Genomic DNA, 49,601 nt, shown 5'->3' with positions numbered 1-49,601 from the left:
GAGGAAGCGCAGCACGAAGCCGAGGCCCGCGACCAGGCCGCCCGCGAAGCCGCCGCCCGGCCGCAGATGGCCGGAGAACAGCAGGAAGAGCGACAGCACGACGATCGATGTAAAGAGCGCCCTGGTGAGGATCTCCAGCAGCATCGACCGCTCGGTGCCGGGGCGTTCGCCCGCGCCGGGAAGCCAGCGCTGCTGGGGCGCGTCCCAGTGCGCGGAGGGGGAGCGCGCGGCGACGCCCGCGCCCCGGCGTGGGCCCGGGGGCTCGTCGGGGCCCACGACGGGCGCGGACTGCCCCGGCTCCGCGCCCGCGCCGCCCCACACGCGGACGAGGCTGACCACGCCGATCGTGGTGACCAGCAGGACGGAGATCTCGCCGACGGTGTCGAGGGCGCGGAAGTCGACGATGATCGCGTTGACGGCGTTGGTGGCGCCGGTCTCGTCGAGGTGGGCGGCGTAGTCGGGGGCCTCGGAGCCGTCGCGCCGGTCGTCCGTGGTGACCAGCGCGAAGATCGCGACCATCGCGCCGATGGCCACGGCCACGAAGGAACGCACCCACGCGCCCACGACGTTGGGCCGCTCAGGGGTGAACCGGGGCGGCAGCCTGCGCAGCATCAGCACCATCACGACGAGGGTCAGCGACTCCACGAGGAACTGGGTGAGCGCGAGGTCGGGGGCGTCGCGCACGACGAAGAGGCCCGCCACGCCGTAGCCGACCGTGCCCGTGAGCAGCACCGCCGCGAGCCGCTGCCTGCTGGCCGTCGCGGCGACGGCGGCGCCGAGCGCGATCAGCGCGGGCGCCAGCTCCGCCGGGGTGCGCCACAGCGGCACGTCGCCGATGGGCGAGGCCCCGAAGAGCAGCGCCCCCGCGCCGAGCACCACGACGGTGGCCAGCACGACCGTCAGATAGGCGGGCAGCGAGCCGATCTGGGTGAAGCGCGTGACGCGCACGGACAGCTCGCTCAGGCCCCTGATGGTGGCGCGGTAGCCGTTCTGCGCGTCGGGCAGCCGGGGCAGGCCGCGCTGCAACGGGCCGAGCCGACGCCCCGCGGCGAGCAGGGCCGCGCCGCCGAGCAGGGTGGCCCAGGCCAGCAGGGTGGCGGCGGTGACGCCGTGCCAGAGCGCGAGGTGGTAGGGCTTGCCTTCCGGGGGCGCGAAGGCGTGGGCGTAGGGCGCGAGCAGCGCGTCGGTGCCGCCCGCCCACCCCCCGGCCAGGACGGCGAGCGCGGCGGGGACGGCGGCCGGGAGCAGCAGCGGCAGCGGGGAGCGGGCGCGGGGGACGCCGCCCTGCTGGGTGGCGAGCTGCTCGGCGACGGGCTTGGTGGTGAACGCGCCCCACACATAGCGGCCCGTGAACGCGAGGGTGAACGCCGAGCCCGCCACGACGGCGACCAGCACCCAGCGTTCACCCGGGATCTCGCCCTCGAGGAGCGCCGCGTAGACCGCGTCCTCGGCCGGGTAGCCGAGCAGCGGCGGCAGCTTGGCCATCGAGGCGGCGGCCAGGACGGCGACCGCGCACGTCGCGGGGAGGCGCGCGCCGAGCCCCGAGAGCCGGCGCATGTCGCGCGTGCCCGTGGCGCGCTCCACCACGCCGGTCACCAGGAACAGGCTCGACTTGAACAGCGCGTGGGCCAGCAGCATCGCCGTCCCGGCCAGCGCGGCGGTGCGGGTGCCCGCGCCGAGCAGGGCGGTCAGCAGGCCCAACTCGCTGATGGTGCCGTAGGCGAGCAGCCGCTTGAGGTCGGTCTCGCGCAGCGCGCGCCACGCGGCGAGCACCATGGTGGTGGCGCCGACGGCGAGCACCAGCGGGCGCCATGGCGGCACGTCGGCGAAGCCGGGCGCGAGCCGCGCCACGAGGTAGACGCCCGCCTTGACCATCGTGGCGGCGTGCAGGAACGCGCTGACCGGGGTGGGCGCGACCATCGCGGCGGGCAGCCACGAGTGGAACGGCACCTGCGCCGACTTGGTGAACGCGCCCACCAGCACCAGCACGAGCGCGACGGTCACGGCGCCGCCGCGCGGCGGGTCGGCCAGCACGGCGGAGAGCCTGAACGTGCCCGCCTGGTGGCCGAGGATCAGCACGCCGAGCAGCAGCGCGAGCCCGCCGAGCACGGTGGTCAGCAGGGCCTGCTCGGCGGCCCGCCGCCGCTTGGGCCCCGGCCGCGCGCCCGCGATCAGCAGGAACGAGACGACGGTGGTCAGCTCCCAGAAGACATAGAGCAGCAGCAGGTTGTCGGCCAGGACCAGGCCTGTCATCACCCCGGCGAAGGCGACGAGCAGCCCGGCCTCGCGGCCCGCGTTGGCCCTGCGGTAGTAGAAGGCGCCATAGGCCAGGACGAGCAGCCCCACGCCCGCGACCACCAGCGTCATCACGAGCGCGAGCGGGTCGAGGCGCATGTCGATGCGCAGGCCCAGGCTGGGCGCCCAGTCGAGCCCGGCGTGCGCCGGGCGCCCGTCGAGCACGGCGGGCGCCCGCGCGAGCGCCCAGCTCAGGGTGGCGAGCGCGGGAAGGGCGGCGACGGCCCAGACAAGGCGGCCGAGGGGGCGCGCGAGCAGCGGCAGCAGCGCTCCACCCACGAGGTGGACGGCCACCAGCACCAGCACGCCGTCTCCCTCGTCTCGCCCACCGCCGGGTCCGCCTTCAGGCCCCCGCGGGTTCCCCGCGCCGCCGAGTTGTAACGCCGCGGAGCCGTAACGCCGCCGATGTAACAGGGCGGAGCGGCTGAAAGGGGGTCAGCGCGCCGGGGCGCCCCGGCGATGGGGCCGGTCAGGCGACCCGGCGGCGCAGCGCCTCCCCCGCGAGCGCGCGGGCGGCCTCATCGGCGGCGAGGCGTTGCAGGGCGTCGAGGGACTCGGTGGAGTAGAACGCGGCGTGCGGCGTGAGCAGGACGCCGGGCGCCCCGCGCAGCGGGTGGTCGGGGGGCAGCGGCTCGGGGTCGACGACGTCGAGGGCGGCGCCCGCGAGATGGCCCGAGCGCAGCGCGTCGGCGAGCGCCCCGGTGTCCACCAGGGCGCCGCGCGAGGTGTTGACGAGCACGGCGCCCGGCCGCATCCGGGCGAGCCGGGCGCGGGAGATCAGGCCCCTGGTCCCTGGGGTGACGGGGGCGTGCAGCGAGATCGCGTGCGCCTGGGCGAGGAGTTCGGGCAGCTCGACGAGCTCGAACGTCGGCGCGGGGTCGGCGTAGGGGTCGCTGGCCAGGACGCGGAAGCCGAACGCGCGCAGCCGGTCGGCGACCGCGCGGCCGATCCTTCCTGTGCCGATCAGGCCGACCGTGGTGGCGGGGAAGCTGGGCAGCGGGCCCACGTCGGCGGGCGCGCACCAGCCGCGTTCGCGGATGGCCAGGTCATAGGCGGGCAGCCGCCGCAGCAGCGCGAGCAGGCAGGCGACGGCGTGGTCGGCGACGGTCCCCGTGCCGTAGTCGGGGACATGCGCGACCTGGACGCCCAGGTCGCGGGCGGCGGCGAGGTCGACGTTGTCGTGGCCGATGCCGTAGCGGATCACGGTGGCCCCGGGGCGCAGGGCGGCGAGCGCGCCCCGGGTCATCGGCGCGAAGTTGACGAACGCGACGTCCGCGCCCGCGAGCGCCTCGATCGTCTCGGCCTCGGTGATGCAGTGGTACTCGGCGAACTCGGCGCCGAAGGACGCCGCCACCGCCCGCTCGTGCCGCACCTGCCCGAACGCCTGGTCGGTGACCACCACGCGCGGCGCGCGGGCGCCGCCACCGGGCGTCACAGCAGCCCCCGCGCCGCGAGGTTGGCCATCAGGGCGCGGATGCCGAACGTCCAGGGCGCGGCCTGCTCGCTGTGCGCCACCGCGTTGACCAGGGTGCCGAGGGGCGGCGCCGCGATGCGCACCACGTCGCCGATGTGGTGGGTGAAGCCCTGGCCCGGCGCGTCGCGGTCCTGGGTCGGCGCGAACATCGTGCCGGTGAACAACATGATCCCGTCCGGGTACTGGTGCAGCCTGCCCATCGCCTGGGACACCAGGTCGAGCGGGTCGCGGCTGATCTCGCGCAGCGAGCTCACGCTCTCCAGCGTGAACCCGTCGACGCCCGCGATGGTGAGCGAGATGTCCAGGGCGCGGGCGTCGTCGACGGTGAAGTGCTCGTCGAAGAGGCGGATGAACGGGCCGATCGCGGACGAGGCGTTGTTGTCCTTGGCCTTGCCGAGCAGCAGGGCGCTGCGGCCCTCCACGTCGCGGAGGTTGACGTCGTTGCCCAGCGTCGCGCCGACCGCGCGGCCCTTCGCGTCGACGGCGAGGACCAGCTCGGGCTCGGGGTTGTTCCACGTGGAACGGCTCCAGATCCCGATCTCGGCGCCGACGCCCACGGAGGAGAGCACGGGGGCCTTGGTGAAGACCTCGGCGTCGGGGCCTATCCCGACCTCCAGATACTGCGACCACAGCCCCTCGGCGATCAGCACCTCCTTGGCGCGCACGGCCTGCTGGGACCCCGGCACCAACTCGCCTATGTGGCCGCCTATCACCTCGCGCACCCGGGCGCGGACGGTGGCGGCGCGCGACGGGTCGCCCGCGGCGCGCTCCTCGATGACGCGCTCGATCATCGAGCGGACGAAGGTCACCCCGCACGCCTTGAGCACCTGGAGGTCGCACGGGGCGAGCAGGTGCGGGACGTCGGTGCGCCCGGCGAGCGTCGCGGCCAGCACCTCGTGGACGGGCCACGCCGACGTCGCGGGGGCGAGCCGCGCGAACTCGGCGGCGCCCTCCCGGTCGAGCAGGTCGGCCACGGTCGCCGCGTGGTGCGTGAGGTCGACCAGCTCGTCGTCGCGCAGCGCCACCACACAGGGCCCGCCCGCCTCGGGGTCGTACAACCGGGCGACCAGCGTGGCGCGTTCGACGTCATCGGGCAGGATCTCGGCGAGGTGGGGCGACAGGTCGGGGGCGGTGACCGGCTGGGTCGTGGGGGCGGGTGTGGTGGCAGCCATGGTTCAGCCTCCGGTGTGTGAGTAGCGGCGGGCCAGGTCACGGTAGTGCGCGGCGTTGGCCCTGACCTTCTCGGCCTCTTCCCCGGTCAGCGCGCGGCGCACCGTGCCCGGCACCCCCGCGACGAGGGAGCCGGGCGGCACCTGGACGCCCTCGAGCACGACGGTCCCGGCGGCGATCAGCGAACCCGCGCCCACGCGCGAGCCGTTGAGCAGCACCGCGCCCATGCCGACGAGCGCGTCGTCCTCGACGGTGCTGCCGTGCACGACGGCCCGGTGCCCGACGGAGACGCGGGCGCCGATGACGGCGGGGAAGCCGGGGTCGGCGTGCAGGACGCAGCCGTCCTGCACGTTGCTGCCCCGGCCGATCTCGATGCGCTCGGTGTCGGCGCGGGCGACCGTGCCGAACCAGACGCTCGCCTCGTCGGCGACGGTGACGGCGCCGATCAGGGTCACGCCGGGGGCGAGCCACGCGCCGGGGGCGATGGCGGGGTGGTGGCCGTCGAAGGGGAGAAGGTTCATGCGGTGGGCACTCCGTACCAGCGGGCGGCGGTGTGGCCGCGGATCTCGGCGAGGCCGTCGGGTCCGACCCCTGCCCGGGACAGTACGGCGCCCAGGTCGGCGAGCGCGCCCCGGTGGTCGCGGCGGAGCAGCACGACGGGCCAGTTGCTGGCCAGCATGAGCCGCTCGGGCCCGAACGCCTCGACGGCGTGCGCCACATACGGCAGCAGCGCGTCGGCGTCCCAGCGCGGCCATGCGGTGAGGACGTCGATGCCGATCGAGACCTTGCACGCGACGCCGGGGTGGGCGGCGAGCGCGGAGAGGTGGCTCGCCCATGGCTCGAAGGCGCCGCTGTCCACCGGCGGGCGCGCCAGGTGGTCCACGACGATCCGCAGCTCGGGAACGGCCTCGGCGAGCGCCGTCACCCGACGCGTCTGCTCGGCGGTGACGGGCACGACGTCCCAGGCGAGGCCGCGCGCGGCCAGCTCGCGGAAGAGGCCGACGACGGACGGCGTGGCGAGCCAGTCGAGCGGGTCGCGCGCGACCAGGGCGCGCACGCCGCGCAGCGCCGGGTGGGCGAAGCGCGCCAGCTCGGCGCGGGCGGCGGCCGGGTCGGCGAGCGGCAGCCAGCCCACGAGCGCGGCCACGATGTCCGGCGCCTGCGCGGCGTAGGCGGCGAGGCGGTCGTTCTCCTCGGGCCCGTCAACCGACTGCACCAGCACGGTGGCGTCCACGCCCGCGGCGGCGAGGGCGGGCCGCAGGTCGGCGGGGGCGTAGTCGCGGTCGATGGCGGCGTGGGCGCCGGTGCGCCAGCTCTGGCTCTGGAGCGCGACGCGCCAGAAGTGCTGGTGCGCGTCGATCACGCGCGGGGGAAGCGCGGCGGTGTCGTTCGCGGCGGTGCTCGTCAACGGCCCTCCCAGCGCGGCGTGCGGTGGGCGAGGAACGCGGCGACGCCCTCGCGGAAGTCGGCGCTGCCGTACACGCCGCGCAGCAGGTCGTCGGTGTCGACAGCCGCGGCGGCCGCGGCCAGGCGGCGGTCGGTCTCCTTGAGCCCGGCCAGCGTCAACGGGGCGGCGGAGGCAAGGCGTTCGACCAGCTCGCCGGCGCGTTCCGCCAGCTCGTCGCGGGGCACGACCCGGTGGACAAGACCTGCGGCGTGGGCCGTCTCCGCGTCCATCAGCTCGGCGGTCAGCAGCAGCGCCATGGTGCGGGCGCCGCCGATCCGGTCCTTCAGGCGCGCGACGACGGGCGCGGGCAGCAGATTGCCCAGCGTGCGGGCGATGGGCGCGCCGAACCTCGCGTCGGGCGTGGCGAGCAGCACGTCGCACGCCGCGGCCAGGGCGAGCCCGCCGCCGACCGCGGGGCCCTCGACCACGCCGACCAGGGGGGCGCGCAGCGCGAGGAGGCGCGCGATGACATGGCCCACGCGCCGTTCATAGGCGAGCCCTTCCTCGCCCGCCGTCCCGGGGTCGAACGCCGCGAACTCCGCGATGTCCGTGCCCGCGGCGAACGCGTGGCCGCCCGCGCCGCGCAGCACCGTGACCCGCACCCCTGGCTCATCGGCGAGGTCGCACGCGGCGAGCAGCCGCTCGTACATCGCGAACGTCAGGGCGTTGCGGCGCTCGGGGTTGGCCAGGGTGATCCGGACGACCGCGCCCTCGCGGACCGCCCGCACCTCCCCCGGCGTCCGGGCGCTCAACGCTCCCCCTCGCGCCCGCGCTCACGCTCGGCGCGGATCTCGGCCAGCACCTCGTCGGTGTGCTCGCCGATGAGCGGGGGGTGGCGGCGGATCGTCGCCGGGGTGCGCTCCAGCGTGATCGGCGGCCCGAGCACCTTGACGCGCCCGGCAACGGGGTGGTCGATCTCCCTGACCAGGCCGCGCGCCGTGACGTGCGGGTCGTGGTCGAGTACCTGGGCGTAGTCGAGGATCGGCCCGGCGGGGACGCCCGCGGCGAGCAGGGTGTCCACCCAGACCTCGGTGTCGTCGTCGGCGAGCCGCTCCTCGAGCAGGGCGGCGAGTTCGTCTCGGTTGCGCATGCGGTCCATATTGGTCGCGAACCGCTCGTCAGCGGCCAGGTGTTCGAGGGAGAGCGCCGCGCACAGGGCCTGCCACAGGCGCTGGTTGTTGGCGCCGACCGTCAGGTGGCCGTCGCGGGTGCGCAGCGCCTGGTAGGGGCCCGACATGCGGTTGGCCGAGCCCAGCGGCCTCGGCGCCTCGCCCGTGGCCCAGTACTCGGTGGACTCCCACACCGAGAGGGCCACGAGCGCCTCGTAGAGCGAGGTCTCCACGCGCTGGCCCTCGCCGGTGCGCAGCCGGTGCAGATACGCCGCCAGGATGCCGCCGACCAGCAGCAGCCCGGCGCCCAGGTCGCCGATCGGCAGGCCGTTCTTGACGGGCCTGCCGCCCGGCTCGCCGGTGACCGACATCGCGCCGGTCATGCCCTGGGCGATCAGGTCGTAGCCGGGGCGCCCCGCGTAGGGGCCGCTGGCCCCGAACCCCGAGATGCTGGCGTAGATCAGGCGGGGGTTGAGCGCGGACAGGGTGGCGTGGTCGACGCGCAGCCGCTCGGCGACGCCGGGGCGCCAGTTGTGCACCACGACGTCGGCGGTGCGCACGAGGGCGTGCAGGTCGGCCAGGCCCTCCTCGGTCTTGAGGTCGAGGCACACGCCGCGCTTGTTGCGGTTGAGGGCGAAGAACGCGGTCGAGTCGCGGCCCTCGCCCGTCTCGCCCCAGGAGTGCCGGGTGGCGTCGCCGCCCGGGCTCTCCACCTTGATGACGTCGGCGCCGAGGTCGGCGAGCATCATGGTGCAGAACGGCCCGGCCATCACCTGGGTGAGGTCAACGACCCGCAGTCCTGCGAGGGCCGCGGCCCCGGGCCTGGGCTCGGATGCGTCGTGCATGGTGTCTCTTCCTGAGGTCGGAGGTCAGGTGGCGAGGCCCGCGTTGGCCTCGGCGAAGAACGCGTCCACGGCCTCGGGGACCGTCTTCTTGCCGAAGGCCACGTCGTCGAACGCGCGGCTGAACGCGGACTCGAAGACCGCCATGTAGCCCGGCGGATAGAGGAGGCTGGCCGGGTCGCGGTCCACGATCTCCTGGTAGAGGGCGAGTTCGCGCTTCTTGAGGTCGGGCAGTTCGGGGTCGTCCAGCTGGCGTTGCAGCAGGCGGGTGTTCGTGACCGCGCCGTTGTCGGACGCGTAGGTGTCGCCGCCGCGCTCGTCGTTGGCCCAGAAGTCGATGAACGCGGCGGCCGTGGGCACGTTGTCGCAGTTGCGCGGGATGGACATGCCGGAGGAGATCAGCACGTTGCCCGTGCGCCCTTCGGGGCCGCTCGGCAGCGGCAGGGTGACCACCTCCTGGCCAGGGTGCGCGCCGTCGAGGGCGTTCTGCACGGGGGTGAGCGCGTTGCCAGGGCCGCTGTCGCTCATGACGTCGCCCTGGGCGACATAGCCCGCCTCGGGCGAAGGGGGCTGCTCGGCGACCTCGGCGGGCGAGTTGGTCAGGCCCTCCTCGTGCAGGCCGACCCACATGTCCCAGTAGTCGGCGAGCAGTCGCTTGTCGAAGCCGAGCCGCTGGCCGTCGAAGAGGTCCTGGTCGAGGCCCTCGACATAGGCGATGAAGAAGTTGGGCAGGCCGCCCTGGTAGTTGACCGGGGCGATGTCATCGGGGAGCCCCGCGTCGGCGGCGCGCAGGAAGTCGGCGTAGTCCTCCCACGTGTAGGCGCCGTCGGGCAGCGCGGCCCCGGCCTCGTCGGCGAGCGTGGCGTTGACCGTGAGCGCGTCGTAGGCGGCGCCCGTGGGCAGCATGTAGAGCGCGCCGTCGGGGCCGCGCCCGGTGTCGAGGACCGGCTCGGGGATGTCGCTCACGTCGATCGCGCCCGACTCGATCATCGGGTCGAGCGGGAGCAGCGCGTCGCGCGCGGTGAAGTCGCCGAGCGTGCGGGCCTGGAGCTGGGTGACGCAGGGCATGTTGCGGCCCGCGCCCTGGACGTTGAGGCGCTTGAAGTAGTTGCCCCAGTCGGCGGCCTCGCGCTTGACGTCGGTGCCGGGGAACTCCTCCTCGAACAGGTCGGCGACCTCGTTGGTCCGCTCGTTGCGCGAGGCGGAGCCCCACCACGAGAAGCGGATGTCGCCGCCGATCTCGCCCTGGCCGCGCAGCTCCTGGGGCGAGTGGTCCGGCATCGGCTGGCCGCAGCCCCCGGCGAGCAGGGCGAGCAGCGCGGCGGCGATGACCGCCCGTGGACGTGCCGTGCGTCGCATCGTGGATCCCCTCACTTGAGCCCGGTGGTGGCGATGCCCTCGATCAGCAGCCGCTGGGCGGCGATGAAGAAGCCGACCACGGGCACCAGCGAGAGCGTGGACATGGCGAACAGCGAGCCGTACTCGGACTGGCCCGTGGCGTCGAGGAACGACGCGAGCCCCTGCGAGACCGTCCAGGTGTCCGGCTCGGTCAGGTAGAGCATCGGGCCGAGGAAGTCGTTCCAGGTGTTGATGAACGTGAACAGCGCCGTCGTGCCGAGGGCCGGGATCGACAGCGGGACGACGACCCGGCGGAAGATCCCCCAGTGGCCGCAGCCGTCGATGCGGGCGGCGTCGTCCAGGCTGGTGGGCAGGGCGCGGATGAACTGGACCATCAGGAAGATGAAGAACGCGTCCGTCGCCATGATCTTGGGCACCACGAGCGGCAGGAACGTGTTCACCCAGCCCAGCTGGTTGAAGAGGATGTACTGCGGCACCAGCGTGACGTGGTACGGCAGCAGCAGGGTGCCGATGACGAGCGCGAACAGCGTTCTCTTGAACCGGAATTCGAGGCGGGCGAACGCGTAGGCGGTCAGGGAGCAGCTGATCAGGTTGCCGACGATCGACAGGACCGTCAGGGTCAGTGAGTTGAGGAAGAACCGCGAGAAGTTGAGCTGGTCGCCGCCGCCCCAGCCGTTGGTGTAATTCTCGGTGGTGACGTCGCCGGTCCACAGGCCGAGCGTCGTGAAGACCTGGTTGTCGGGGCGGAACGACGCGCCGACCATCCACAGCAGCGGATAGAGCATCAGCACCAGCGCCATGATCATCACGCTGTGGCTGGCGATCGCGCGGAGCAACGGGTTGCGCGTGGGCCGGTTGCCGAACAGCAGCCGGCGCGTGCGCGGGGGGCGGGTGGTGTGCGGGGGGCGCGGGGGGCGCGCGGCGGTTGTCGCGGTCATCGTTCGTCTCCGTAGTGGACCCAGTACCGGGAGCTGAGGAAGAGGAGCCCGGTGAAGACCGCGAGGCCGAGGACCAGGACCCAGGCCATGGCCGCCGCGTAGCCCATGTTGAGCTGGGCGAAGCCCTGTTCGTAGAGGTAGAGGGTGTAGAAGAGGGTGGAGTCGGCGGGCCCTCCGGTGCCGTTGCTGACGACATAGGCGCCCGTGAACGCCTGGAAGGCGTTGACGACCCCGAGCAGCAGATTGAAGAACACCAGCGGCGAGAGCATCGGCAGCGTGACGCTGCGGAGCCTGCGCCAGGCGCTCGCCCCGTCCACCGCCGCCGCGTCGTACAGCTCCCGCGGGATCTGCCGCAGCCCGGCCAGGAAGATCACCATCGCCGAGCCGAACGTCCAGACCTGGAGCACCACGATCGTGTACAGCGCGGACGCCGGGTCGCCGACCCAGCTGCCGTGGTCGATGCCGACGAACGCCAGGGCCTTGTTGACGATGCCCTCCTCGCCGAATATCTGCCGCCACAGCGCGGCCACGGCGACGCTGCCGCCGATGAGCGACGGCATGTAGAACAGCGCGCGGTAGCCGGACAGGAAGCGCAGCCCGCGGTTGAGCACCATCGCCAGGGCCAGCGAGACCACGAGCAGCAGCGGCACCGACCACAGGACATAGGTGAGCGTGACGTCGACCGAGGTCAGGAACCTCGGGTCGGTGGTGAACATCCGCCGGAAGTTCTCCAGGCCGATCCACTCGGGAGGGTCGGCCAGGTCGTAGCGGGTGAACGCCAGATAGAGGGAGAAGAGCATCGGGCCGATCGTGAAGACCAGCATCCCGATGAGCCAGGGGGTGAGGAACGCGTAGGCGGCCGCGTTGTGCTCGGCGCTCCCCTTGGTACTGCCCTTGGCGCTGCTCTTGGGGCTGCCCTTGGTGTCGGCTCTGGGGCGGCCCTCGGCGCCGCCCTCGGTGTCGGCCACGGCTCTTCCGCGGCCCCGGGGGACATGGGGTCCCCCCGTGTCGTTCTCTTTCATCGCACAGCCTCCGCAGGGGAGTTGGTCGCGACGCGCGGCGCGCTGGGGCTCAGCGGCACCGGGCGGACCTGGCCGCTTCCGCGTGGGACTCCACGCGGTCGGCCATGATCTGGGCGAGGAGCCCGGCCAGCGGGAGGGTGACGCCCGCGGCGCGGGCCGCCGCGGTCACCTCCCACAGGTCCTTGCTCCACGGGCGTTCCGACACGGGCGTCCCACCCGCGTCGTACGCGGAGGCGACCTCGTCGAAGAAGCCCCAGTTCCGGGCCACCCACGAGTCGCCCAACCCGCCCGCGACCGCGGCGAGCACGTCCCGCTCGGCGATCCCATGGGCGGCCGCCAGGTCGATGGCCTCGTGGGCCCCGGCCAGCGCGGCGAACATCATCAGCTGGTTGGCGAGCTTGGCCGCGGACCCCGCGCCCGAGGGGCCCAGGTGCCGCACCTCGCCCCCGACCGTGTCGAGAACGGGCCTGGCGCGTTCCACCGCCGCCGCCTCGCCGCCGACCATCACGGCCAGGTCGCCGCGGGCGGCGCGCTCGGCGCCCCCGCTGACCGGCGCGTCGAGCAGGGCGACGCCCCGCTCGGCGGCGCGCGCCGCCAACGCGCGCGCCGTCTCCGGCAGGACCGTGCTGTGCACCAGCACGAGCGCGCCCTCGGCGAGCCGCGGCAGCAGCTCGTCAAGCACCGCCCCGACCGCCGCGTCGTCCGGCACGGCGAGCGCGACCACGCCGCAGTCGGCGAGCCCGGCCGGGGAGTCGACGACCTCGGCCCCGAACTCCGCGCCCGCACGGGCCCGTTCACGGTCCCGGTCGTGCACGGCCAGCCGCCAGCCGTCCCCGCGCAGGGCCTCGGCCATGGGGCGGCCCAGGTTGCCGAGTCCGACGAAGCCGATCCGCGTGGTCGCGCGCGTCACCGTCACCGCGGTGGGTCCTTCCTGGTCGGGAGCGGAAAGTCGAGGGCTTGGGGCGGCCCTTGGGTCGCTCAGACGGTCTCGTCGAGCGGACGGCCGAGCCTCTCGTAGAGCGCGCGCCGCCCGCGCTTGTCGTTCTCCAGCTCCTGGCGGGCGTAGGTCGCGACCGTCTCGGCGTGCTCGACGGGCACCGCCACCACGCCGTCGCCGTCCCCGACGACGATGTCGCCGGGCCGGATCAGCACCCCGCCGATGTCCACGGAGACGTCGAGCGCGTCGAACTCGACGCGGCCCTGCACCATGCTCTGCGCGCGATAGGCGCAGAAGATCGGCACGCCCTGCATGACGCACTCGTCGGTGTCGCGCACGCCGCCGCTCGTGAGGATGCCGGTGGCGCCCGCGGCGTGCCAGGCAAGGGAGTTGTTGGACCCGATCTCGCCGACCGGCAGCCCCGCGGACTGGATGACGACGATGTCCCCGCGCTCGATGACGGGGGTGATCCTGTCGGGGTAGATGTCGCGGTACCACCGCCCGGCCCACTCGGTGTACTCCTCGGGCGTCAGCGGCGGAACGGCCTTCTCCGTGGGGCGGAAGCGCATCGTGCGCGCGATGCCGGTCATCCTCGCGCCCTGGAACAGCGGCTTGATCTCGGGCGACACGGTGCCCTTGGCGTGCAGTCCGGCCCAGTCGAGGCCGTCGCGGACGTCGGCGACCCGCAGGCCGTCGAAGAGGCGGAGCAGTTCAGCGGTTCCCATGGAATCTCATCCCAGGTCGTTGCGGACCCGACCGACTCGGCCGGGCGAACTATTGTCTACAATAGGCATCCGCCGGTGACAAGACCCTGGAACGATGGGAGTTGTCGTCCGTTCACCGCGCACCCGCGATTTCCCGAAAGGCGGCCCATGGCTTCCCAGACCGCAAGCGAGCGCGAGCAGCTGAACCCCCCGAGCCTCGTCCAGCTCGCCGCCGGGGCCATCCGCACGATGATCCTCTCCGGCGAACTCGGCCCGGGCGAGCGGCTGATCGAGCTGGCGCTGACCGACAGGCTCGGCATCAGCAGGCCGCCGCTGCGCGAGGCGATGCGGCTGCTCCAGCAGGAGGGGCTGATCGTGGTGCAGCCGCGCCGGGGCGCGACGGTGGCGACGCTGACCGACCAGGACGTGCACGAAATCCTCACGCTGCGCTCGGCGTTGGAGCGGACCGCCGTCGAGCTCGGCGTGCCGGTGCGGGATCCCGCGCGCCTCGAGGCGTGCCGGGCGGCGCTGGCGCGGATGGAGGAGGCGGCGCGCGCCCAGGACAGGGCGGCGCTGGTGGAGGGCGGATACGCCTTCCACGCGTCGATCGTGGCGGTGGCGGGGCACCGGCGGATCGACGAGATCTACGCGTCACTGCACCGGCAGCTGCTGCTGTGCATGGCGCGGAACCTCTATGTGCGCGAGCGGTACTACGAGGACCTGGACAAGCATGTGGCCCGCCATCGGCACCTGTTGGAGCTGATCGAGGCGGGCGACCCCGAGCGGGTGCTCGCCGAGCTCGCGGTGCACGGCGAGCGGTCGTTCTCCGCGCGCTGAGCGTCCCGACGCCGGACCTCCCGACGCCGACGCCGCCGCGCCCGACGGGGGCGCGGCGGCGTCGCGGGAAGGAACCGTGGAACGCCGTGGCTCTACAGGGCGCTGCCCGCCTGCCAGTCGGTCCAGCTCATGTTCCACCCGTTGAGGCCGTTGTCGGGCTGGATCTCGCGGTCGGGGGAGTTGATCACGGTGACCACGTCGCCGAGCAGGGACTCCTCGAAGAACCACGCCCCGTCGGTGTCGGGGTCGTCGGCGCCCTGGGTGTCGTTGAGGCCGACGCAGCCATGGCTGGTGTTGGTGGAGCCGAAGACCGAGTCGGCGGCCCAGTAGTTCCCGTGGATGAAGGTGCCCGAGGTGGACAGCCGCATCGCGTGCGGGACATCGGGTATGTCGTACTCGCCCTCGCCGTCGTCGTCGGTGAACCCGACGGTCGCACCGTTCATCCGGGTCTCGACGAGCTTCTCGGAGATGACCATCGCGCCGTTGTACGTGGGGTTCTCCTCGCTGCCCGCGGAGATCGGGATGGTGCGCAGGGTCTCGCCGTCGCGCACGACCTCCATCTGATAGCTCTCCGCGTCCACGGTGCTGATCTGGGAGCGGCCGACGGTGAACGAGAAGGCGCGGTCCTGCCAGCCGACCACGCCGTCGGAGCCCTCGAGGCCGTCGAAGCCGAGCGAGACGCTGACCTCGGTGTTCGCCTGCCAGTAGTCCTGGGGGCGCAGGTCGAGGCGGGTGTCGCTGAACCAGTGGCCGACGACCTCCTGGCCGCTGCTGGCGTTGACCTCGACGGCCGCCTCGATGGCGGCGCGGTCGGTGATGGGCTTGTCGAAGTTGAGCGAGACGGGCATGCCGACGCCCACGGTCGCGCCGTCCTCGGGCGTGAAGTACCCGGTGAAGCTGTTGTCGGGGGAGACCGTCGTGAACGCCCTGCTCTCGTGCGCCTCGCGCCCCTCGCTGTCGCTGGCCTGCACGGTGAGCTGATACCGCGTGCCCCGCTCCAGCTGGGCGTCGGGCTGCCAGGTGAGCTGGTCGTCGGATATCGTCCCGGCGACGTCGGTGCCCAGCTCGGGCGCCGTCATCACGACCTCGTCGAGCACCCCGTCCTCGACGGCCACGGCCACGTCGTCGTTGATCCCGACGCCCTCGGCCGCGTCATCGGGTGTGATCGATATCACCGCCGTCGAGGTGTCGGCATCCTCTGCCGCCCGGTCCGCCTCGCTCTGCTCGGACCCCGAGCCCTCCGAGGGCTCGTCGTCTCCGCCGCCACTGCACGCCGTCAGCGTCAACACCCCGCTGAGCAGCGCCGCCGCCGCCATCAGGCCCTTGCGCCGCATCCCGTCCCTCATCTGATCGCTACTCCGTCCGCTGCCGCCCTCCCCGGAGGACATAGGGAAGAACGTCGTTTCGGCGGCAGCCGGTTCCACTCTAGGTGAATCCGTTCGATAGCTCATACGTTCGACTCATACCGTGTCAGATCCATCAGTCCTCGTCGTCGCCTTCCCAGGAGTCCTCGGGGTCATACACGACGGATTCGCTGCTCCATGACGCCTGCGCCAGGATCACGCCCGGCACCTCGGCGACCAGGTCCACCGGGTCGAGCAGGTAGGCGACGGCCTCGGCCTCGTCGCGCGAGACGGCCTGCGCCGCCTGGTCGCGCTCCTCCCTCGGCATCAGCTCGTCGCCCTCGATGCGCGCCCACGCGGCCCTGATCAGCTCGTCGGGCTCGCTGATCTCGAGCACCATCTCGACGCGGACGCGGACGAAGTGGCCCTCGGGCTCCAGGTCGCCGTGCTCGTCGTCATCGCCGAACTCCCCCAAATCCCCCAACTCCCCCAAATCGCCGTGCTCATCACGGTCCTCGTAGCGGTCGTCGCGGCTTACCTCATCACGGTCGTCGCGGTGGCCACCGTGCTCGTCGTGCGTGTCGTCGGTCATGGACCGGAGGGTAAGACCCCGCGACACCGCCCCTTCCCCGCGACCCGCACTCGCCCGTAACATCGCTCCCCATGGACGGTCAGCCCCGCGTTCCGGATCGCCGCACGCTCATATGCGGCGTTGTCGCCGCAGGCGCGCTGTGTGTCGGGTGGTTCCTGCCCTCGACCTACGCGGACGGCGGCGACGACCCGGGCTCCCGCGTCATCCCCATCGAGCAGCCCGTCGGCGACATCGAGCAGTCGCAGTAGCGGCCAGGTCCCCGCCCCGCCCCCGACGCCGCACTCCGGATCACTCCGATCCCTCCGGTCACTCCAGCGGTCCGGTCGCCGACTCGGCGGCCGCGATCAGCGCCCCGCTCCGCACGAACGCCTCGGCCGCCGCGAGATCCGGCGCGAGGAAACGGTCCTCCCCCGCCCCCTGAACGCCCGCCGCGCGCGCCGCCGCCACCACCGCGCGCGCCGCGGGCCCCGGGCCGGGGCCCGGCACCGCGGTGCCGAGGCCGTCCCGCAGCTCGAGCGCGCGCGTCGCCGCGTACAGCTCGATCGCGACGACCCTGGTCAGCCCGTCCACCGCGGTGCGCAGCTTCCTGGCCGCGGCCCAGCCCATCGACACATGGTCCTCCTGCATCGCGGACGAAGGGATCGAGTCGGCGGAGGCCGGGACCGCGAGCCGCTTGAGGTCGGCGACCAGCGCGGCCTGCGTGTACTGCGCGATCATCAGCCCCGAGTCGACGCCCGCGTCGTCCGCGAGGAACGGCGGCAGCCCGTGCGAGCGGTTCCGGTCGAGCAGGCGGTCGGTGCGGCGTTCGGTGATCGACGCCAGGTCGGCCACGGCGATGGCCAGGAAGTCGAGGGCGTAGCCGAGGGGGGCGCCGTGGAAGTTCCCGTTGGACTCCACGCGGCCCTCCACCACGACGGGGTTGTCGACCGCCGCGGCCAGCTCACGTTCGCCGACCGCCCGCGCATGCGCCAGCGTGTCGCGCCCCGCGCCTGCGACCTGGGGCGCGCAGCGCACGGAGTACGCGTCCTGCACGCGGGGCGCGTCGTCCTGGTGGTGCCCGGTCAGGCCCGAACCGGCAAGCACCCGGCGCATGTTGGCGGCGCTCGTGGCCTGGCCCGGGTGGGGGCGCAGGGCGTGCAGCTCGGGGGCGAGGACGCGTTCGGTGCCGAGCAGCGCCTCCAGCGTCAGGGCGGCGGTGATGTCGGCGGACGTGAACAGGCGGGCGAGGTCGGCGCACGCCATCACGAGCATGCCCAGCATCCCGTCGGTGCCGTTGAGCAGCGCGAGGCCCTCCTTCTCGCGCAGCTCGACGGGGGCTATGCCGTGCTCGGCGAGCAGCGCCGCCGCGGGCCTGAGCGCCCCGTCGGGGCCCTCGGCCTCGCCCTCGCCGAGCAGCGTCAGCGCGCAGTGCGCGAGCGGGGCGAGGTCGCCCGAGCAGCCGAGCGAGCCGTGCTCGTGGACGACGGGCGTGATGCCCGCGTTGAGCAGCGCGGCCATCGTCGCGGCCACCTCGGGGCGCACGCCGGTGTGTCCCGAGGCGATGGTCTTCAGGCGCAGGAACATCAGGGCGCGCACGACCTCGCGCTCCACGCGCGGGCCCATGCCCGCGGCGTGCGAGCGGACGATGTTGCGCTGGAGCCTGGCCCTCAGCTCCGGGGTGATGTGGCGGACGGCGAGGGCGCCGAAGCCGGTGGAGACGCCGTAGACCGGCTCGGGGGAGGCGGCCAGGTCGTCGATCACGCGGCGGGCGGCGGCCATCGCGTCGCGTGCCTCGGCCGAGAGCTCCACCGGGGCGCCGCCCCTGGCGACCGCGACGACGTCGTCGAACGAGGTGCCCGATGTGCCGAGGACGACGCGGGCACCGGACCCGTCGTGCCGGGCTTCGGCCCTGTTATGCATAGCCATATTCAGCAAGCCTAAGGAGTGAATCAACGCCAGTCATCGGGGGGTGGCTTCCTCGCCGGGCGCCGGGCGTGCGCGCCCGCGCAGCCCGCGTCGGTCGCCACCCGGCGCACCGGGCGCGTCCGCCAGCGCGACGGCCTCGCCGCCCGCCCCTCCGCGCCCCGCCACCACCGGCTCGCGCGACCCCGCGGCCTTGGCCCGGTACTGGGCGGCGTCGGCGAGCCGGAAGAGGCGGCGGGCGGAGGACACGGGCCCCACGGCCTCGGCGGTGGAGGCGATGCCGCACGCGACCCCTGAGCCGACGTCCAACTCGCCCGCGCGGCGGCACAGGTCGCGCGCGGCGCGTTCGACGTCGGCGAGCCCCGTGCCGTCGGCCAGCAGGCAGAACTCGTCTCCCCCGAGCCGCCCGGCGAGCGCCCCGGGGACGGAGGCGGCGCACAGGGCGAGCACCGCGCCGAACCGTTCGAGCAGCCGGTCGCCCGCCGCGTGGCCATAGGTGTCGTTGACGCGCTTGAGGCCGTTGATGTCGCACACGACGAGGCTGACGACGGCGCCCGTGGAGCGGTGCCGCTCCACGGCCTCGTCCAGGCGTATGTCCACCGCGCGGCGGTTGGCGAGGCCGGTCAACGCGTCGGTGAACGCGAGCCGCCTGGCCTCGGCGAGCCGCTCGTGCTGCGCGAGCCCGGCGGCCACGACGGCGGCGAGCACGGCGGCGAAGTCGGCGTCCCGCGCGGTGAACTCCGGCTCGCCGGGGCCGCGCGCCACCTGGAGCTCCCCCCAGACCCGGCCGCGCAGGACGGCGGGCGCGACGACGCGGCACGCGCGGCCGCGCCGGCGCTGCGCCTCGGCGCGCGGATCGGAGGACGCGCCCTCGGCAAGCGACTCCACGCGGGCGCGCGGCTCCCCGGCTATCTCGGGGAAGTCGCCGACGGGGTACGACTCGTCGGCGGGGAACGCCTCCTCGCCCTCGGCCAGCGCCCCCTCGTTGACGAGGACCCGCAGGCGGCCCCTTTCGGCGTCGAGGACGGACAGCGCGGCGAACGCCCCGCCCAGCGCCTCGCGCGCCCCCGCGGCGGCGGCCAGCGCGACATCGGGGAGCGCCTGCGCGGCGGCCATCGCCTGCGCCAACTCCACGACGGCCCGCAACCGCCTCTCGTCACCCACACGCCCAGGCTATGGCCGTTCACACGGGTCTACCTCCGGTGGGGTCCGACGCCCCGGCGCTGGCGCGCCGGGGTCCGGCCGCGCGAGGGCGCGCCCCCTCGCGCCCCCGGCCGGAGGGACGGCGAGCGCCGCGAGCACCCGACGGGCAAGCAGCCCCGCCGGGCCCGAGGCCGGTACACACCGCCAGCCGCCGTACATGAGACCGCCGCTCGGTGCGCCCGACCCGCCCGGCCGGAGGCCGGTGTGCACGGCGGCGCCGCGCGCCGCGAGCAAGCGGGCCGTCGCGAGCCCGATGCCCGATGTGCCGCCGACCACCGGGGCTGTGCGCTGGGACATGGAGGGGTCTCCTATTTTCGAACCGTTGCGTCTCGTTTAAGCTGGCCCCCATGGTCATGGAGCAACCCCCGCCCCCGGCACGCCGCGGGCGCAGGCGGAGCGAGGAGAGCCGGATGGCGATCCTGGCCGCGGCGTTCGAGCTGGTCGGCGAGGTCGGCTACGCGGATCTGACGATCGAGGGCATCGCGGCCCGCGCGGGCTGCGGCAAGCAGACGATCTACCGCTGGTGGCCCTCGATGGCCCATGTGCTGCTCGAGGCGCTGGCGGCCAAGGCCGACCTGTATGTCACCAACGCGGACCACGGCTCCTACGCGGCGGATCTGCGGGCGTTCATCGGCGACAGCTTCCGGCTCGGCCGCGGGCGCCTCGTCGCCGACATCCTGTGCGCGCTGATGGCGCAGGCGCAGATCGACGCGGAGTTCGGCGAGGTGTTCCGCGCGGACTTCCTGCGGCGCAGGCGCGACGCGCTCCAGGTGGTGCTCGACCGGGCGGCCGCCCGCGGCGACCTGCCCGCGAGCCCCGCGCCCCCCGTCGTGCTCGACATCGTCTTCGGCGCCCTGTGGTACCGCCTCATGGCCACGCGCCAGCCCCTCGACGACGCCCTCGCCGACGACCTCGTGACCACCCTCACCACCGCCTCGGGAGGCACCCGTTGACCGGCTCCCCCACCATCCTGATCACCGGGGCCACCGACGGCCTCGGCCTGGCGCTCGCCGAGGACCTGGCGGCCCGCGGCGCCGACCTGATCCTGCACGGCCGCTCACCGGCCAGGCTCGAACGGGCCGCCGACCGCTGCGCGGCATCCGGCGGGGCGCGCCCCCGCACCGTCACCGCGGACTTCGCCGATCTCGGCCAGGTCAGGGACATGGCAGCCCGGGTCCGCGCGTCGACGGACCGGCTGCATGTCCTGGTGAACAACGCGGGCATCGGCGCGGGCGCGCCCGAAGGCCGCACCCGAGGGACCAGCGCGGACGGTCACGAGCTGCGGTTCGCCGTCAACCACCTCGCGGGATTCCTGCTCACCCTCGAACTCCTCCCGCTGCTCCGCGCGTCCGCGCCCGCCCGCGTCGTCCACGTCGCCTCGATCGGCCAGCACCCGATCGACTTCGACGACCTCATGCTCGAACGCTCCTACTCGGGGACGCGGGCATACGGGCAGAGCAAGCTCGCCCAGATCATGGGCGGCCTCCACCTCGCCGCCCTGGTCCCCGCGGCGGAGGTGACGGTCAACAGCCTCCACCCGGCCACCTTCATGCCGACCAAGATCGTGCTCGCCGAGGTCGGCCACAGCGTGGACACCCTGGACGAGGGCGTGGCCGCCACCCGCCGCCTCGCCATCGACCCCGCCATGGCCGGGATCACCGGGCGCTTCCACGACCGCGCCCGCGAGGCCAGGGCCCACGCGCAGGCGTATGACTCCGAGGCCCGTACGCGCCTGTGGCGGACGAGCGCGCGCCTCACCGGCGCGCCGCCCCCCGCCCTTTGACGCCCCCTACGCGATCGGCGGCTTCGCCCAGCGTGGCGCGCGCTTCTCGTTGAACGCCGCCACGCCCTCCTTCCGGTCGGGGGAGAACGCCACCGTGCGCCACGCCGCGTCCTCCACCTCGAGGCCCGCCGCGAGGGGCAGGCCCGAGCCGGTGCGCAGGGCGCGTTTCGCGGCGCGCAGGCCGATCGGGGAGTGCGCCGCCATCCGCGCCGCCAGCGCCAGGGCCGCCTCGCGCGCCCCGCCGCGCTCCGTCAGCTCGTCCACCAGGCCGAGCGCGTGCGCCTCATCCGCCGCCACCCGCCGCCCCGTGAAGATCAGCTCCGCCGCCCTGGCCGCGCCCACCCGCCGCGGCAGCAGCTGCGTTCCGCCGCCGCCGGGGATCACGCCCACCGTCACCTCGGGCAGGCCCACCACCGCCGTCGGGTCGGCGACGATCAGGTCGCACGAGAGCGCCAGCTCGTAGCCGCCGCCGAGCGCGAACCCCTCCACCGCGGCCACCGCGGGCACCGGCAGGTCGAGCACCCCCGTGAACGCCGCCCGCAGCACCGCGCGGTGGCGGCCGAACTCCTCGTCGCTCAGGCCGTTGCGCTCCTTCAGGTCGGCGCCCGCGCAGAACGCGCGCGCCTGCGTCGAGCTGATCACCACCGCGCGCACGCCCCCGTGCACGGCCAGCTCGCCGCACGCCGCGGTCACGCCGCGCGCCAGCTCCGTCGAGATCGCGTTCATCGCCTCGGGCCGGTCAAGGAGCAGCTCGGCCACATGGCCGTCCACCCGCACCGCGACCCACTCCCCGTACCGCCGCTCGTCCATGGTCTCCCTCCGGGCCAGCTCGTGCGCCGGCGCGCGCCGGACCAGCCGAACGATAGCGGCACCTCCGTAGACTCACATACGCGCCAAAGTTCATCAATCAGACATATATGGCGACCACGCCAGAGGAGGTCCGCCCGGTGACCACCCAGAAACCCACGGCGACCCGCCCCACCGACACCGGGCCGCTCCCCGTGCGCGGCCCTGGCCCCGTACCCGTCACCCTCACGGTCAACGGCGCCGAGCACCGCGTCGACATCGAACCCCGCGTCAGCCTGCTCTCCGCCCTGCGCGACTCCCTGCTCCTCACCGGCGCCAAGCGCGGCTGCGACCAGGGCACGTGCGGCGCCTGCACCGTGCACGTGGAAGGGCGCAGGGTGCTGGCGTGCCTGACCCTGGCCATCGCGTGCGAAGGACGGCCGATCACCACCGTCGAAGGGCTCGCGGACGGCGACGAACTCCACCCGATGCAGCGGGAGTTCATCGCCTGCGACGCGTTCCAGTGCGGCTACTGCACCCCGGGCCAGATCATGTCGGCCGTCGCGCTGCTCGACGAGGGCCACGCCTCCGACGACGACGAGATCCGCGAGTGGATGAGCGGCAACCTCTGCCGCTGCGCCACCTATCCACACATCACCGCCGCCATCCGCGCCGTGCGTGACACGACGTCCGACCCCTCCTGAGGTGCCAGAGACCATGCGCCCCCTCACCTACTCCCGCGCCTCCGCCGTCGCCGACGCCGTCCACGCCGTCACGGTCGACCCCGAGAGCGCCTATCTCGCGGGCGGCACCACCGAGATCGACCTGCTGCGCCAGGACGTCCTCACGCCAGGCCGCCTCGTCGACATCAACGACCTCCCCCTCACCGGCATCGAGGAGACCCGCGGCGCCCTCGTGATCGGCGCGCTGGCCCGCATGAGCGACGTCGCCGCCGCCCCCGCCGTCCGCACCCGCTACCCGCTGCTCGCCCAGGCCCTCGAGGCGGGCGCGTCGGCCCAGCTGCGCCACATGGCGACCATGGGCGGGAACCTCCTGCAACGCGTGCGCTGCGGCTACTTCCGCGACACCGAGTCACCGTGCAACAAGCGCCGCCCCGGCAGCGGTTGCGGCGCGCTCACCGGCGTCAACCGCGGCCACGCCGTCCTCGGCACGTCCGAGCACTGCATCGCCACCCACCCCTCCGACGCCGCCGTGGCCCTCACCGCGCTCGACGCCCGCGTGCACACCCGCACGACCGCGGGGCACGGCGCCTACCACATCGACGACTTCTTCCTGCTGCCCGGCGACACCCCGCACCGCGAACACCCCCTCGAACACGGGGAGTTGATCACCTCGATCGAGATCCCCGACACCCCGACCGCCCGCAACTCCACCTATCTGAAGGTCCGCGACCGCGCCTCGTACGAGTTCGCGCTCGTCTCCGTCGCCGCGACCCTCCAGCTCGAGCAGGGCCGGATCAGCGGCGTGCGGCTCGCGCTCGGCGGCGTCGCCACCAAGCCGTGGCGGGCCAGGCGCGCCGAACGCCTCCTGCTCGGCGCCGGAGCCGACCGGCGGGCGTTCGCCGAGGCCGCCCGCGAGGAGCTGGCCGACGCCGCCCCGACCCCGATGAACGCGTTCAAGGTCGAGCTGGCCCAACGGGCCGTCGTCCGAGCCCTGGAGAGCCTCGCATGACCGCCACCGCCCCCACCCCCGTCATCGGCCGCCCGCTCCCCCGCGTCGACGGCCGCCCCAAGACGACCGGCACGGCACGTTACTCCGCCGACGTCTCCCTCCCCGGGCTCACCCACGCCGTCCTCGTCGGCGCGGCGATCGCGCGCGGCCGGATCACCGCGATCGACGCGGCCGACGCGCTCGACGCCCCCGGCGTGCTCGCCGTCCTCACCCACGAGAACCTGCCGCGCGTCACCGCCCAGCCGCCCCTGCTGCCCTCGCTCGCGGGCGGGCCCTCGCCCGGCCAGACGTTCTGCCCGATGCAGGACGACAGGATCCACTACGCCGGGCAGCACATCGCCGTCGTCGTGGCGGACACCTATGAACGCGCCCTGTACGCCGCCCGCCTCGTCCATGTGCGCTACCGCGAGGAGGACCCGGTCGCCGTCCTCGACCAGGGGCGCGACCAGGCGTATGTCCCCGAGAAGATCTTCGGCGGCCTCCTCCCAGGGCGCAGCGCGCGCGGCGACGTCGAGGCCGGGCTCGAACGCGCCGAGGTGCGCGTCGAGGCGACGTACACGTTCGCCCCCAACCACCAGAACCCCCTGGAGACCTCGTCGACCACGGCGATGTGGGAGGGCGGGCGGCTGTTCCTCCACGACGCGACACAGGGCCCGGCCGCCACGCAGCACACCGTCTCGGTGATGCTCGGCATCCCGCACGCCGACATCCGCGTGTACAGCCACTACGTGGGCGGCAGCTTCGGCGCCAAGGCGAGCACCTGGGACCACCCGCTGCTCGCGGCGCTGGCCGCGCGGCACGTCGGGCGGCCCGTGCGTCTCGCGTTGACGCGCGAGCAGATGTTCACGTCGTGCGGGCACCGCGAGGAGCAGGAGCACAGGATCGCGCTCGGCGCCGACCGCGACGGCAGGCTCACGGCGCTGCGCCACCACAAGCTGTCGCTCACCTCGCACTTCGACGACTGGGCGGAGACGTCGCTCGAGGCGCCCGCGCAGGTGTACGCGTGCCCGGCGCACGAGGGCGTCTACCGGCTGGTGCGCGGCAACACCATGACCCCGACGTTCATGCGCTGCCCGGGCGAGGGCTCGGGGATGTTCGCGCTGGAGAGCGCGCTCGACGAGCTGGCCACGCGGCTCGACATCGACCCGCTGGAGCTGCGGCTGCGCAACCACGCCGACCGCGACCCGGCGAGCGGCAAGCCCTGGTCGAGCCACGGCCTGCGGGAGTGCTACGAGCGCGGCGCCGAACGCATCGGCTGGGACCGGCGCGTGGCCGGGCGGCCCGAGCGCGAAGGGCCGTGGACGATCGGGCTCGGGATGGCGTCCGCGGTCTACCCGATCGTGCCGCCGAGCAACCCCCAACGCGCCAGGGCCCGGATCTACGCGGACGGCAGCGCGGTGGCGCAGGCGGCGACGGCCGAGTTCGGCACGGGCGCGGCGACGGCGATGGCGCAGGTACTCGCCGACGCGCTGGGGCTGCCGGTGGAACGGTGCCGCTTCGAGGGCGGCGACACCGACCTGCCCAACGTCGCCTCCACGGTCGGCTCCACCGGCGCCGCCATGGTCGGCTCGGCCGTCCACCTGGCGGCGGTCGCGCTGCGCGACCAGCTGATCGGCCGGGCCGTCGCCGACGAACGCTCGCCGCTGCACGGCGCGGACCCCGGCGCGGTGGTGCCGGTGGACGGGCGGATGGCCCTGCGGGACGACCCGGGCACGGGCGAGTCGTACGCGGAGCTGCTGACGCGCCACTTCCAGCCGGACGCGGAGGCCTATGGCTCCTTCGGGCCGCCCCAGGGCGAACCGCCCGCGGCGATGATCACGTTGGGGGCGCACTTCGTGGAGGTCGCGGTGGACGGCGAGCTGGGACGCGTGCGCGTCCGGCGCATGGCGGGGGCGTTCGCGCCGGGGCGCGTGCTCAACGCCAGGACGGCGAAGGGGCAGTTGATGAGCGGCATGCTGTGGGGGATGAGCCAGGCGCTGCTCGAGGCGACCCACATGGACGCGGCCACGGGCCGCTGGGCGAACCCCTCGCTCGGCGACTACCTGATCCCCGTCCACGCGGACACGCCCGAGGTGACGGTGGACCTGATCGAGACGGCGGACCACGTCGTGAACCCCCTGGGCGTCAAGGGCGTCGGCGAGATCGGCCAGTCGGGCACGGCGGCGGCGATCGCGAACGCGATCCACCACGCGACGGGCCGCAGGATCCGCAAGCTGCCGATGACGGTGGAAGACACCCTGTAGCCTGCGGCGCCCCGCCGCCCGCCCTCCGGGCGGGAACCCCCCACCCCGGTGGCCCGGCCCCCCCCGGCGAAAGGGCACCGCCTCCGGCGGGGGGAACTCCCCCACCCACCCACCCTTTACCGCCCCCGGCAGGAGGCGCGGGGCGCAGCCCCGCAACCCGCGAGCAAAGCACCGGCCCCCGGCCGGGGAAACACCCCCACCCACCCACCCCTTTACCGCCCCCGGCGGAAGGGGTCGCGGGGCACCGCCCCGGAACCCCTGCCCGGGGGCCTCTCCCACTCAGCGACCTCCCCCCACGACGGCCGCAGGCCGCACCACCCCTCCCCCGGCGGAAGGGGTCGCGGGGCGCAAGCCCCGCGATCCCGAGGCGAAGGCTCCGGCGCTCCGCCTCCGGCGGAAAGAAGTACCGAGCCCCCCCCAACCCCCCACAGACACACGCGCGACGCGCGCGTCGGTCGCCCGGCAAGGGCTATGTGCGGCGGCTCAGCAACCACGGCTCCACGATGCCGAGGCCGCGCACGGGGCGTTGGTACAGCGGCTGCAAGGCGAAACGGTACTGCGCCGCTCTGCCCTCCTCCGTGTCCGCCGTCTTCTCCGACTGCGGCGCGAGGCCCGCCGCCGTGAGCTCTTCGCGCGTCGCGCCGTCCACGAGCACCATGTCCTTCGGCGCTATCGACGTGAGGCGGCTCGCGAGGTTCACCGTGTTCCCGAAGACGTCGCCCATGCGCGTCGTCACCGTCCCGAACGCGATCCCGACCCGCAGCTCCGGCATCATCGGGTCGTCCCCCAGCGTCTCCACGAGCCGCAGCCCGATGTCGGCCGCCATGCCCGCGTCGTCCGCCGCGAACAGCACCTCGTCGCCCAGCGTCTTGATCAGCCGCCCGCCCTGCGCCGCCACCAGGTCGGCCGCCGTCGTCTCGAACGCCTCGACCAGCTCGCCGAGCTGCTCCTCCTCGAGGCGCCGCGTCAGCCGCGTGAAGCCGACCAGGTCGGCGAAGCCGACCGCCAGGCGGCGGTTCACCATCTCCTCGTCGTCCTGCGCCTGCACCACGCGCCCCGTCGCCGCGGCCAGCTGCCGCCGCCACACATACACCAGGAACTCCTCGAGCTCCGGAAGCAGCAGCTCCACCAGCGGATACGCCACCTCGGTGCGCGTCATCCCCGGCTCGGGCGGCTCCGTCAGGCCCTCGAGGAACGAGTCGATCTGCCAGTCCGCGAGGCGCGCCGTCGTCTGCCCGGTCGAACGCGCCACCTGGATCGCCATCGACTCGCTCAGCAGCCCCGCCTCGACCATCCCCGCCAGGCGCCGCAGCGCCAGCACGTCCGCCTCGGTCAGGGCCCTGGCCTGGCCGATGTCGGGGAAGCCCATCGCCCGCCAGAGCCGCGCGGCCAGGTCCATCGGGACGCCCGCGGCGCGGGCCGCCTGGAACGGCGTGTACTGCCGCTCGGCGCCGATGATCAACTGCTCGATGCGCAGCGCGATGCTCTCGGGTGTCTCTGGTGTCTCGGGGGTGTCGGCGTCGTCCACCGGCCCGGGGGCCACGTCGGTGCCGTCGTCTGTCGGGCCGCCCGCCTCAGCCTCGGCCACGGCCACCGCCCGCCTTCAGGGGAGGAATCCCTTCGCTGCGCACTGCCGCCCTACCGTTCCGCTCAGCCGCGCCCATGGGCGGGCACGGTCGTTCCCCCTCGCCGCTCCGCCGCCGCCCGCGCGGGGCGTCACGCACTGGGCCAACCCTACGGCAGGTGTGCCCTATGTCACGTCGTCCTGAGGTGCACGATGTCCGCCGCGGCCAGCGGATGGCGCGTGCCGTCGGCGGCCCGCACGACGAGCCGTCCCTCGCCGTCGAGCGCCGTCGCCGTGCCGCGCAGCTCGCCGCCGCCGGGCAGCTCGGCGCGCACCGGGCGGTCGAGCGTCGCGCAGCCCGCCACATAGGCGTCGAGCACGCCGCTCGCCGCCGGGTCGCCGCACGCGGCGAGCCACCGCGTGTACCACTCGGCGAGCGAACGCAGCACCGCGCGCAGCAGCGGGTCCCGGTCCGTCGAGACGGCCCCGGCGAGCAGCAGCGACCCCGCGTGGGGCACGGGCAGCTCGTCGGCGCGCAGCGAGACGTTGACGCCGATGCCGAGCACCACCGTTCCGTGGCCCGTGCGCTCGGCGAGGATGCCGCCGCACTTGCGCTCCTCGCCCTCGACGGTCACCAGCAGGTCGTTGGGCCATTTGAGGGCGGTGTCCACGCCCCCGGCGCGCGCGACGGCGGTCGCGGTGGCGACCCCGGCGAGCAGCGGGAGCCAGCTCAGCCGCTCGGTGGTGACCTCCGGCTCGGGCTGGAGCAGCACCGAGAAGAACAGCCCGGAGCGCGGCGGCGCGCTCCAGCCGCGCCCCAGCCTGCCGCGCCCGCTGGTCTGCTCCTCGGCGACCAGCACGGTCCCGGCGGAGGCGCGGCCCGCGCGGGCGGCCTCGGCGAGGTCGGCGTTGGTCGATCCGGTGGACTCGACGATCTCCAGCTGGGTCCACAGGCCCTCGGGCCAGATCATCGCGGGGCGCAGGGCCCGCGCGCTGAGCGGTGGACGGTCGAGGTCGGACCAGCGGCTCCCCGGTGAGGTCATGGGGGCAGCCTACGGGTGTGGCCAACGCCGCACCTCCGGGGCGGGCGCGCGCGGTTAGCCTACGGAGCGGTAGCCGTCCGAGCCCTCGACGGCGACCCCCGACGACAGCCCCCGACGACGAGGAGCGCACCCGTGGCCGAGAACATCCACACCACCGCCGGCAAGATCGCCGATCTGGCGCGCCGGACGGAGGAGGCCACGCACGCGGGGTCCGCGAGGGCGGTGGAGAAGCAGCACGCCAAGGGCAAGTTGACGGCGAGGGAGCGGGTGGAGCTGCTGCTGGACGAGGGGTCGTTCACCGAGTTGGACGAGTTCGCGCGGCATCGCGCGACCGGCTTCGGGATCGCCGCGAACCGCCCGTACGGGGACGGCGTGGTGACCGGCTACGGCACGGTGGAGGGGCGGCCCGTCGCGGTGTACTCGCAGGACTTCACGGTGTTCGGCGGCTCGCTCGGCGAGGTCTACGGCGAGAAGATCGTGAAGGTGATGGACTTCGCGCTCAGGACGGGCTGCCCGGTGATCGGGATCAACGACGGCGGCGGCGCGCGGATCCAGGAGGGGGTCGTGGCGCTCGGCCTGTTCGCGGAGATCTTCCGCAGGAACGTCCATGTCTCGGGCGTCGTGCCGCAGATCTCGGTGATCACGGGGCCCTGCGCGGGGGGCGCGGTGTACTCGCCCGCGATCACGGACTTTACGGTGATGGTCGATCAGACCTCCCACATGTTCATCACCGGTCCCGATGTGATCAAGACGGTCACGGGCGAGGACGTCGGCTTCGAGGAGCTGGGCGGCGCGCGGACCCACAACACGGTGTCGGGCGTGGCGCACCACATGGCGGGCGACGAGAAGGACGCGTTCGAGTACGTGCGCGCGCTGCTCTCCTACCTGCCGTCCAACAACCTCTCCGAGCCGCCCGCCTTCCCCGAGGAGGCCGACCTGTCCCTCACCCCTGACGACGAGGACCTCGACGCGCTCGTGCCCGACTCGGCGAACCAGCCGTACGACATGCACGAGGTGGTCGAACGGGTGCTTGACGACCGGGAGTTCCTGGAGACGCAGGCGCTCTTCGCGCCGAACGTCATCACCGGCTTCGGGCGCGTCGAGGGCCACCCGGTGGGCGTGGTGGCGAACCAGCCGCTCCAGTTCGCGGGGTGCCTCGACATCAACGCCTCGGAGAAGGCGGCCCGCTTCGTGCGGACGTGCGACGCGTTCAACGTTCCGGTGCTGACGTTCGTGGACGTGCCGGGCTTCCTGCCGGGCACGGACCAGGAGTACAACGGCATCATCCGGCGCGGGGCCAAGCTGATCTACGCCTACGCGGAGGCGACGGTGCCGCTGATCACGGTGATCACGCGCAAGGCGTTCGGGGGCGCGTACGACGTGATGGGCTCCAAGCACCTGGGCGCCGACCTGAACCTGGCCTGGCCGACGGCGCAGATCGCGGTGATGGGGGCGCAGGGCGCGGTCAACATCCTGCACCGGCGCACGCTGGCCGCGCTGGAGTCGGACGAGGAGCGCGAGGCCGAACGCGCGCGCCTGACAAGGGAGTACGAGGACGCGCTGCTCAACCCGTATGTCGCGGCCGAACGCGGCTATGTGGACGCGGTGATCCCGCCGTCGGCGACGCGGCGCCACGTGGTGCGCGGGCTGCGGGCGCTGCGGAACAAGCGGGCGCAGCTGCCGCCCAAGAAGCACGGGAACATCCCGCTGTGAGCCCGCCCGTCGAGAGACTCGAGGAAGCCGAGGAAGCCGAGGAAGTCGAGAGAGGAGCACCCGTGATCCGGGTCGTGCGCGGCAACCCGACCGCGGAGGAGCTGGCCGCGGCCCTCGCCGTCGTCCAGGCGCGCGCCGCGGCGGCCGCCGCGACCCCGCCGCCCCCCGAGCGCCCCCGCTCGCCGTGGTCCTCCCCGGCGCACAACCTCCCCCGCGCGCTCCCGGCCCCCGGGCCCACCGCGTGGCGCGCCAGCTACCGGCGCGCGTAGCACGCGCATAGCACCCGGTGGCGCCCGCGCGCCTGAGTACGCGTACTCAGGCGCGCGGGCGCGGCGCGCGGCAGCCTGTGCGCCATGCTGTGGTCGGACCTGAGGAAGACGGCGGACGCCCCCGATGCCCCGGACGACGAGGCGCGGACCGCGCTGGCCATGCTCGGGCGGGTGGGCTGGGTGCTCGCCGTCGCGATGGTGACGGCGGCGACGCTGCTGCTCAGATGACGCCGAAGGAGCACCGCGGAACCGGGGGCGGCGGTGTCGGAGGCCCCCGTTACGCTGGCCGCCATGGAACGTCCCACGCCCACCCGCCGCTTGGTGCTCGCCTCCCAGTCGCCCGCCCGGCTGACCCTGCTGCGGCAGGCCGGGCTCGCGCCCGAGGTGATCGTCAGCGGCGTCGACGAGGACGGCGTGAGCGCCGCGTCGCCCGCCGAGCTGGCGCGCGTGCTGGCCGAGGCGAAGGCCGCGGCCGTCGCCGCGCGGCCCGAGGCGGCGGGGGCGCTCGTCGTGGGCTGCGACTCGGTGCTCGAGCTCGACGGGCGCGCGTACGGGAAGCCGCAGGACGCGGAGGACGCCATCGCGCGCTGGAAGGCGATGCGCGGCAGGTCGGGCGTGCTGCACACCGGGCACTGCGTCGTCGACGCCGCGTCCGGGGAGCGCGCCGCCGACACGGAGTCCACGACCGTGCGGTTCGGCAGCCCGTCAGACGCGGAGGTCGCCGCCTACGTCGCCACGGGCGAACCCCTGCGGGTCGCCGGCGCGTTCACCCTCAACGGCAGGTCGGCGCCGTTCGTCGACGGGATCGACGGGAACGCCGGGAACGTCATCGGCCTCTCCCTTCCCCTCCTGCGCGCCCTGCTGGCCGGGCTCGGGACCCCGATCACCGACCTCTGGACCGCCGCCGCCCCCGCGGCCCCCGCCGCCTGAGTCGCCGGGCACGCCGGGCGCGTCCGGCGCGCGGGGAACGTCCGGGGGTGGATAGAGCGTCAGGGTCAGCATGAGCAGCCCGAAGACCGCCATCAGCACGAGGAACGCGGGCCAGCCCACCAGGCCGACCGACAGCGCGCCGAGCACCGCGTGCAGCACGGCCGCGCCCGCGAGGGCGGCGCGCGCGAGCCTGCCGGGCGCCAGGTCGCGCACCGCGACGCGCGCGAGCAGCGCGCCGCACACCAGGAGGTACGCCGCGACAAGCCCGCCCGCGGTCCAGGCCCCGACGCTGATCGTCGTCGCCGAGACACCCCCGATCGTCATCTCCTGCCGCTCGGCGGCCAGTCCGAGGACCAGATGCACCAGTCCGAGGACCAGCGCCCCGCCGAGGGACACCACCGCCGCCACCGCGGCCACGCTTCGTCTGCCCCGGTTCACGCCGCGCACGCTACTGCCGGGTAGAGCGCGGGACAACCCCTCGCGCCCCCACTGTTCGTCGCGCAAAGTTTCCCGGGGCTCTTTGTGGGGTTCTCACAAGTCCCTCTCGTCGCTGATGTGTCAGCTCGATGGAGGCCCAAGGCGTAGTCGCACGTCTAAGGTAGAGCCCAGCGAGGCGCGTACCTTGGTACCGCAAGGCAGCACGTCCGTCGGGTGGTGAGCCCTCACAGCCCGTGTGGGCAAGGTCACCTTCTCGGGCGACTCGTTGTGTGGTGTTGCCCGTACATAAACTCGCCTTGTTCCGAGGAGGGAGCCATCGTGCGCAAGGTGCTCATCGCCAACCGCGGCGAAATCGCCGTTCGGGTCGCCCGGGCATGCCGTGACGCCGGCATCGCCAGTGTGGCCGTCTACGCCGAGCCGGACCGTGACGCGCTGCACGTGCGCGCCACCGACGAGGCGTTCGCGCTGGGCGGCGACACCCCCGCCACCAGCTACCTGGACATCGACAAGGTACTCAAGGCCGCCGCGGACGCGGGCGCGGACGCCGTGCACCCCGGGTACGGATTCCTCTCCGAGAACGCCGACTTCGCGCAGGCCGTCCTCGACGCGGACCTGACCTGGATCGGCCCGTCCCCCGACGCGATCCGCGCGCTCGGCGACAAGGTCGCGGCCCGGCACATCGCGCAGCGCGCCGGCGCGCCCCTGGTCGCCGGGACGACCGACCCGGTGTCCGGCGCGGACGAGGTGGTCGCGTTCGCCCGCGAGCACGGCCTGCCGGTCGCCATCAAGGCGGCGTTCGGCGGCGGCGGCCGTGGCCTGAAGGTCGCGAGGACGCTCGAGGAGATCCCCGAGCTCTACGAGTCGGCGGTGCGCGAGGCGCAGGCGGCGTTCGGGCGCGGCGAGTGCTTCGTCGAGCGGTACCTCGACCGGCCTCGGCACGTCGAGACCCAGTGCCTCGCCGACGGGCACGGCCAGGTCGTGGTGGTCTCCACGCGCGACTGCTCGCTCCAGCGCCGCCACCAGAAGCTGGTCGAGGAGGCCCCCGCGCCCTACCTGACGGACGCGCAGAACGCCCAGCTCTACGCCGCGTCGAAGGCCATCCTCAAGGAGGCGGGCTATGTCGGCGCGGGCACCTGCGAGTTCCTGGTGGGCCAGGACGGCACCATCTCGTTCCTCGAGGTCAACACCCGCCTCCAGGTCGAGCACCCGGTGACCGAGGAGATCACCGGCATCGACCTGGTGCGCGAGCAGCTGCGCATCGCGCGCGGCGAGAAGCTCGGGTACGGCGACCCGGAGCGGCGCGGGCACTCGATCGAGTTCCGGATCAACGGTGAGGACCCGGGGCGCGGATTCCTGCCCGCGCCCGGCACGGTCACCACGTTCGCGCCCCCCCTCGGCCCCGGCGTCCGCGTGGACACCGGCGTGGAGTCGGGGTCGGTCATCGGCCCCGCGTGGGACTCGATGCTGGCCAAGCTGATCGTGACCGGCGCGGACCGCGGGCAGGCGCTGGAGCGCGCGGCGCGCGCGCTGGCGGAGTTCCGGGTGGAGGGCATGGCGACGGTGCTGCCGTTCCACCGCGCGGTGGTGACCGACCCGGCGTTCGCGCCCGAGGTCACCGGGCGCGAGGGCGAGCCGTTCGCCGTCCACACCCGGTGGATCGAGACGGAGTTCGTCAACGACCTGCCGGCGTTCGGCGCGGGCGCCGGGGCCGAGGCCGACGAGGGCGTCAGCCGGGAGACGGTGGTCGTCGAGGTCGGAGGTAAGCGCCTCGAGGTCTCGCTGCCCGCCACGCTGGCGATGCCGCTGGCGCGCGCGGCCGTCGCCGGGGGGGCGCGTCCCGCGCGGCGCAAGCCCACCAAGCGCGCGGGCGCCGCCGCCACGGGCGAGACGCTCGCGTCCCCGATGCAGGGCACGATCGTCAAGGTCGCCGTGGAGGAGGGGCAGCGCGTCGAGGAGGGCGAGCTGGTCATCGTCCTCGAGGCGATGAAGATGGAGCAGCCCATCAACGCCCACCGCTCAGGCACCGTCGTCGGCCTCCAGGCGGACGTCGGCGCCTCGGTCTCATCGGGCGCCGTCATCTGCGAGATCAAGGACTGAGCCCGGGGCCCGGTCGGCCCTGACCTGGGCGGCCGGCCGGGCCACGGCGCCCGGCCGGTCCTTCCTACCGGCGGCGCGACGGCGCCAGGTCGGACAGCCGCTGCCCGAGCGGCGCCGACCCGCCCATGCCGGGGTGGACGCCACCGCGCGGCCCCGGCACCGGCATGTCACGGCGGCCAGGATCGCCGCCGCGCTCCGCCCGTTCGCCCCGGTCGGCGCCCGGCTTGCCGCCCTGCGCCCCCGGCGCGGCCACCGAGACGCGCACCCCCTGGTCGGCCAGCGCCTCGAGCTCGGTGCCCGCGCGTTCGGCCTCGGGCGGCGGCTGGTCGGTCACCAGCTGGGTGATGAGATCCGTGGGCACCGTCTGGAAGGCCGTCTCGGCGCCCAGCTTGCTGTGGTCGGCGAGCACCACCACCTCGGCGGCGGCGCGCACCAGGGCCCGGTCCACGCTCGCGGCGAGCATGTTGGACGTGGACAGGCCGCGATCGGCGGTCAGCCCCGAGCCTGAGAGGAACGCCCGGCTCACGCGCAGCCCGAGCAGCGACTGCTCGGCGCCGCTGCCGACCAGCGCGTAGTTGGACCCCCTGAGGGTTCCCCCGGTCATCACCACCTCCACGCGGTTGGCATGGGCGAGGGCCTGGGCCACCAGGAGGGAGTTGGTGACGACGGTGAGCCCCGGCACGCGGGCGAGCCGGCGGGCCAGCTCCTGGGTCGTGGTGCCTGCGCCGACCACGATGGCCTCGCCCTCCCGCACCAGCCCTGCCGCGTACTCCGCGATGGCGGTCTTCTCCGCCGTCGCGGCCATGGCCCGTTGAGGGAAACCCGACTCCCGGGTGAAGCCACCCGGGAGGACCGCACCACCGTGTCTGCGGTCCACCAGTCCTTCTGCCTCCAAGGCGCGCACATCGCGCCGCACGGTCACTTCCGAGGTCTGGACAACGCGGGCGAGCTCACGGAGCGACACGGCTCCGTTGGCCCGCACCATTTCGAGAATCATCTGGCGACGTTCTGCAGCGAACACGGAACCGACAGTAACCCCAACGACCATCTTGTTTCAGCCGGTTGCGGGGAATTACCGAAGTTGACTGTGCGTACGCCCCCGGCGTGTTATATGCCACGAGCGCATTCGCGCGATACCCGCGCTGACCAGTGCCTACTGGTCACCGTCGACGCGATGCGTATGCAGCTGCCTGGCCGCCTCCGCGATCGAGCCCGACAGAGACGGGTACACGGTGAACGCCTTTGCGACCTGTTCCACCGTCAGACTGTTGTCGACCGCGATCGATATCGGGTGGATCAGCTCGCTGGCCCGGGGGGCCACCACGACGCCGCCCACCACGATGCCCGTGCCGGGGCGCGCGAACAGCTTCACGAACCCGTCGCGCACCCCCTGCATCTTGGCCCGTGGGTTGCGCAGCAGCGGCAGCTTCACCGCCCTGGCGACGATCCGGCCCTCGTCCACGTCCTGCTGGGTGTAGCCGACCGTGGCGATCTCGGGGTCCGTGAAGATGTTCCCCGAGACGGTGTTGAGGTCGAGGGGCGCCACCGCGTCGCCGAGGAAGTGGTACATCGCGATGCGCCCCTGCATCGCCGCCACCGACGCGAGCGCGAGCACCCCCGTGCAGTCCCCCGCCGCGTACACGCCGGGCGCGGTCGTGCGCGACACCTTGTCCGTCCAGATGTGGCCCGACTCCTTGAGCTTGACCCCGGCCTCCTCGAGGCCCATGTCCGCGGTGTTGGGCACCGCGCCCACGGCCATCAGGCAGTGCGTGCCCGAGATCCCGCGCCCGTCGGACAGCGTGATCTCCACGCGGCTGCCCGCCCGGTGGACGGCGGCGGCCCTGGAGCGGGCCATGACGTTCATCCCGCGGCGGCGGAAGACGTCCTCGAGCACGGCCGCCGCGTCGGGGTCCTCGCCTGGGAGCACGCGGTCCCGCGACGACACCAGCGTCACCCGGGAGCCGAGCGCCTGGTACGCGCCGGCGAACTCGGCGCCCGTCACGCCCGAGCCCACCACGACCAGCTCCTCGGGCAGCTCCTTCAGGTCGTACACCTGCGTCCAGGTGAGGATCCGCTCCCCGTCCGGCTTGGCGTCGGGCAGCTCGCGCGGCTGGCCGCCGGTCGCGATCAGCACGCAGTCGGCCTCGAGCTCGTCGACCTCCCCCGCGGGGTCGGTGACCGAGACCCGGCGCGCGCCGTTGGGCCCCTGGTGCGGAACGAGGCGCGCGCGCCCGCGCAGGACGCGCACGCCGGCGCGCGTCACGGACGCGGTGATGTCGTGCGACTGGGCGAGCGCGAGACGCTTGACCCTGCGGTTCACCTTGCCCAGGTCCACGCCGATGCCGCGCACCTCGTCGCCGATGCCGTCGCCGTCGTGGTCGATCTCGATGCCGAGCTCCTCGTGCGAGGAGTCGAAGCTCGTCATCACCTCGGCCGTGGCGATCAGCGTCTTGGACGGCACGCAGTCGGTCAGCACCGACGCGCCCCCGAGGCCGTCGCGATCGACGACGGTCACCTCCGCGCCGAGCTGCGCCGCCACGAGCGCGGCCTCGTAGCCGCCGGGTCCGCCACCGATGATCACGATCCGAGTCACCTTTCCAGTGTCTCGCACGAGACGCCCGTTCTCGCCCCGGCCCCCGGCGGGCCGGATCGGCCTGCCACCCGCGCCACTCCCGTACGCTCAGTGTCATGTCGCTCTACGCCGCTTACGCCGGAAACCTCGATCCCCGGCTGATGGCCCGTCGTGCACCGCACTCGCCCCTGCGCGGCACCGGCTGGATCACCGGCTGGCGGCTGACGTTCGGCGGCGAGGAGATGGGCTGGGAGGGCGCGCTCGCGACGGTCGTCGAGTGCGAGGGGACGCCCGAGCCGCTCGATCCCGGCGTGTTCGTGGCGCTGTACGACATCGCGCCGATGGACGAGGAGGCGCTGGACCGCTGGGAGGGCGTCGGACTCGACATCTACCGGCGCGCCCGCGTCCGCGTGGACACCCTCGACGGCTCGGTCCCGGCCTGGCTGTATGTGCTCAACGCCTATGAGGGCGGCCTGCCGTCCGCCCGGTACCTCGGCGAGGTCGCCGACGCGGCCGAGGCGGCGGGCGCCCCGCACGACTACGTCATGGAGTTGCGGAAACGGCCGTGTTGAGCGGCCGTTCCGGAACTCAGGGCCCGCCCCCCGGGTAAACCCCAGCAAATCCCAGCGAACGACGCCCCTGACCCCCCGCCATGAAGGCCAGGTGGGGGCATGGAAAGGGGTACACCTTCTACGCGCGTAGGCCGTTACCCGTTAGGCTCAGCGCGTGAACGCATCAGAAATCGAGGAGGCGGCGCGCGCCGCCGCGGCGCGCCTGCGTGAGCTGACCGGTGTGAGCAGCCACGACGTCGCGCTGGTGATGGGCTCGGGTTGGGTCCCCGCCGCGGACGCGCTGGGCGCGCCGAGCCACGAGTTCGACGTCACCGAGCTGCCCGGCTTTCCGCCCCCGACCGTCGAGGGGCACGCCGGGAGAGTCCGCTCGCACCGGCTCGGCGACAAGAGCGCCCTGGTCTTCCTCGGGCGTACGCACTACTACGAGGGCCGGGGCGTGGCCGCCGTCGCGCACGGGGTCAGGACGGCGGTCGCGGCGGGGTGCAAGACGGTCATCCTCACCAACGGCTGCGGCGGCCTGCGCGAGGGCATGCGCCCAGGTCAGCCGGTGCTGATCAGCGACCACATCAACCTGACGGCCGCGTCCCCCATCCTCGGCGCCCACTTCATCGACCTCACCGACCTCTACTCCCCGCGCCTGCGCGCCCTGTGCCAGGAGATCGACCCGTCCCTCGAGGAGGGCGTCTACGTCCAGTTCCCCGGGCCGCACTACGAGACGCCCGCCGAGATCCGGATGGTGCGGGCGATCGGCGGGGACCTGGTGGGCATGTCCACGGTGCTCGAGGCGATCGCGGCGCGCGAGGCGGGGGCCGAGGTGCTCGGCATCTCGCTGGTGACCAACCTCGCGGCCGGGCTCACCGGCGAGCCGCTGAGCCACGAGGAGGTGCTCCGCGCGGGCGCCGAGTCGGCGACGCGCATGGGCGCGCTGCTCGCCCGGGTGCTCGACCGGCTCTGACGGCGTGATGGGATCGTTCAACGCGTGTTGCGGCGGTAACGGTTGACAGCGGCGACGGGTGACGGCGGTGACAGGTGACGACGAGGGAGAGCGCGGCGGCGATGGGTGACAACGGTGACGACCTGTTCGCGCGGGCGCGGGCCTGGCTCGCGGAGGACCCCGACCCGGAGACCCGCGAGGAGCTGAAGGGGCTCCTCGAGCGGGGCGACCTCGACGGGCTGGCGGCGCGTTTCTCGGGAACGCTCCAGTTCGGCACGGCCGGGCTGCGCGGCGAGATGGGCGCGGGCCCGATGCGCATGAACCGAACGGTCGTCATCCGCGCGGCCGCCGGGCTCGCCGCCTATCTCACCGGGCGCGCCGGGGGCGGGGAGCCAGGCCTCGTGGTCATCGGCTACGACGCGCGGCACCGCAGCGACGTCTTCGCGCGGGACACCGCGGCGGTGGTCACGGGCGCGGGGCTGCGCGCTGCGCTCCTGCCGCGGCCGCTGCCGACGCCGGTGCTGGCGTTCGCGATCCGCCACCTGGGCGCGGTCGCGGGCGTGATGGTGACGGCGAGCCACAACCCCCCGCGGGACAACGGCTACAAGGTCTATCTCGGCGACGGCAGCCAGATCGTCCCCCCCGCGGACGTGGACATCGCGGCGCGGATCGCGGCGGTCGGGCCGCTCGCGGACGTGGCGCGGCCCGCTGAGGGCTGGCGGGTGCTCGGCGACGAGGTCGTCGAGGCGTATCTGGCGCGGACGGACGCGGCGCTGCGGGTGGGCTCGGCGCGTTCGGTCTCGGTCGTGTACACGCCGCTGCACGGGGTGGGCGGCTCGGTGCTCGGGGCGGCGTTCCGGCGGGCGGGGTTCCCCGTGCCGTTCGAGGTGGCCCCGCAGGCGCTGCCCGACCCGGACTTCCCGACCGTGGCCTTCCCGAACCCCGAGGAGCCGGGCGCGATGGACCTGGCGTTCGCCACGGCCCGCGCGACGCACCCTGACCTGGTGATCGCCAACGACCCCGACGCGGACCGGTGCGCGGTGGGCGTTCCCGACGCGGGGGCCGAGGGCGGCTGGCGGATGCTGCGCGGCGACGAGCTGGGCGCGCTGCTGGCGACGCACGTGGTGGCGAAGGGCGCGCGGGGCACGCTCGCGGCGTCGATCGTGTCGTCGTCGCTGGTGGGGCGCATCGCGGAAGCGGCGGGACTGCCGTTCGACGAGACCCTGACGGGCTTCAAGTGGCTGGCCAAGGTGCCCGGGCTGGTGTTCGGGTACGAGGAGGCGCTCGGGTACTGCGTGGACCCGGGCGGGGTGCGGGACAAGGACGGCATCACGGCGGCGCTCGCGGTGGCCGAGCTGGCGGCCGAACTACGGGCGGAGGACCGCTCGTTGACCGATGTGCTGGACGATCTGGCGCTCGCGCACGGGCTGCACGCGACCGATCAGCTGTCGGTGCGGGTGACGGATCTTTCGCTGATCGCGGCGGCGATGCGGAGGCTGCGCGAGGCGCCGCCGCGGGCGTTGGGGGGGCTCGCGGTGACGTCGGTGGAGGACCTGTCCGATGGCGCGTCCGGGTTGCCGCCGACGGATGGGCTGCGGTATGCCCTGGCGGGCGGCTCGGGGGGCGGCTCGACGGGTGGCGGGGGTGTGCGTTCGGCGCGCGTCATCGTCCGGCCGAGTGGGACGGAGCCGAAGCTGAAGTGCTACCTGGAGGTGGTGCTCCCGGTCGCGGACCGGGCGTCCCTCCCGGCGGCGCGGGAGGCGGCGGCGGGGGTGTTGGGGGCGCTGCGGGGGGACCTGGCGGCGGTGGTGGGCTGAGGGTTCCATGGCCGCCGTGGCCGCCGTGGCCGCCGCTCCGCGCGGGACGCCTCAACGTCGCCCGCGCCCAGCGTTCAGCCGTGCCGCCCGGCGGGTCAGGTGGTCGCGCTCGGCGTGAGGCTCCGGAGCGGGGCCTCGTCCATCGGTGGGGTCACTCCGTGATGGTGGGCGGCGCGGCGAGGAACGGGCGCAGTTCGAGCCACTCGTGGATCGGCTTGCCGCCCGCGCCGGGGGCTGCCGACAGCTCCCCTGCCAGCTCGACGGCGCGTTCGTAGCTGTCGACATCGATCACCATCCAGCCCGCGATGAGGTCCTTCGTCTCGGCGAACGGGCCGTCGGTGACCGGCGGGCGCCCCTCGCCGTCGTAGCGGACGAACGTGCCCTCGGGGGCGAGCGCCTGGCCGTCGACGAACTCGCCGGTCTCCTCGAGCCGGGCCGCGAAGTCGCGCATGTACCACGTGTGCGCCGAGACCTCCTCGGGCGTCCAACGGTCCATGGGCACGTCGTTGACCGCGGCAGGGGCGCCTCGGTAGTGCTTGAGCAGCAGGTACTTGGCCATCGTGTCTCTCCTCGGTGCGGATGCGACCATCTTGGTCGCGTTCACCGCGGGGACGGAGCCGGACGCGGGTTCTCGACATCGCCGCGCGAGTTTTCTCCGAGGGGACTCCACAGTCCGCCCGGCCCGCCATCCACCATGGGAGGAGATCGGCGGCCTCGCCGCCCCCACCCCCGTCGGGGGCGGCTCCCCCGCCGCCGAACACCCCGCATTCTTGGCGAGCCCCGCTCCCGGGACCCACGTCCCACGCCCCGGGTACGCAGGAGTGCGTACCGTGGCGCCACGGCCGAGCACGCGTGCGCGACCGCGTGCCTCGCCCCCGGGCCCCGTTCCGTGCCCACGCGGGACGCCGGTGGCCACGTCGCAGGTCGCGTACCCGCCGCTCGCGGCCGACCCGGCGCGCTACTGGGGTGCGGTGGCCGCCAGCCGGTCGCGGTAGGCGCGGGCCGTGGCCATCACGGCGTCGAGGGAGTCCCGCGTGCGCACGAGGTCGTCGATGTGCGCGGAGAGGCGGTCGCGCTCCTGCTCCATGCGCTTCAGCGCCGCGTCGGAGTGCGCCTCGCTCGGGTCGTCGACGCACGGCAGCAGCTCGACGATGGTGTGGCTCGAAAGGCCCGCGGCATAGAGGTGCTGGATGAGCCAGACCCGTTCAACCTGCTCCTCCGTGTAGCGCCGCTGGCCGCTCGCGCTGCGGACACTGGTGAGCAGGCCCTGCTCCTCGTAGTAGCGCAGCGACCTGACGCTCACTCCGGCGCGCGCCGCAAGCTCCCCGATGCGCATGGCGTTTCCTCCTGGAGGTGATGCGCGACACAACCCTTGCCTCTGACGTCAGTGTCAGGTTTTAGCGTAGCGGACGCCACCGCCAGAGGCGGGCGGTGTCCCGGTTCCCGCGATTCCAAGGAGCGCTGACGTGACCACCCTCTTCGACGGTTACGCACTCGGCAGCCTGCCCCTGCCCAACCGCGTCGTCATGGCCCCCATGACCCGCTCCCGCGCCGCCGCGGGCGGGCTCGCGACGGCGTCGATGGCGACCTACTACGCGCAGCGGGCGAGCGCCGGGCTGATCGTGAGCGAGGGGGTGCAGCCGAGCCTGATCGGGCAGTCCAACCCCGGAACGCCCGGGCTGCACACCGATGAGCAGGTGGCCGCGTGGCGCCCCGTGACGGCGGCGGTGCACGCCAACGGCGGGCGGATCTTCGCGCAGCTCATGCACGGCGGGCGGGTCTCGCACCCGGACACGACGGGGATGACGCCCGTGGGGCCTTCGGCGGTGGCGGCTGCGGGTGACGTGTTCACGCCGTCGGGGCCACAGCCCGCGCCGGTGCCGCGCGCGCTGGAGACGGCCGAGGTGCCCGAGCACGCCCGTTCGTACGCCGAGGCGGCGCGCAACGCGGTGGCCGCCGGGTTCGACGGCGTCGAACTGCACGGTGCGAACGGCTACTTGATCTCGCAGTTCCTGTCGTCCAACGCGAACGTGCGCACCGACGCCTACGGCGGCCCCGTCGCGCACCGGATCCGCTTCGCCGTCGAGGCGGTGACCGCGACCGCCGAGGCGGTCGGCGGGAGCAGGACGGGGATCAGGCTGTCGCCCGGCGGGACGTTCTGGGGCGTGCGGGAGCGCGACGTTCCCGAGCTGTACGCCGCGCTGCTGGGCGAGCTGGCGCGGCTCGACCTCGCGTATGTGCACCTGGAGGCGACGCTCCCCGAGGAGCCGCTGGTGGAGCTGCGCCGGGCGTGGCCGGGGACGTTGATCATCAACCCCACGGTCCCGATGGGCCCCAAGCAGACCTCGCGCGCCGACGCGGACCACTGGCTCGGGCTGGGCGCCGAGCTGATCAGCTTCGGCCGCGGGTTCATCGCCAACCCCGACCTGGTCGAACGCCTCCGCATCGGACTGCCGATCGCCCCGGTCGACGAGGCGACGTACTACCAGGGCGGCGACGCGGGCTACCTCACCTACCCGGCGTACCAGCACGCGGCCTGACCGGCCCCCGCCGACGGCCGGAGAAACGGCTGGCCGTCGGCGGGCGAACGCCGGATGCTGGCCGGATGCCCCCGCGGAACGCTTACCACGGCCGACTCGGCGACCACTTCGCCAGGATCGCCGGCAGCAGCCCCTACAACGCCTTCACCGACCGGCCCGCCCTGCTCGACCTCGTCGGCGACGTCGCGGGACTGCGGCTCCTCGACGTCGGGTGCGGCGCCGGTCACTACCTGGCCGACCTGCTGGAACGCGGCGCGCGCGTCACAGGCGTCGACGGCAGCGCGACGCTGCTCGGCCACGCGCGCGAACGCGTGGCCGAACACCTGGGCGCCCGGGCCGAGTTGCGGCCGCACGACCTGAACGCGCCGCTCGGCTTCGCCGAGGACGCCACGTTCGACGGCGCCGTGTGCGCGCTCCTGCTGCCCTCCTCCGCCGCGCATGAGGGGCGACGGCGCGTGTCACAGGTCGTCGGGCAGGAGCCGGAAGGCGTGGCGGCCGGTGAGGGGGGTGACGGCCCTGAAGTCGCGGCGGTCGAGGGTCAGCACCGTCTCGGTGTCGTACTGCTCGGCCAGGACGACGTTCACCGCGTCCGTCAGGTCGAGCCGTAGCGCCGCGTAGCGGTTCTGGACGGCGCGCGCCCTGCGCAGGGTGCCCGCCGACACCTCCGGAACGGCCACGCGCCCGGTGCGCTCCTGCCCCATGAGCCAGTCGTTGACCGCGTGCGCCGCGCGGCGGTCGATGGTGCGGGTGGTGATGTGCTCGATCTCCAGGATCACCAGGGGCGAGACGACGGTGAGCGCGGCGTCGCGCAGGGCCGTGCGCGCGGTCTTGTGCTCCGGGTCCGAGGTGTTGAGGGCGGCGACCAGACCGGAGGTGTCCCCGATGACGATCACTCCGCGCCCGCCACGCCGTCCCCCACGGCCCGATCGATCTCCTCGGCGGTGACCGGACGGCCGAAGTCGAGCTCGGGGATGTCCCAGTCCTCGTCCCAGCGCCGGGTGCGGAGGGCCACGAGGTGGAACGCCTCACGGAAGTACTCCGACTCGGGCCGCCCTTCCCTCGCCGCGGCCTCCTTGACCAGGGCGAGGTCGTTCTCGTCGACCATGACGGTCGTCTTCTTGAGAGCCATATGGTTATGGTACCCGCGCCATATATGCCCGGTGGGCCGTTCAGTCGTTCCGTGCCGTCGTCGCGTCGAATGTCGCCTGGTGGTGGCGGATCTCCGCCTGGTGGTCGGCCGACCACGCGGCCAGGGCCAGGACCGTGTCGAGGAGCGACGCGCCGAGGGGGGGCAGGGCGTACTCGACGCGGGGCGGAACCTCCGCGTAGGCGGTGCGGGTCACGAGCCCGCTGCGCCGGAGGTGCTTCAGGGTGAGGGTCAGCATCCGCTGGGAGATACCCGGGATCGCGGCCGTGAGATCGGAGTAACGGATCGGGCCTTCGGCGAGGGTGCCGATGATCAGCACGCTCCACTTGTCGCCAACCATGTCGAGAACCTCGCGGATGAAGTCCGCGTCCTGATCGCCCCACCGCGCGCAGGGCCCGGGAACACGTCGCACGTTCGCCGCCTCTCCTCGGTCCTCGGGCGATCGTCGCGGCCCCGCGATCGGCAGCTCGACCGGGCGTCGCGCGTCGTAGCGGGGGTCGTGGTCGGCGCCGACGCTCCCTACGCCGCGCGCGCGAGCGCGTAGGCGTCCACGCCGGAACGGATCTCCCCGGCGTCGACCGCCGCGTCGAGCGGCGGGGCGCACACGGGCACGAGCCCACCGACCGAACCCCCAAGCGGACAACGCTCCACGGCCATGCTGCCAGAGCGGACAGCCCGTGCGCCACGTGCCTCGGACCGCGGGTTCACCGGATGAGGCACAACAGTAGCCAGGCAAATTTTCCCCTGATCACCACTTTCCTGGTTGAGTAAAGTGGTGATTCCAGTAAAGTTCTCGGAGGGCCGGACCCGGACTCAGGCAGAGGGGTGTGAACGTGGTCGACGGTGCACCATCATCCGATGACCTGCTCGAGCAGGGGTTGAAAGCGCTGGCCGATCTGCTCGGGCCCGGCTGGGCGATCACGCCGCTCCCCGAGGACGAGGGCCTTCGCGCCGTCGATGCCATGGTCGAGGTGAGGGCCCAGGGTGACACGTCAGCAGCGCGGCTGCTCGTGAACCTCAAGTCGTCCCTGACACCCCGCGCCGTGGAGGAGCGGTTGGCGCCCACGATGGCCCTGCTCCTGCGGGTCTACCCTGGGACGACCCCGGTCCTCATGACGCCCTGGCTCTCGCCGAGCGCCCGTTCCGCGCTGCGGCGGCACGGCATCGGCTATCTGGACCTGACCGGCAACGTCTCCCTCGAGGTCTCCCACCCCGCCATCGTGATCCGCACCGACGGTGCGACCCGGCCTCCGCGCGGCCCGGCGCCGGAACGCACCAGGACCACGCTCGCCGGTGCGAAGGCCAGCCGCCTGGTCCGCATCCTCGCCGATGTCCGACCGCCCTATCGCGCGCTGGATCTCAGCCACCACACGGGGCTGAGCCTCCCCTATGTCTCCCGGCTGCTTGATGTGCTCACGGACCAGCTGCTGGTCCGCAGGAAAGGGCGCGACATCACCGACGTCGACTGGCCGGAGCTGCTGCGCGCCCGCGCCGCTCACGACGTTCTGCTGAGGCGCGGCGAGCACGTGGGCACGCTGGCCGCCAATGGTGTGCCCTTCACGCTCGGGCGGCTACGCGATCAGGCCCGATCCGACGACGTCGCGCTGACCGGCTCCTACGCGGCTCGGCGCATCGCCCCGGTGTCGGCGGGTGGCCAGCTCATGCTCTGGGTGGGACCCGGGCGGGACATCGACGAACTCGCCGAGCATCTCGGCCTGTTGGAGGTCTCGGAGAACGCCGATGTCATCCTGCTGCGGCCTCCTGATCCGGTCGTCCTCGATCGCTCCGCGGTCAACGGCGACGGCCTGCGGCAGGTCGCCCTGAGTCAGCTGGTCCTGGACTGCCTCTCGGGGCCCGGGCGTATGCCCGCCGAGGGCGAGGCCGTCCTGGAGTACATGGCGGCTCATGAGGACGAGTGGCGCGCTCGGTCCATCGCGAAGCGGAAGCCCCTGCCCTGAGTCCACGTCCCGCACCGTTCCCCAGAATGTGAGTTGTTATGGCAAAGGCACCCGAAGGCGTCGACCGCGATGAGCTCACCGTGGTCGCCCGGAAGGTCCTCCTCGACGGCCTGGAGGCGTTGAAGGAGCACCTCTCCGCCCTGACCATCGTCGGTGCGCAGGCCGTCCATCTGCGCACCCCCGACGCGGTCATGAGCACCGCCCCCTACACCACCGACGGCGATCTCAGCATCGACCCACTCCTGCTGGGCGAGCACCCACACCTGGACGCGGCCCTGCGAGCGGCGGGGTTCCAGCTCATCAACAAGAGTCAACCGGGGCTGTGGCAAAGGCCCGAGGCCCTGGGCGACCGGACCATCCCCGTGGAGCTGGACCTGCTCGTCCCGAGGCAGCTCTCGCCCAAGAACGGCAGCCGCAGCGCCAAGGTCCCTCCGCACGGGGTGATGTCCGCCCGCTGGATCGAGGGGCTCGAAACGGCCGCGGTGGACCGGAGCCCTCTGACGGTCGGCAGCCTCGACCCCCGAGACGGTCGCAGCATCACGGTGAACGTCGCGGGGCCAGCGGCGCTCCTCGTCGCCAAGGCGTTCAAGATCAGCGAGCGCGTCGAGCAGGCCGCGACGCGTCCGGACCGCCTCGTCATCAAGGACGCGGGCGACGTGCTGCGGATCATGATGGCCACGCCCGTGCGTCAGGTGGCCGCGGCCTTCGTCGGCCTTCGGGCGGATCCGCGCGTCGGCGACGTCACTTCTCAGGGCTTGGAGAAGCTCCACGCGCTGTTCGGCGGCGCCGCCACACGTGGTGTGGAGATGGCGGTCGGGGCCCTCGCCGGCGACATCTCCGAGGCCCGCGTCCGCGCCCTGGCCCCGGCGTTCATGAGGCGACTGCCGCGCTGAGCAGGCCTCAGCCGGTGAGCCACAGGATCGTCAGGGCGATCGCGCCCGCTGCCAGGGGGGCCAGGATCTCGTAGCTCCAGCGGGCCGTGACCGTGCCCTGGGCGTAGTCCTCGTCGTGGTGGCGCTCGGCCAGCTCGCGCAGCTCCGCGACGGCCACGTCGCCGGGGGCCGTGCGGGGGCCCTCGTCCGGCTGGGGGCCGATGCTGCCGCCGCCGAAGCCGAGCAGGCCGACGCGCGGGGGCTTGCCGGAGGCCGCTCGCTCGTTGTGGCGGGTGGCCTTGGAGCGGGCGCGGAGGGAGACCGGGATCGCCCAGAGCTGGTACTTCGCGTCCCCGGCCAGCACCTCCGTGGAGTATCCGGCGCGGATCGTGTCGACGGTGGCCCAGGGGAGGGTGACCGTCCGGAAAGGGTTCCGCACGCGGAGCCGCTCGTCCGACGCGAACACCGCGGGGCGGAAGGTGAACGCCGTGACCAACGGGACCACGAACAGCAGCGCCGCGATGGCCGTCACCGGGGCGCGGCCGTCGCCCCGCACGATGGCGTCCCCGCCAAGCCAGCCCGCGAGGCCGAGCAACATGACTCCCCCGACGATGGCGGAGCCCGAGCGGTAGATGCGGTCGGCGTACTTCACGCGCTCACTCATGGGTCCGATTCTGCCGGAACGACCCACCCGAACGCGCCGCCCCCGACGACCTTTACCGTCCGTGAGCGCCACTCCGCATGGGGTGGTCGTCGACGCGCCGCCTCACGGGCGGTGGCGCGGAGTCCGCGCCACCGCCCGTCCCCCCGAACGGTGGTCCGTCGCCTCACCGGCGCCCGTGGGTCGCGTCCTCCCGGGAGTCATAGACCACCTCGCCCTCCGCGTCATAGCCCACGACGACCGGGGCGCCCTCGGCCTCCTGCTCCGCCATGCCCGCCGCGACGTAATACCCGGTGTCGAGCGCGGCCTCCTCCGTCTCGCCCGCATAGGTCACGGTGACCCGCTCGACCTCGGAGGTGACGACGCCGAAGTCGGCCCAGCGGAACGGCAGGGTCCACTCCCCCACCTGCGGGCCCTGATAGCGGCCCGCGCCGATCTCGGGGACGACCGGCTGGGTGCGCTCGGCGGGGGAGCCCGACTGCATGTTCGCCGCGCCGTCCTCCCTGGCCGCGCACACCAGCTGGAGCGGGGCCTCGTCCGGGACGGCGGTGACCGCGACGACCTGGGTCATGGGCTCCGGTCCTCTGTTCTCGTCGCCCTGGGAGACCCAGGCCAGCACGATGCGGAGCTCCGAGAGGTCCATGTCCAGCGGCTCGCCCTCGACGAACTCCGTCTCGCCCGAGCCCTCCCCGGGGGCGGAGACGGGCGGCTCTCTGAGCGGGAACTCGGCGAGGCAGCTCTCCAGCGATGCCGTGGCCTGCTCGAGGGTCACGCCGTCGAACAGCTGCCGCTCGGGGTCCGAAGGCCCCTGGGGCACCTCGGGCGACGGCTCGGCGGGCGACTCGCTCGGCGGCGCCTCCTCCGGCCCCGACCCCTGCTCCGCCCCCTGCTCCGACTCGGCGGGCGCGGCGGCCGTGGCGGTGTCGCCGTCGGCGAGCCACTCACCCTGGGCCGCTATGGCCGCGCCGGGGACGGCCACCAGCACGGCGGCCCCGGCGCTCAGCGCGATACGGCCCCGGCGCCTGGCCCGGCGCCCGCTGTCGACGATCGTGTCCACCGGCGCCTCGGCCGGGGCGGCATCCCGCGCCCGCTCGGCCAGCAGCTCGCGGAGCTTCGCTTCCAGGGGGGTCTCACTCATGACGTCTGACATCCTCACTGTCTCGGAACGGTCTCGGGCGCAACGGTCTTGGGCGGCGGTGGCACGGTGGCGTGGTGGCGTGGTGGCGACGGACGGACGAGGAGGGCTCATGGAACGGTGGCGATCTGGCCCTGACCGAGAGTGGCGCGCAGCTTGGACAGCGCCTTGGACGCCTGGCTCTTGACCGTGCCGATCGAACAGCCGAGGGTCTGGGCCACCTCGGCCTCGGACAGGTCCTCCCAATACCGCAGGACCACCACCGCACGCTGGCGCATCGGCAGGCGGGCGAGCGCGGCGGCCAGCCGGTCCCGCTCGTCCGCCCGCGCCATGTCGTCCTGTGCCGCTATCGCCTCCGGCGGCACATCCATCAGATGCTCGGGAACCCGGCGCTTGCGGAACCGGTCCCTGTGGCAGCTGACCAGGATCCGGCGCACATACGCGTCCGGATTGTCGCTGCGCATCACGCGCGGCCAGGACCGATACGCCTTCGCCAGCGCGGTCTGGGCCACGTCCTCCGCCAAGTGCCGGTCCCCCGTGAGCAGATAGGCCGTCCGCACCAGTCCGGCCCAGCGGCTGCGCACGAAGCCGTGGAACGTGTCCACTTCCTCAGTCCTCATCCGGGCACCTCCTCACCCTCCCGACCACCATCCAGCGCGATTTGGTTGCCCCGCCCGCGCCAGGAGTTCGCGAGGACCCGATGACACCCGCCTACGCGCGTAGATATGCTGATGTGGTGAGCATGTCTTCCGCTTCCTCCGCCGCTTCCTCCGCCACCTCCGCCGCTTCCACGCCCGCGTCCTCATCCGCCGCCCCCGCGCTGCCACTTGCGGATGTCACCGCGTCCGATGCCACGCTGCGCCGTTTCCTCCATGGTCTGCCGGGTGTGGACGCGGTGGGGTTGGAGGCGCGGGCGGCGGGGTTGGCGACGCGTTCGATCAAGACGTCTTCGAAGGCGTTCGCGATCGATCTGGCTATTTCGATGATCGATCTGACGACGTTGGAGGGGGCGGACACGCCGGGGAAGGTCCGGTCGTTGTGCGCCAAGGGCATGCGCCCCGATCCGTCGGACCGCTCGGCGCCCGAGGTCGCGGCGATCTGCGTCTACTCGGACATGGTCGCCGTCGCCAAGGAGGCGCTGCACGGCAGCGGCGTCGCGGTCGCGTCGGTGGCGACGGCGTTCCCGGCGGGGCGCGCGGCGCGCGCGGTCAAGCTCGCGGACACCCGGGAGGCCGTGGCGGCGGGCGCCGACGAGGTCGACATGGTGATCGACCGGGGCGCGTTCCTCTCGGGCCGCTACCTCCAGGTCTTCGAGGAGATCGTGGCGGTGCGGGAGGCGTGTGGGTCCGCGCATCTGAAGGTGATCCTGGAGAACGGCGAGTTGGCGACGTATGACGCCATCCGGCGCGCGTCGTGGCTTGCGATGCTGGCGGGCGCCGACTTCATCAAGACGTCCACCGGCAAGGTCGCGGTGAACGCCACCCTGCCCAACACCCTGCTGATGTTGGAGGCGGTGCGTGATTTCTTGGTGGTGTCTGGGCGGCGTGTGGGGGTGAAGCCGGCGGGTGGGATCCGGTCGGCGAAGGACGCGTTGCGGTATCTGGTGGTGGTGAAGGAGACGGCGGGGGAGGCGTGGCTGGATCCGGGGTGGTTCAGGTTCG

Annotated in this window: 48 protein-coding genes and 2 pseudogenes; 20 read left to right on the top strand and 30 right to left on the bottom strand. The window is 73.6% G+C overall.

The window, feature by feature from the left end:
- From mbhE to D7318_RS30735, 12 genes are all read right to left on the bottom strand, one after another.
- Positions 1-2,601 (bottom strand): hydrogen gas-evolving membrane-bound hydrogenase subunit E (gene mbhE / locus D7318_RS30790; RefSeq protein WP_120700539.1); only part of this gene is annotated, 2,601 nt, incomplete at its 3' end.
- A 163-nt stretch (positions 2,602-2,764) separates the two neighbouring features.
- Entirely contained in the window at positions 2,765-3,730 is a 966-nt protein-coding gene (locus D7318_RS30785; protein ID WP_120700538.1) for a C-terminal binding protein, read from the bottom strand.
- Complete coding sequence (locus D7318_RS30780) at positions 3,727-4,941, bottom strand: fumarylacetoacetate hydrolase family protein (protein WP_120700537.1); 1,215 nt, start codon at positions 4,939-4,941, stop codon at positions 3,727-3,729. The genes D7318_RS30785 and D7318_RS30780 overlap by 4 nt, the downstream gene beginning before the upstream one ends.
- Before the next feature lie 3 nt (positions 4,942-4,944).
- Positions 4,945-5,460 (bottom strand): gamma carbonic anhydrase family protein, encoded by a 516-nt coding sequence (locus D7318_RS30775; protein WP_120700536.1) that lies wholly within the window; start codon positions 5,458-5,460, stop codon positions 4,945-4,947.
- A complete protein-coding gene (locus D7318_RS30770) occupies positions 5,457-6,347 on the bottom strand; it encodes an amidohydrolase family protein (protein WP_183091475.1) in 891 nt (296 codons plus the stop codon). The genes D7318_RS30775 and D7318_RS30770 overlap by 4 nt, the downstream gene beginning before the upstream one ends.
- Complete coding sequence (locus tag D7318_RS30765; protein ID WP_120700535.1) at positions 6,344-7,138, bottom strand: enoyl-CoA hydratase; 795 nt, start codon at positions 7,136-7,138, stop codon at positions 6,344-6,346. Before D7318_RS30765 ends, D7318_RS30770 begins: the two co-directional genes overlap by 4 nt.
- Positions 7,135-8,340: a CaiB/BaiF CoA transferase family protein gene (locus D7318_RS30760; protein WP_120700534.1), complete on the bottom strand. Its 1,206-nt coding sequence runs from the start codon at positions 8,338-8,340 to the stop codon at positions 7,135-7,137. The genes D7318_RS30765 and D7318_RS30760 overlap by 4 nt, the downstream gene beginning before the upstream one ends.
- A gap of 24 nt (positions 8,341-8,364) precedes the next feature.
- Complete coding sequence (locus tag D7318_RS30755; RefSeq protein ID WP_120700533.1) at positions 8,365-9,696, bottom strand: ABC transporter substrate-binding protein; 1,332 nt, start codon at positions 9,694-9,696, stop codon at positions 8,365-8,367.
- 11 nt (positions 9,697-9,707) lie between these two features.
- The gene (locus D7318_RS30750) at positions 9,708-10,634 is read right to left on the bottom strand and encodes a carbohydrate ABC transporter permease (protein WP_120700532.1); all 927 of its coding nucleotides are present in this window, start codon (positions 10,632-10,634) and stop codon (positions 9,708-9,710) included.
- Positions 10,631-11,602 (bottom strand): carbohydrate ABC transporter permease, encoded by a 972-nt coding sequence (locus tag D7318_RS30745; protein ID WP_220729893.1) that lies wholly within the window; start codon positions 11,600-11,602, stop codon positions 10,631-10,633. Before D7318_RS30745 ends, D7318_RS30750 begins: the two co-directional genes overlap by 4 nt.
- 103 nt (positions 11,603-11,705) lie before the next feature.
- Positions 11,706-12,572 carry an NAD(P)-dependent oxidoreductase gene (locus D7318_RS30740; RefSeq protein WP_220729891.1) on the bottom strand — a complete coding sequence of 289 codons (867 nt, stop codon included), beginning with the start codon at positions 12,570-12,572 and terminating at the stop codon, positions 11,706-11,708.
- A 62-nt stretch (positions 12,573-12,634) separates the two neighbouring features.
- A complete protein-coding gene (locus D7318_RS30735) occupies positions 12,635-13,318 on the bottom strand; it encodes an RraA family protein (protein ID WP_120700530.1) in 684 nt (227 codons plus the stop codon).
- 147 nt (positions 13,319-13,465) lie between these two features.
- On the opposite strand from D7318_RS30735, the gene D7318_RS30730 reads away from it, so the two are divergent.
- The gene (locus tag D7318_RS30730; RefSeq protein ID WP_120700529.1) at positions 13,466-14,134 is read left to right on the top strand and encodes a GntR family transcriptional regulator; all 669 of its coding nucleotides are present in this window, start codon (positions 13,466-13,468) and stop codon (positions 14,132-14,134) included.
- A gap of 92 nt (positions 14,135-14,226) precedes the next feature.
- Here the strand turns inward: D7318_RS30730 and D7318_RS30725 are convergent, their stop codons facing one another.
- Together D7318_RS30725 and D7318_RS34395 are read right to left on the bottom strand one after the other, a co-directional pair.
- Entirely contained in the window at positions 14,227-15,480 is a 1,254-nt protein-coding gene (locus tag D7318_RS30725) for a L,D-transpeptidase family protein (RefSeq protein WP_120700528.1), read from the bottom strand.
- A 133-nt stretch (positions 15,481-15,613) separates the two neighbouring features.
- Complete coding sequence (locus tag D7318_RS34395; RefSeq protein WP_230424269.1) at positions 15,614-16,069, bottom strand: hypothetical protein; 456 nt, start codon at positions 16,067-16,069, stop codon at positions 15,614-15,616.
- A 71-nt stretch (positions 16,070-16,140) separates the two neighbouring features.
- On the opposite strand from D7318_RS34395, the gene D7318_RS33170 reads away from it, so the two are divergent.
- Positions 16,141-16,317 (top strand): hypothetical protein, encoded by a 177-nt coding sequence (locus tag D7318_RS33170; RefSeq protein ID WP_183091474.1) that lies wholly within the window; start codon positions 16,141-16,143, stop codon positions 16,315-16,317.
- Positions 16,318-16,375: 58 nt separating this feature from the next.
- Here the strand turns inward: D7318_RS33170 and hutH are convergent, their stop codons facing one another.
- The 3 genes and pseudogenes from hutH to D7318_RS35080 form a co-directional block, all read right to left on the bottom strand.
- Entirely contained in the window at positions 16,376-17,974 is a 1,599-nt protein-coding gene (gene hutH, locus D7318_RS30715; RefSeq protein WP_230424267.1) for a histidine ammonia-lyase, read from the bottom strand.
- A gap of 33 nt (positions 17,975-18,007) precedes the next feature.
- Positions 18,008-19,135, bottom strand: a complete 1,128-nt coding sequence (locus D7318_RS30710; RefSeq protein WP_120700526.1) for a GGDEF domain-containing protein — start codon at positions 19,133-19,135, stop codon at positions 18,008-18,010.
- A gap of 231 nt (positions 19,136-19,366) precedes the next feature.
- Positions 19,367-19,471: pseudogene (locus D7318_RS35080) on the bottom strand (SDR family oxidoreductase); the annotation flags it as partial.
- A gap of 113 nt (positions 19,472-19,584) precedes the next feature.
- Here D7318_RS35080 and D7318_RS30700 point away from each other — a divergent pair.
- Both D7318_RS30700 and D7318_RS30695 read left to right on the top strand, forming a co-directional pair.
- Positions 19,585-20,127 carry a TetR/AcrR family transcriptional regulator gene (locus D7318_RS30700; RefSeq protein WP_230424266.1) on the top strand — a complete coding sequence of 181 codons (543 nt, stop codon included), beginning with the start codon at positions 19,585-19,587 and terminating at the stop codon, positions 20,125-20,127.
- Positions 20,124-20,957, top strand: coding sequence for an SDR family NAD(P)-dependent oxidoreductase (locus tag D7318_RS30695; RefSeq protein WP_120700524.1), 834 nt, complete (start codon positions 20,124-20,126; stop codon positions 20,955-20,957). The genes D7318_RS30700 and D7318_RS30695 overlap by 4 nt, the downstream gene beginning before the upstream one ends.
- Before the next feature lie 6 nt (positions 20,958-20,963).
- Here D7318_RS30695 and D7318_RS30690 read toward each other — a convergent pair whose 3' ends face one another.
- Positions 20,964-21,767, bottom strand: coding sequence for an enoyl-CoA hydratase/isomerase family protein (locus D7318_RS30690; RefSeq protein WP_120700523.1), 804 nt, complete (start codon positions 21,765-21,767; stop codon positions 20,964-20,966).
- 137 nt (positions 21,768-21,904) lie between these two features.
- Between D7318_RS30690 and D7318_RS30685 the strand changes: the two genes are divergently transcribed.
- The 3 genes from D7318_RS30685 to D7318_RS30675 are packed head-to-tail and all read left to right on the top strand — an operon-like array spanning position 21,905 to position 25,678.
- Positions 21,905-22,447, top strand: a complete 543-nt coding sequence (locus tag D7318_RS30685; RefSeq protein ID WP_230424263.1) for a (2Fe-2S)-binding protein — start codon at positions 21,905-21,907, stop codon at positions 22,445-22,447.
- A gap of 13 nt (positions 22,448-22,460) precedes the next feature.
- On the top strand, positions 22,461-23,435 hold the full coding sequence (locus D7318_RS30680; protein WP_120700521.1) for an FAD binding domain-containing protein: 975 nt from the start codon (positions 22,461-22,463) through the stop codon (positions 23,433-23,435).
- Complete coding sequence (locus D7318_RS30675) at positions 23,432-25,678, top strand: xanthine dehydrogenase family protein molybdopterin-binding subunit (RefSeq protein ID WP_120700520.1); 2,247 nt, start codon at positions 23,432-23,434, stop codon at positions 25,676-25,678. Before D7318_RS30680 ends, D7318_RS30675 begins: the two co-directional genes overlap by 4 nt.
- A 469-nt stretch (positions 25,679-26,147) precedes the next feature.
- Here the strand turns inward: D7318_RS30675 and D7318_RS30670 are convergent, their stop codons facing one another.
- Together D7318_RS30670 and D7318_RS30665 are read right to left on the bottom strand one after the other, a co-directional pair.
- Positions 26,148-27,266 carry an adenylate/guanylate cyclase domain-containing protein gene (locus D7318_RS30670; RefSeq protein ID WP_120700544.1) on the bottom strand — a complete coding sequence of 373 codons (1,119 nt, stop codon included), beginning with the start codon at positions 27,264-27,266 and terminating at the stop codon, positions 26,148-26,150.
- 167 nt (positions 27,267-27,433) lie between these two features.
- Positions 27,434-28,285: a biotin--[acetyl-CoA-carboxylase] ligase gene (locus D7318_RS30665; RefSeq protein ID WP_120700519.1), complete on the bottom strand. Its 852-nt coding sequence runs from the start codon at positions 28,283-28,285 to the stop codon at positions 27,434-27,436.
- A gap of 132 nt (positions 28,286-28,417) precedes the next feature.
- Between D7318_RS30665 and D7318_RS30660 the strand changes: the two genes are divergently transcribed.
- From D7318_RS30660 to D7318_RS30645, 5 genes are all read left to right on the top strand, one after another.
- On the top strand, positions 28,418-29,998 hold the full coding sequence (locus tag D7318_RS30660) for an acyl-CoA carboxylase subunit beta (RefSeq protein ID WP_120700518.1): 1,581 nt from the start codon (positions 28,418-28,420) through the stop codon (positions 29,996-29,998).
- A gap of 62 nt (positions 29,999-30,060) precedes the next feature.
- Entirely contained in the window at positions 30,061-30,267 is a 207-nt protein-coding gene (locus D7318_RS30655; protein ID WP_120700517.1) for an acyl-CoA carboxylase epsilon subunit, read from the top strand.
- Positions 30,268-30,351: 84 nt separating this feature from the next.
- Entirely contained in the window at positions 30,352-30,495 is a 144-nt protein-coding gene (mmpB, locus tag D7318_RS33165) for a morphogenic membrane protein MmpB (protein WP_183091473.1), read from the top strand.
- 63 nt (positions 30,496-30,558) lie between these two features.
- Positions 30,559-31,197: a Maf family protein gene (locus D7318_RS30650; protein WP_120700543.1), complete on the top strand. Its 639-nt coding sequence runs from the start codon at positions 30,559-30,561 to the stop codon at positions 31,195-31,197.
- 756 nt (positions 31,198-31,953) lie between these two features.
- Positions 31,954-33,732 carry an acetyl/propionyl/methylcrotonyl-CoA carboxylase subunit alpha gene (locus D7318_RS30645; protein WP_120700516.1) on the top strand — a complete coding sequence of 593 codons (1,779 nt, stop codon included), beginning with the start codon at positions 31,954-31,956 and terminating at the stop codon, positions 33,730-33,732.
- 64 nt (positions 33,733-33,796) lie between these two features.
- On the opposite strand, the gene D7318_RS30640 is transcribed toward D7318_RS30645, so the two are convergent.
- Both D7318_RS30640 and D7318_RS30635 read right to left on the bottom strand, forming a co-directional pair.
- The gene (locus D7318_RS30640) at positions 33,797-34,729 is read right to left on the bottom strand and encodes a DeoR/GlpR family DNA-binding transcription regulator (RefSeq protein WP_183091472.1); all 933 of its coding nucleotides are present in this window, start codon (positions 34,727-34,729) and stop codon (positions 33,797-33,799) included.
- 156 nt (positions 34,730-34,885) lie between these two features.
- Entirely contained in the window at positions 34,886-36,325 is a 1,440-nt protein-coding gene (locus tag D7318_RS30635; protein WP_120700514.1) for an NAD(P)H-quinone dehydrogenase, read from the bottom strand.
- A gap of 95 nt (positions 36,326-36,420) precedes the next feature.
- On the opposite strand from D7318_RS30635, the gene D7318_RS30630 reads away from it, so the two are divergent.
- The 3 genes from D7318_RS30630 to D7318_RS30620 all read left to right on the top strand — a co-directional run bounded on the left by D7318_RS30630 (position 36,421) and on the right by D7318_RS30620 (position 39,627).
- Positions 36,421-36,876 (top strand): gamma-glutamylcyclotransferase, encoded by a 456-nt coding sequence (locus D7318_RS30630; RefSeq protein ID WP_120700513.1) that lies wholly within the window; start codon positions 36,421-36,423, stop codon positions 36,874-36,876.
- A gap of 154 nt (positions 36,877-37,030) precedes the next feature.
- Positions 37,031-37,831 carry a purine-nucleoside phosphorylase gene (locus D7318_RS30625; RefSeq protein WP_120700512.1) on the top strand — a complete coding sequence of 267 codons (801 nt, stop codon included), beginning with the start codon at positions 37,031-37,033 and terminating at the stop codon, positions 37,829-37,831.
- 101 nt (positions 37,832-37,932) lie between these two features.
- A complete protein-coding gene (locus tag D7318_RS30620) occupies positions 37,933-39,627 on the top strand; it encodes a phospho-sugar mutase (protein ID WP_120700511.1) in 1,695 nt (564 codons plus the stop codon).
- Between the two features lie 151 nt (positions 39,628-39,778).
- Here D7318_RS30620 and D7318_RS30615 read toward each other — a convergent pair whose 3' ends face one another.
- Entirely contained in the window at positions 39,779-40,186 is a 408-nt protein-coding gene (locus tag D7318_RS30615; protein ID WP_120700510.1) for a YciI family protein, read from the bottom strand.
- A gap of 399 nt (positions 40,187-40,585) precedes the next feature.
- Positions 40,586-40,963 carry a MerR family transcriptional regulator gene (locus tag D7318_RS30610; RefSeq protein WP_120700509.1) on the bottom strand — a complete coding sequence of 126 codons (378 nt, stop codon included), beginning with the start codon at positions 40,961-40,963 and terminating at the stop codon, positions 40,586-40,588.
- A 130-nt stretch (positions 40,964-41,093) separates the two neighbouring features.
- On the opposite strand from D7318_RS30610, the gene D7318_RS30605 reads away from it, so the two are divergent.
- Together D7318_RS30605 and D7318_RS30600 are read left to right on the top strand one after the other, a co-directional pair.
- On the top strand, positions 41,094-42,167 hold the full coding sequence (locus tag D7318_RS30605) for an alkene reductase (RefSeq protein WP_120700508.1): 1,074 nt from the start codon (positions 41,094-41,096) through the stop codon (positions 42,165-42,167).
- Positions 42,168-42,232: 65 nt separating this feature from the next.
- Positions 42,233-42,529, top strand: a pseudogene (locus D7318_RS30600) (class I SAM-dependent methyltransferase); the annotation flags it as partial.
- Positions 42,530-42,625: 96 nt separating this feature from the next.
- Here the strand turns inward: D7318_RS30600 and D7318_RS30595 are convergent.
- Genes D7318_RS30595 through D7318_RS30585 form a run of 3 tightly spaced genes read right to left on the bottom strand, consistent with a single transcriptional unit; the run spans position 42,626 to position 43,726 of the window.
- The gene (locus tag D7318_RS30595) at positions 42,626-43,060 is read right to left on the bottom strand and encodes a PIN domain-containing protein (protein WP_120700507.1); all 435 of its coding nucleotides are present in this window, start codon (positions 43,058-43,060) and stop codon (positions 42,626-42,628) included.
- Positions 43,057-43,296: a ribbon-helix-helix protein, CopG family gene (locus tag D7318_RS30590; protein WP_120700506.1), complete on the bottom strand. Its 240-nt coding sequence runs from the start codon at positions 43,294-43,296 to the stop codon at positions 43,057-43,059. The genes D7318_RS30595 and D7318_RS30590 overlap by 4 nt, the downstream gene beginning before the upstream one ends.
- 40 nt (positions 43,297-43,336) lie before the next feature.
- Positions 43,337-43,726, bottom strand: a complete 390-nt coding sequence (locus tag D7318_RS30585; protein ID WP_230424261.1) for a winged helix-turn-helix transcriptional regulator — start codon at positions 43,724-43,726, stop codon at positions 43,337-43,339.
- Between the two features lie 421 nt (positions 43,727-44,147).
- On the opposite strand from D7318_RS30585, the gene D7318_RS30575 reads away from it, so the two are divergent.
- Together D7318_RS30575 and D7318_RS30570 are read left to right on the top strand one after the other, a co-directional pair.
- Complete coding sequence (locus D7318_RS30575) at positions 44,148-45,272, top strand: hypothetical protein (RefSeq protein ID WP_230424259.1); 1,125 nt, start codon at positions 44,148-44,150, stop codon at positions 45,270-45,272.
- Between the two features lie 38 nt (positions 45,273-45,310).
- Positions 45,311-46,165 (top strand): hypothetical protein, encoded by an 855-nt coding sequence (locus D7318_RS30570; protein ID WP_120700505.1) that lies wholly within the window; start codon positions 45,311-45,313, stop codon positions 46,163-46,165.
- A gap of 7 nt (positions 46,166-46,172) precedes the next feature.
- On the opposite strand, the gene D7318_RS30565 is transcribed toward D7318_RS30570, so the two are convergent.
- The 3 genes from D7318_RS30565 to D7318_RS30555 all read right to left on the bottom strand — a co-directional run bounded on the left by D7318_RS30565 (position 46,173) and on the right by D7318_RS30555 (position 48,560).
- Positions 46,173-46,808 (bottom strand): PH domain-containing protein, encoded by a 636-nt coding sequence (locus tag D7318_RS30565; RefSeq protein WP_120700504.1) that lies wholly within the window; start codon positions 46,806-46,808, stop codon positions 46,173-46,175.
- A gap of 163 nt (positions 46,809-46,971) precedes the next feature.
- Positions 46,972-47,943, bottom strand: a complete 972-nt coding sequence (locus D7318_RS30560) for a hypothetical protein (RefSeq protein WP_120700503.1) — start codon at positions 47,941-47,943, stop codon at positions 46,972-46,974.
- Between the two features lie 107 nt (positions 47,944-48,050).
- Positions 48,051-48,560: a SigE family RNA polymerase sigma factor gene (locus D7318_RS30555; RefSeq protein ID WP_120700502.1), complete on the bottom strand. Its 510-nt coding sequence runs from the start codon at positions 48,558-48,560 to the stop codon at positions 48,051-48,053.
- 122 nt (positions 48,561-48,682) lie between these two features.
- Between D7318_RS30555 and deoC the strand changes: the two genes are divergently transcribed.
- Positions 48,683-49,601 (top strand): deoxyribose-phosphate aldolase (deoC, locus tag D7318_RS30550; protein ID WP_408055562.1); only part of this gene is annotated, 919 nt, incomplete at its 3' end.

Source organism: Streptomyces radicis, from assembly GCF_003626575.1.
Taxonomy (GTDB): Bacteria; Actinomycetota; Actinomycetes; order Streptomycetales; family Streptomycetaceae; genus Streptomyces; species Streptomyces radicis.
The sequence above is the reverse complement of the archived record's forward strand: the minus strand, read 5'-3'. Positions and strand labels throughout refer to the sequence as shown.

What these genes read in the sequence shown, in the direction of transcription:
- D7318_RS30780 (WP_120700537.1), bottom strand. Translation starts at nt 4,941, where the DNA reads ATGGCTGCCACCACACCCGCCCCCACGACCCAGCCGGTCACCGCCCCC.
- D7318_RS30775 (WP_120700536.1), bottom strand. Translation starts at nt 5,460, where the DNA reads ATGAACCTTCTCCCCTTCGACGGCCACCACCCCGCCATCGCCCCCGGC.
- D7318_RS30760 (WP_120700534.1), bottom strand. Translation starts at nt 8,340, where the DNA reads ATGCACGACGCATCCGAGCCCAGGCCCGGGGCCGCGGCCCTCGCAGGA.
- D7318_RS30755 (WP_120700533.1), bottom strand. Translation starts at nt 9,696, where the DNA reads ATGCGACGCACGGCACGTCCACGGGCGGTCATCGCCGCCGCGCTGCTC.
- D7318_RS30750 (WP_120700532.1), bottom strand. Translation starts at nt 10,634, where the DNA reads ATGACCGCGACAACCGCCGCGCGCCCCCCGCGCCCCCCGCACACCACC.
- D7318_RS30735 (WP_120700530.1), bottom strand. Translation starts at nt 13,318, where the DNA reads ATGGGAACCGCTGAACTGCTCCGCCTCTTCGACGGCCTGCGGGTCGCC.
- D7318_RS30730 (WP_120700529.1), top strand. Translation starts at nt 13,466, where the DNA reads ATGGCTTCCCAGACCGCAAGCGAGCGCGAGCAGCTGAACCCCCCGAGC.
- D7318_RS30725 (WP_120700528.1), bottom strand. Translation starts at nt 15,480, where the DNA reads ATGAGGGACGGGATGCGGCGCAAGGGCCTGATGGCGGCGGCGGCGCTG.
- D7318_RS34395 (WP_230424269.1), bottom strand. Translation starts at nt 16,069, where the DNA reads ATGACCGACGACACGCACGACGAGCACGGTGGCCACCGCGACGACCGT.
- D7318_RS33170 (WP_183091474.1), top strand. Translation starts at nt 16,141, where the DNA reads ATGGACGGTCAGCCCCGCGTTCCGGATCGCCGCACGCTCATATGCGGC.
- hutH (WP_230424267.1), bottom strand. Translation starts at nt 17,974, where the DNA reads ATGGCTATGCATAACAGGGCCGAAGCCCGGCACGACGGGTCCGGTGCC.
- D7318_RS30700 (WP_230424266.1), top strand. Translation starts at nt 19,585, where the DNA reads ATGGCGATCCTGGCCGCGGCGTTCGAGCTGGTCGGCGAGGTCGGCTAC.
- D7318_RS30690 (WP_120700523.1), bottom strand. Translation starts at nt 21,767, where the DNA reads ATGGACGAGCGGCGGTACGGGGAGTGGGTCGCGGTGCGGGTGGACGGC.
- D7318_RS30680 (WP_120700521.1), top strand. Translation starts at nt 22,461, where the DNA reads ATGCGCCCCCTCACCTACTCCCGCGCCTCCGCCGTCGCCGACGCCGTC.
- D7318_RS30675 (WP_120700520.1), top strand. Translation starts at nt 23,432, where the DNA reads ATGACCGCCACCGCCCCCACCCCCGTCATCGGCCGCCCGCTCCCCCGC.
- D7318_RS30665 (WP_120700519.1), bottom strand. Translation starts at nt 28,285, where the DNA reads ATGACCTCACCGGGGAGCCGCTGGTCCGACCTCGACCGTCCACCGCTC.
- mmpB (WP_183091473.1), top strand. Translation starts at nt 30,352, where the DNA reads ATGCTGTGGTCGGACCTGAGGAAGACGGCGGACGCCCCCGATGCCCCG.
- D7318_RS30650 (WP_120700543.1), top strand. Translation starts at nt 30,559, where the DNA reads ATGGAACGTCCCACGCCCACCCGCCGCTTGGTGCTCGCCTCCCAGTCG.
- D7318_RS30640 (WP_183091472.1), bottom strand. Translation starts at nt 34,729, where the DNA reads ATGATTCTCGAAATGGTGCGGGCCAACGGAGCCGTGTCGCTCCGTGAG.
- D7318_RS30630 (WP_120700513.1), top strand. Translation starts at nt 36,421, where the DNA reads ATGTCGCTCTACGCCGCTTACGCCGGAAACCTCGATCCCCGGCTGATG.
- D7318_RS30620 (WP_120700511.1), top strand. Translation starts at nt 37,933, where the DNA reads ATGGGTGACAACGGTGACGACCTGTTCGCGCGGGCGCGGGCCTGGCTC.
- D7318_RS30615 (WP_120700510.1), bottom strand. Translation starts at nt 40,186, where the DNA reads ATGGCCAAGTACCTGCTGCTCAAGCACTACCGAGGCGCCCCTGCCGCG.
- D7318_RS30610 (WP_120700509.1), bottom strand. Translation starts at nt 40,963, where the DNA reads ATGCGCATCGGGGAGCTTGCGGCGCGCGCCGGAGTGAGCGTCAGGTCG.
- D7318_RS30590 (WP_120700506.1), bottom strand. Translation starts at nt 43,296, where the DNA reads ATGGCTCTCAAGAAGACGACCGTCATGGTCGACGAGAACGACCTCGCC.
- D7318_RS30570 (WP_120700505.1), top strand. Translation starts at nt 45,311, where the DNA reads ATGGCAAAGGCACCCGAAGGCGTCGACCGCGATGAGCTCACCGTGGTC.
- D7318_RS30565 (WP_120700504.1), bottom strand. Translation starts at nt 46,808, where the DNA reads ATGAGTGAGCGCGTGAAGTACGCCGACCGCATCTACCGCTCGGGCTCC.
- D7318_RS30560 (WP_120700503.1), bottom strand. Translation starts at nt 47,943, where the DNA reads ATGAGTGAGACCCCCCTGGAAGCGAAGCTCCGCGAGCTGCTGGCCGAG.
- D7318_RS30555 (WP_120700502.1), bottom strand. Translation starts at nt 48,560, where the DNA reads ATGAGGACTGAGGAAGTGGACACGTTCCACGGCTTCGTGCGCAGCCGC.